General features: G+C 60.9%; 56 protein-coding genes (2 of these 56 running past the window's edge). 48 read left to right on the top strand and 8 right to left on the bottom strand.

All coding sequences use genetic code 11. The features are described from left to right. Window positions 1-1,328, bottom strand: the 5' portion of a protein-coding gene (locus PspS34_RS21030) for an acyl-CoA dehydrogenase (RefSeq protein WP_154860331.1). 1,120 nt of this gene lie to the left of the window's left edge; 1,328 of the gene's 2,448 nt are visible here — the first part of the coding sequence; the start codon lies at window positions 1,326-1,328; its stop codon lies beyond the left edge, outside the window. 249 nt (window positions 1,329-1,577) lie between these two features. Here PspS34_RS21030 and PspS34_RS21025 point away from each other — a divergent pair, with 249 nt between their 5' ends. The 4 genes from PspS34_RS21025 to PspS34_RS21010 all read left to right on the top strand — a co-directional run bounded on the left by PspS34_RS21025 (window position 1,578) and on the right by PspS34_RS21010 (window position 4,745). Continuing rightward, window positions 1,578-2,237 (top strand): transglutaminase family protein, encoded by a 660-nt coding sequence (locus PspS34_RS21025; protein WP_057713694.1) that lies wholly within the window; start codon window positions 1,578-1,580, stop codon window positions 2,235-2,237. A 43-nt stretch (window positions 2,238-2,280) separates the two neighbouring features. Beyond that, window positions 2,281-2,904 carry a glutathione S-transferase gene (locus PspS34_RS21020; RefSeq protein WP_154860330.1) on the top strand — a complete coding sequence of 208 codons (624 nt, stop codon included), beginning with the start codon at window positions 2,281-2,283 and terminating at the stop codon, window positions 2,902-2,904. A 132-nt stretch (window positions 2,905-3,036) separates the two neighbouring features. Then, complete coding sequence (locus tag PspS34_RS21015) at window positions 3,037-3,969, top strand: ABC transporter ATP-binding protein (protein ID WP_057713696.1); 933 nt, start codon at window positions 3,037-3,039, stop codon at window positions 3,967-3,969. Then, window positions 3,966-4,745: an ABC transporter permease gene (locus tag PspS34_RS21010; protein WP_154860329.1), complete on the top strand. Its 780-nt coding sequence runs from the start codon at window positions 3,966-3,968 to the stop codon at window positions 4,743-4,745. Before PspS34_RS21015 ends, PspS34_RS21010 begins: the two co-directional genes overlap by 4 nt. Before the next feature lie 155 nt (window positions 4,746-4,900). Here the strand turns inward: PspS34_RS21010 and PspS34_RS21005 are convergent, their stop codons facing one another. Continuing rightward, window positions 4,901-5,416 carry a DUF2062 domain-containing protein gene (locus PspS34_RS21005; protein ID WP_057713698.1) on the bottom strand — a complete coding sequence of 172 codons (516 nt, stop codon included), beginning with the start codon at window positions 5,414-5,416 and terminating at the stop codon, window positions 4,901-4,903. A 135-nt stretch (window positions 5,417-5,551) separates the two neighbouring features. Between PspS34_RS21005 and PspS34_RS21000 the strand changes: the two genes are divergently transcribed. The 12 genes from PspS34_RS21000 to PspS34_RS20945 all read left to right on the top strand — a co-directional run bounded on the left by PspS34_RS21000 (window position 5,552) and on the right by PspS34_RS20945 (window position 17,006). Beyond that, window positions 5,552-7,786, top strand: coding sequence for a DNA internalization-related competence protein ComEC/Rec2 (locus PspS34_RS21000; protein ID WP_154860328.1), 2,235 nt, complete (start codon window positions 5,552-5,554; stop codon window positions 7,784-7,786). Window positions 7,787-7,884: 98 nt separating this feature from the next. Beyond that, a complete protein-coding gene (locus PspS34_RS20995) occupies window positions 7,885-8,520 on the top strand; it encodes a MotA/TolQ/ExbB proton channel family protein (protein WP_057713700.1) in 636 nt (211 codons plus the stop codon). Then, entirely contained in the window at window positions 8,517-8,945 is a 429-nt protein-coding gene (locus tag PspS34_RS20990; RefSeq protein ID WP_057713701.1) for a biopolymer transporter ExbD, read from the top strand. The genes PspS34_RS20995 and PspS34_RS20990 overlap by 4 nt, the downstream gene beginning before the upstream one ends. After that, entirely contained in the window at window positions 8,945-9,955 is a 1,011-nt protein-coding gene (lpxK, locus tag PspS34_RS20985) for a tetraacyldisaccharide 4'-kinase (protein WP_154860327.1), read from the top strand. The genes PspS34_RS20990 and lpxK overlap by 1 nt, the downstream gene beginning before the upstream one ends. A 24-nt stretch (window positions 9,956-9,979) precedes the next feature. Continuing rightward, entirely contained in the window at window positions 9,980-10,165 is a 186-nt protein-coding gene (locus PspS34_RS20980) for a Trm112 family protein (RefSeq protein WP_003179363.1), read from the top strand. Beyond that, window positions 10,162-10,926: a 3-deoxy-manno-octulosonate cytidylyltransferase gene (gene kdsB, locus PspS34_RS20975; protein WP_090457217.1), complete on the top strand. Its 765-nt coding sequence runs from the start codon at window positions 10,162-10,164 to the stop codon at window positions 10,924-10,926. Before PspS34_RS20980 ends, kdsB begins: the two co-directional genes overlap by 4 nt. Next, the gene (locus PspS34_RS20970; RefSeq protein WP_090457215.1) at window positions 10,926-11,390 is read left to right on the top strand and encodes a low molecular weight protein-tyrosine-phosphatase; all 465 of its coding nucleotides are present in this window, start codon (window positions 10,926-10,928) and stop codon (window positions 11,388-11,390) included. Before kdsB ends, PspS34_RS20970 begins: the two co-directional genes overlap by 1 nt. Continuing rightward, entirely contained in the window at window positions 11,387-12,406 is a 1,020-nt protein-coding gene (murB, locus tag PspS34_RS20965) for a UDP-N-acetylmuramate dehydrogenase (protein WP_154860326.1), read from the top strand. Before PspS34_RS20970 ends, murB begins: the two co-directional genes overlap by 4 nt. Before the next feature lie 241 nt (window positions 12,407-12,647). After that, the gene (locus PspS34_RS20960) at window positions 12,648-13,118 is read left to right on the top strand and encodes a (2Fe-2S)-binding protein (RefSeq protein WP_015096391.1); all 471 of its coding nucleotides are present in this window, start codon (window positions 12,648-12,650) and stop codon (window positions 13,116-13,118) included. Next, on the top strand, window positions 13,115-15,436 hold the full coding sequence (locus PspS34_RS20955; protein WP_154860325.1) for a xanthine dehydrogenase family protein molybdopterin-binding subunit: 2,322 nt from the start codon (window positions 13,115-13,117) through the stop codon (window positions 15,434-15,436). Before PspS34_RS20960 ends, PspS34_RS20955 begins: the two co-directional genes overlap by 4 nt. Continuing rightward, the gene (locus tag PspS34_RS20950) at window positions 15,436-16,419 is read left to right on the top strand and encodes an XdhC family protein (RefSeq protein ID WP_150812199.1); all 984 of its coding nucleotides are present in this window, start codon (window positions 15,436-15,438) and stop codon (window positions 16,417-16,419) included. The genes PspS34_RS20955 and PspS34_RS20950 overlap by 1 nt, the downstream gene beginning before the upstream one ends. Then, window positions 16,416-17,006 (top strand): nucleotidyltransferase family protein, encoded by a 591-nt coding sequence (locus PspS34_RS20945; protein WP_154860324.1) that lies wholly within the window; start codon window positions 16,416-16,418, stop codon window positions 17,004-17,006. Before PspS34_RS20950 ends, PspS34_RS20945 begins: the two co-directional genes overlap by 4 nt. A 184-nt stretch (window positions 17,007-17,190) precedes the next feature. On the opposite strand, the gene rne is transcribed toward PspS34_RS20945, so the two are convergent. Beyond that, window positions 17,191-20,454, bottom strand: a complete 3,264-nt coding sequence (rne, locus tag PspS34_RS20940) for a ribonuclease E (protein ID WP_154860323.1) — start codon at window positions 20,452-20,454, stop codon at window positions 17,191-17,193. 702 nt (window positions 20,455-21,156) lie between these two features. On the opposite strand from rne, the gene rluC reads away from it, so the two are divergent. From rluC to PspS34_RS20925, 3 genes are read left to right on the top strand one after another with little or no spacing between them, the layout of a single operon-like run. Then, on the top strand, window positions 21,157-22,119 hold the full coding sequence (gene rluC / locus PspS34_RS20935) for a 23S rRNA pseudouridine(955/2504/2580) synthase RluC (protein ID WP_102669889.1): 963 nt from the start codon (window positions 21,157-21,159) through the stop codon (window positions 22,117-22,119). Then, entirely contained in the window at window positions 22,106-22,768 is a 663-nt protein-coding gene (locus PspS34_RS20930) for an HAD-IA family hydrolase (protein WP_057713711.1), read from the top strand. The genes rluC and PspS34_RS20930 overlap by 14 nt, the downstream gene beginning before the upstream one ends. A gap of 24 nt (window positions 22,769-22,792) precedes the next feature. Continuing rightward, the gene (locus PspS34_RS20925) at window positions 22,793-23,782 is read left to right on the top strand and encodes a S49 family peptidase (protein WP_154860322.1); all 990 of its coding nucleotides are present in this window, start codon (window positions 22,793-22,795) and stop codon (window positions 23,780-23,782) included. Between the two features lie 54 nt (window positions 23,783-23,836). On the opposite strand, the gene PspS34_RS20920 is transcribed toward PspS34_RS20925, so the two are convergent. Continuing rightward, window positions 23,837-24,415 carry a nucleoside triphosphate pyrophosphatase gene (locus PspS34_RS20920; protein ID WP_154860321.1) on the bottom strand — a complete coding sequence of 193 codons (579 nt, stop codon included), beginning with the start codon at window positions 24,413-24,415 and terminating at the stop codon, window positions 23,837-23,839. Between the two features lie 105 nt (window positions 24,416-24,520). Here PspS34_RS20920 and PspS34_RS20915 point away from each other — a divergent pair, with 105 nt between their 5' ends. The 22 genes from PspS34_RS20915 (at window position 24,521) to araH (ending at window position 44,585) form a co-directional block, all read left to right on the top strand. Next, on the top strand, window positions 24,521-25,048 hold the full coding sequence (locus PspS34_RS20915; RefSeq protein WP_007942001.1) for a YceD family protein: 528 nt from the start codon (window positions 24,521-24,523) through the stop codon (window positions 25,046-25,048). 13 nt (window positions 25,049-25,061) lie between these two features. Next, window positions 25,062-25,244, top strand: coding sequence for a 50S ribosomal protein L32 (gene rpmF / locus PspS34_RS20910; protein ID WP_003179396.1), 183 nt, complete (start codon window positions 25,062-25,064; stop codon window positions 25,242-25,244). Between the two features lie 4 nt (window positions 25,245-25,248). After that, on the top strand, window positions 25,249-26,259 hold the full coding sequence (gene plsX, locus PspS34_RS20905; RefSeq protein WP_154860320.1) for a phosphate acyltransferase PlsX: 1,011 nt from the start codon (window positions 25,249-25,251) through the stop codon (window positions 26,257-26,259). Window positions 26,260-26,384: 125 nt separating this feature from the next. Further along, a complete protein-coding gene (gene fabD, locus PspS34_RS20900) occupies window positions 26,385-27,323 on the top strand; it encodes an ACP S-malonyltransferase (RefSeq protein ID WP_154860319.1) in 939 nt (312 codons plus the stop codon). A 16-nt stretch (window positions 27,324-27,339) separates the two neighbouring features. Continuing rightward, on the top strand, window positions 27,340-28,080 hold the full coding sequence (gene fabG, locus PspS34_RS20895; RefSeq protein ID WP_007987168.1) for a 3-oxoacyl-ACP reductase FabG: 741 nt from the start codon (window positions 27,340-27,342) through the stop codon (window positions 28,078-28,080). Window positions 28,081-28,276: 196 nt separating this feature from the next. Continuing rightward, complete coding sequence (gene acpP / locus PspS34_RS20890; RefSeq protein WP_003175607.1) at window positions 28,277-28,513, top strand: acyl carrier protein; 237 nt, start codon at window positions 28,277-28,279, stop codon at window positions 28,511-28,513. A 109-nt stretch (window positions 28,514-28,622) separates the two neighbouring features. Then, window positions 28,623-29,867 (top strand): beta-ketoacyl-ACP synthase II, encoded by a 1,245-nt coding sequence (gene fabF, locus PspS34_RS20885; protein WP_095056620.1) that lies wholly within the window; start codon window positions 28,623-28,625, stop codon window positions 29,865-29,867. Further along, on the top strand, window positions 29,867-30,682 hold the full coding sequence (gene pabC, locus PspS34_RS20880; protein WP_154860318.1) for an aminodeoxychorismate lyase: 816 nt from the start codon (window positions 29,867-29,869) through the stop codon (window positions 30,680-30,682). Before fabF ends, pabC begins: the two co-directional genes overlap by 1 nt. Window positions 30,683-30,685: 3 nt before the next feature. Then, window positions 30,686-31,918 carry an endolytic transglycosylase MltG gene (gene mltG, locus PspS34_RS20875; RefSeq protein ID WP_154860317.1) on the top strand — a complete coding sequence of 411 codons (1,233 nt, stop codon included), beginning with the start codon at window positions 30,686-30,688 and terminating at the stop codon, window positions 31,916-31,918. A 19-nt stretch (window positions 31,919-31,937) separates the two neighbouring features. Then, window positions 31,938-32,570, top strand: a complete 633-nt coding sequence (tmk, locus tag PspS34_RS20870) for a dTMP kinase (protein ID WP_154860316.1) — start codon at window positions 31,938-31,940, stop codon at window positions 32,568-32,570. Next, complete coding sequence (locus PspS34_RS20865) at window positions 32,563-33,549, top strand: DNA polymerase III subunit delta' (RefSeq protein ID WP_154860315.1); 987 nt, start codon at window positions 32,563-32,565, stop codon at window positions 33,547-33,549. The genes tmk and PspS34_RS20865 overlap by 8 nt, the downstream gene beginning before the upstream one ends. 67 nt (window positions 33,550-33,616) lie before the next feature. After that, window positions 33,617-34,402: a TatD family hydrolase gene (locus tag PspS34_RS20860; protein WP_154860314.1), complete on the top strand. Its 786-nt coding sequence runs from the start codon at window positions 33,617-33,619 to the stop codon at window positions 34,400-34,402. Window positions 34,403-34,744: 342 nt separating this feature from the next. Next, window positions 34,745-35,383: a TetR/AcrR family transcriptional regulator gene (locus tag PspS34_RS20855; protein ID WP_007977040.1), complete on the top strand. Its 639-nt coding sequence runs from the start codon at window positions 34,745-34,747 to the stop codon at window positions 35,381-35,383. A gap of 137 nt (window positions 35,384-35,520) precedes the next feature. Continuing rightward, window positions 35,521-36,489, top strand: coding sequence for a radical SAM protein (locus tag PspS34_RS20850; protein ID WP_090457196.1), 969 nt, complete (start codon window positions 35,521-35,523; stop codon window positions 36,487-36,489). Between the two features lie 168 nt (window positions 36,490-36,657). Next, window positions 36,658-37,266: a DUF4823 domain-containing protein gene (locus PspS34_RS20845; RefSeq protein ID WP_008016428.1), complete on the top strand. Its 609-nt coding sequence runs from the start codon at window positions 36,658-36,660 to the stop codon at window positions 37,264-37,266. Window positions 37,267-37,282: 16 nt separating this feature from the next. Beyond that, complete coding sequence (locus tag PspS34_RS20840) at window positions 37,283-37,843, top strand: DUF1285 domain-containing protein (RefSeq protein WP_154860313.1); 561 nt, start codon at window positions 37,283-37,285, stop codon at window positions 37,841-37,843. 189 nt (window positions 37,844-38,032) lie between these two features. Next, complete coding sequence (locus PspS34_RS20835) at window positions 38,033-38,749, top strand: FadR/GntR family transcriptional regulator (RefSeq protein ID WP_154860312.1); 717 nt, start codon at window positions 38,033-38,035, stop codon at window positions 38,747-38,749. 132 nt (window positions 38,750-38,881) lie between these two features. Then, window positions 38,882-39,757, top strand: a complete 876-nt coding sequence (locus tag PspS34_RS20830) for an SMP-30/gluconolactonase/LRE family protein (protein ID WP_154860311.1) — start codon at window positions 38,882-38,884, stop codon at window positions 39,755-39,757. Window positions 39,758-40,029: 272 nt separating this feature from the next. Beyond that, the gene (locus PspS34_RS20825) at window positions 40,030-40,848 is read left to right on the top strand and encodes an SDR family oxidoreductase (RefSeq protein WP_154860310.1); all 819 of its coding nucleotides are present in this window, start codon (window positions 40,030-40,032) and stop codon (window positions 40,846-40,848) included. 142 nt (window positions 40,849-40,990) lie between these two features. Further along, window positions 40,991-41,995 (top strand): substrate-binding domain-containing protein, encoded by a 1,005-nt coding sequence (locus tag PspS34_RS20820; RefSeq protein ID WP_154860309.1) that lies wholly within the window; start codon window positions 40,991-40,993, stop codon window positions 41,993-41,995. A 64-nt stretch (window positions 41,996-42,059) separates the two neighbouring features. After that, complete coding sequence (gene araG / locus PspS34_RS20815; protein ID WP_154860308.1) at window positions 42,060-43,604, top strand: L-arabinose ABC transporter ATP-binding protein AraG; 1,545 nt, start codon at window positions 42,060-42,062, stop codon at window positions 43,602-43,604. A gap of 12 nt (window positions 43,605-43,616) precedes the next feature. Then, window positions 43,617-44,585: an L-arabinose ABC transporter permease AraH gene (araH, locus tag PspS34_RS20810; protein WP_154860307.1), complete on the top strand. Its 969-nt coding sequence runs from the start codon at window positions 43,617-43,619 to the stop codon at window positions 44,583-44,585. Window positions 44,586-44,799: 214 nt separating this feature from the next. Here araH and PspS34_RS20805 read toward each other — a convergent pair whose 3' ends face one another. Next, on the bottom strand, window positions 44,800-45,117 hold the full coding sequence (locus tag PspS34_RS20805) for a hypothetical protein (protein ID WP_154860306.1): 318 nt from the start codon (window positions 45,115-45,117) through the stop codon (window positions 44,800-44,802). 81 nt (window positions 45,118-45,198) lie between these two features. Beyond that, complete coding sequence (locus PspS34_RS20800) at window positions 45,199-46,404, bottom strand: MFS transporter (RefSeq protein WP_154860305.1); 1,206 nt, start codon at window positions 46,402-46,404, stop codon at window positions 45,199-45,201. 293 nt (window positions 46,405-46,697) lie between these two features. On the opposite strand from PspS34_RS20800, the gene PspS34_RS20795 reads away from it, so the two are divergent. From PspS34_RS20795 to PspS34_RS20770, 6 genes are all read left to right on the top strand, one after another. After that, the gene (locus PspS34_RS20795; RefSeq protein WP_057713732.1) at window positions 46,698-47,180 is read left to right on the top strand and encodes a GNAT family N-acetyltransferase; all 483 of its coding nucleotides are present in this window, start codon (window positions 46,698-46,700) and stop codon (window positions 47,178-47,180) included. A gap of 145 nt (window positions 47,181-47,325) precedes the next feature. Further along, window positions 47,326-48,318 carry a 2-dehydro-3-deoxygalactonokinase gene (locus PspS34_RS20790; RefSeq protein ID WP_154860303.1) on the top strand — a complete coding sequence of 331 codons (993 nt, stop codon included), beginning with the start codon at window positions 47,326-47,328 and terminating at the stop codon, window positions 48,316-48,318. 19 nt (window positions 48,319-48,337) lie between these two features. Beyond that, on the top strand, window positions 48,338-48,958 hold the full coding sequence (locus PspS34_RS20785) for a 2-dehydro-3-deoxy-6-phosphogalactonate aldolase (protein ID WP_154860302.1): 621 nt from the start codon (window positions 48,338-48,340) through the stop codon (window positions 48,956-48,958). Window positions 48,959-49,006: 48 nt separating this feature from the next. Beyond that, window positions 49,007-50,155, top strand: coding sequence for a galactonate dehydratase (gene dgoD / locus PspS34_RS20780; protein WP_159390332.1), 1,149 nt, complete (start codon window positions 49,007-49,009; stop codon window positions 50,153-50,155). A gap of 192 nt (window positions 50,156-50,347) precedes the next feature. Then, window positions 50,348-51,658 (top strand): MFS transporter, encoded by a 1,311-nt coding sequence (locus tag PspS34_RS20775; RefSeq protein WP_057713735.1) that lies wholly within the window; start codon window positions 50,348-50,350, stop codon window positions 51,656-51,658. Window positions 51,659-51,718: 60 nt separating this feature from the next. Then, window positions 51,719-52,522, top strand: a complete 804-nt coding sequence (locus PspS34_RS20770) for an IclR family transcriptional regulator (RefSeq protein ID WP_150812222.1) — start codon at window positions 51,719-51,721, stop codon at window positions 52,520-52,522. Here the strand turns inward: PspS34_RS20770 and PspS34_RS20765 are convergent. After that, the gene (locus PspS34_RS20765; RefSeq protein WP_057713737.1) at window positions 52,519-53,571 is read right to left on the bottom strand and encodes an NAD(P)-dependent alcohol dehydrogenase; all 1,053 of its coding nucleotides are present in this window, start codon (window positions 53,569-53,571) and stop codon (window positions 52,519-52,521) included. The two genes, PspS34_RS20770 and PspS34_RS20765, sit on opposite strands and share 4 nt — an antisense overlap. Window positions 53,572-53,775: 204 nt before the next feature. Here PspS34_RS20765 and PspS34_RS20760 point away from each other — a divergent pair, with 204 nt between their 5' ends. Next, window positions 53,776-54,666: an AraC family transcriptional regulator gene (locus PspS34_RS20760; RefSeq protein ID WP_057713738.1), complete on the top strand. Its 891-nt coding sequence runs from the start codon at window positions 53,776-53,778 to the stop codon at window positions 54,664-54,666. A gap of 184 nt (window positions 54,667-54,850) precedes the next feature. Here the strand turns inward: PspS34_RS20760 and PspS34_RS20755 are convergent, their stop codons facing one another. Further along, on the bottom strand, window positions 54,851-56,168 hold the 3' portion of the coding sequence (locus PspS34_RS20755; protein ID WP_057713739.1) for an electron transfer flavoprotein-ubiquinone oxidoreductase. 347 nt of this gene lie beyond the right edge of the window; the window shows 1,318 of its 1,665 coding nt (coding positions 348-1,665); its start codon lies beyond the right edge, outside the window; the stop codon is at window positions 54,851-54,853.

Raw genomic sequence — 56,168 nt, 5'->3', positions numbered from 1 at the left:
AGATCGACTGCATTGGCGGTCAGCATGCGGGCGGCGTCCATCATCCAGGCGTTGCCGCCAATGCGGGCCATGGCTTCCTGGATGCCTTCGAACGAGGCAATCGGCACATTGAACTGCTCGCGAACCTGAGCGTATTGGCCCGTTACCAGACTGGTGAACTTGGCCATGCCGCTGCCCACCGCCGGCAGGGAAATCGAACGCCCGACCGACAGGCAGTTCATCAGCATCATCCAGCCTTTGCCGAGCATCTCCTGGCCGCCGATGAGGAACTCCAGCGGGACGAACACGTCCTTGCCCGAGTTCGGGCCATTCATGAATGCCGCGCCCAATGGCAGATGCCGGCGGCCGATCTCGACACCGGCGATGTCGGTCGGAATCAGTGCCAGGCTGATGCCCAGGTCTTCCTTGTCACCCAGCAGGTGATCCGGATCGTAGGCCTTGAAGGCCAGGCCGAGGAGGGTGGCCACCGGACCGAGGGTGATGTAGCGTTTTTCCCAGTTCAGGCGCAGGCCGAGGACTTCCTGGCCCTCCCATTCACCTTTGCAGATCACTCCAGAGTCCGGCATGCCGCCAGCGTCGGAGCCGGCCAGCGGACCGGTCAGGGCAAAGCACGGGATGTCGTCGCCGCGCGCCAGGCGAGGCAGGTAGTGATTGCGTTGTTCGTCGGTGCCGTAATGCAGCAACAGTTCGGCCGGGCCGAGGGAATTGGGGACCATCACAGTTGAGGCAAGGTCGCCGCTGTGGCTCGCCAGTTTCATCGCCACTTGCGAGTGGGCATAGGCGGAGAAGCCCTTGCCGCCAAACTCCTTGGGGATGATCAGGGCGAAAAAGCCGTTGTCCTTGATGAATGTCCATGCTTGTGGCGGCAGGTCCATGGTTTGACCGAGCTGCCATTCACTGACCATGGCGCAGAGTGTTTCGGTCGGCCCGTCGATGAAGGCCTGTTCCTCTTCATTCAATTGCGCCTTGGGATAGGACAGCAGCTTGCTCCAGTCCGGACGGCCACTGAACAGTTCGCCGTCCCACCAGACCGTGCCAGCGTCGATGGCATCGCGTTCGGTTTGCGACATCGGCGGCAGGGTTTTCTGGAACCAGTTGAACATCGGCGCGCTGAACAATTTGCGGCGCAGGTCGGGCAGCAGCAAAGGCGCGGCGACGGCGGCGATCAACACCCAGAAAACCAGCAGCAGCCAGCCCGGTGCGCGGCTGAAAGCGCCCATGGCCACAACATAGATGGCCACGATGACCAAGGCGGGCAGCGGGGCCATGCGGCGGTGGGCCAAATAAGCAATCCCGACCAGCAAAACCAGTATCCACAACAACAGCATATTCATTCCTCCGTGAAACCAGGGCGAACCAGCCCACAGAGCTTAGACGGCATCCGCGAAACAGGCTGGTTGGAGCGATGTGATTCGAATCGTGGGAAACCCCGGATGATTTTCGTGCGACAAATGGGCCGCACACGTGGGAAATACGTTCATTGAGCGAGCGGCAAAGCGGCCATGTTTGGCCGAAACGTCGTTATCTCTGTGCTGAAGCTCTCGCTAGACTCGGGGCTTCCCCAGGAGATTATTTTCATGCGCGAGTATCTGAGTCCCGGCCGCTTCATCGATAGTGACCATCCGTCCGTGGTGGAGTTCGCCGAAAAGCACCGTGGCGCCAGTCGCGATCCGCTGGAGCAGGCGATCAGTCTCTATTACGCCGTGCGCGAAGCGGTGCGCTACAACCCGTACACGTTCAGTCGCGACCCGCAGACCCTGCGCGGCAGTTATGCGCTGGCGGCCGGGGAGAGTTACTGCGTGCCCAAGGCCACGTTGCTGGCAGGTGCAGCGCGGCATTGCGGGATTCCCGCGCGGATCGGCCTGGCGGATGTGCGCAATCATTTGTCGACGCCACGGCTGCTTGAATTGCTCAAGAGCGACATGTTCGCCATGCACGGCTACACCGAGTTTTACTTGCAGGATCGCTGGGTCAAGGCGACACCCGCGTTCAACCGCAAACTCTGCGACCTGTTCAATGTGGCGCCGCTGGAATTCGACGGGATCAACGACAGCGTTTTTCATCCCTTCAACCGCGATGGCGCGAAGCTGATGGAGTACCTGGTCGATCACGGCCAGTTCGCCGACGTACCTGAAGCGTTCTTTTTCGAACACCTGGAAAAGTGCTATCCGCACCTGTTCGGTGAGCAACAGCAACCACTATTGGGCGACATGCAGAGCGATTTGAGTCGCGCCTGATCCGGCGTATGCTGCCTGCCCACTTACCGAAAAAGAGGCGGTCATGCTGAAGATCTGGGGTCGGAAAAACTCGTCGAATGTCAGAAAACCATTGTGGGCCGCCGAAGAACTGGGACTGGCCTACGAGGCGATCGATGCCGGTGGCGCCTTTGGTGTCGTCGATACACCCGAATACCGCGCCATGAATCCCAATGGTCGCGTGCCTGTCATTGAAGACGACGGTTTTGTGTTGTGGGAGTCCAACGCCATCGTGCGTTACCTGATGGCCTTGCATGCCGACGGCACGGCCTGGTACCCGAATAGTCCCAAGGCCCGGGCCACTGCCGACAAGTGGATGGACTGGACCACCTCAAGCTTTGCCGGCCCGTTCCGTACCGTGTTCTGGGGTGTGCTGCGTACCCCGGCAGACCAGCAGGACTGGCCCGCCATCAAGGCGGCGATCAAGGAGTGCGACACGCTGCTGGCAATGGCCGATCAGGCGTTGGCGAACAAGCCCTACCTGTCCGGAGACGAGATCGGCATGGGCGATATTCCCCTGGGCAGTTTCATTTATGCCTGGTTCGAGATGCCGATCGACCGTGCGCCACAACCGCATCTGCAGGCCTGGTATGGCCGGTTGAAACAGCGTCCGGCGTATCAAAAGGCGGTCATGACCGCGTTGACTTAATACTCACTATCGACACGCTTGACTGTACTTGTGTGGCGGCGACAAGCACCATTGTGCCACTCCGCTGCGGTTGTTTTGTTCGCCGCCGCCCATACTTATCCTTTTCTTCCCTTCTTGGTGCGTAAATCAGATATGAGTTCCGCTCTGTCCATCCGGCAGCTAACCAAAACCTACGGCAACGGTTTCCAGGCCCTGAGTGGTATCGATCTGGATGTCGCCGAAGGTGACTTTTTCGCCTTGCTCGGCCCGAACGGCGCCGGCAAGTCCACGACCATCGGCATTCTCTCGACCCTGGTGAACAAGACCAGCGGCACGGTGAACATCTTCGGTCACGACCTGGACAGGAATCCTGCGCAGCTCAAGCGTTCCATCGGCGTGGTGCCTCAGGAATTCAACTTCAACCAGTTCGAAAAGACCTTCGACATCGTCGTGACCCAGGCCGGCTACTACGGCATCCCGGCGAAAATCGCTAAGGAACGCGCCGAACAGTACCTGACCCAGCTCGGCCTGTGGGACAAGAAGGACGTGCCATCGCGCTCGCTTTCCGGCGGTATGAAGCGTCGCCTGATGATCGCCCGCGCGCTGGTTCATGAACCGCGCCTGCTGATCCTCGACGAGCCGACCGCCGGGGTGGACATCGAGCTGCGTCGCTCGATGTGGAGCTTCCTCACCGAGCTGAACCAGAAGGGCATCACCATCATCCTCACGACCCACTATCTGGAAGAGGCTGAGCAGTTGTGCCGCAACATCGGCATCATCGACCACGGCACCATCGTCGAGAACACCAGCATGCGGCAGTTGCTCAGCCAGCTGCATGTCGAAACCTTCCTGCTGGACCTCAAGGGCGACCTGCCAGCGGCGCCGCAGTTGCTCGGCTATCCGTCCCGGCTGATCGACAGCCACACTCTGGAAGTCCAGGTGGAAAAGTCCATGGGCATCACCGCGCTGTTCACCCAGTTGGCGCAGCAGAACATCGAAGTGCTGAGCCTGCGTAACAAAACCAATCGCCTCGAGGAGTTGTTCGTGTCCCTGGTGGAGAAAAATCTGTCGAAGGTGGCGGTATGAGTTCCGAGCTGCGCCCCAACCTCATTGCCCTCAACACCATCGTTTACCGTGAAGTCCGGCGTTTCACCCGGATCTGGCCCCAGACCCTGCTGCCGCCGGCCATCACGATGGTCCTGTACTTCGTGATCTTCGGTAATCTGATCGGTCGGCAGATCGGCGACATGGGTGGCTTCACTTACATGGAGTACATCGTGCCGGGGCTGATCATGATGTCGGTGATCACCAACTCCTACGGCAACGTGGTGTCGAGTTTCTTCGGCAGCAAGTTCCAGCGGTCCATTGAAGAATTGATGGTCTCGCCGCTGTCGCCGCACACCATTCTGATTGGCTATACCCTGGGCGGCGTGCTGCGCGGCTTGATGGTGGGGATCATCGTGACCCTGCTGTCGCTGTTCTTCACCCACTTGCAGGTGCATCACCTGGGTGTGACCATTCTGGTGGTGGTGCTGACCGCGACCATCTTCTCGTTGCTGGGCTTCATCAACGCCGTGTTTGCGCGCAACTTCGATGACATTTCGATCATCCCGACTTTCGTGCTGACGCCACTGACCTACCTGGGCGGGGTCTTCTACTCGATCACCTTGCTGCCACCGTTCTGGCAGACCGTGTCCCTGGCCAACCCGGTGCTGCACATGGTCAACGCGTTCCGCTACGGCATCCTTGGCGTATCGGATATCCGCATCAGCGTGGCCATCGCCTTCATGCTGGTTGCGACCGCGGTGCTGTATCTCGGCAGTGCAAGGTTGCTGGTCAGCGGGCGCGGGATGCGTACCTGAGAAATACCGAGTCGTCTGTTTCGCGAGCAAGCCCGCTCCCACACATGGATCCATGTAGCACTGAAGATCCCTGTGGGAGCGAGCTTGCTCGCGATGGCGTCAGCCCGGACACCGCAAAAAAAAACGGCCTCCCAAGTGGAGGCCGTTTTGCATTCTCACATCCGGCTCTTCTTGCGCCGCTTCCACTGCCTGGCCACCCACCAGCGCCAATACATCATCACCAGGAAGTAGGCCAGTGCGCCGAGTACCAGCCCCGTTACCACCGAGCCCAACAGAAACGGTTGCCACAAGGTCGAGATTTCACCCGTGATCCATTCCCAGTTCAGTGAGTCCGGCAACTGTCGGGCGGGAACGTCCATCAGCCAGGCGCCGGTCTGGTACGTGCAAAAGAACACGGCAGGCATGGTGATCGGATTGGTCAGCCAGACCAGGCTCACGGCAATCGGCATGTTACCGCGCACGATGATGGCGAGGATTGCCGCCAGCAGCATCTGTAGCGGGATCGGCAGGAACGCGGCGAACAGCCCCACCGCCATGGCGCGGGCAACGGAGTGGCGGTTGAGGTGCCACAGGTTCGGGTCATGCAACAGCGTGCCGAGAAAGCGTAAGGACTTGTGTTCCCTGATGCTCATCGGGTCTGGCATGTAGCGTTTGAATAAGCGCCGGGGCATAAGGCTTCTCGGTCGGTCAGGGCGGCAAGTATGTCTGGATTCCATGAACTGCCTATTCAGATTTTGTGACAATTATTGACGGCGCCCATGCGACGAGCGGGCTAAGCCTTGAAGGGGACTTTCAAGGACGGGCTTATGCGCACAGGGATGATGGCGCTGGCGTTGGGTCTTTTGACCTTGCGTTTTTTACCGGCATTACCGCCGGTCTGGTTATGGCTGGCGATGCCGGTGGCGGGTTTGATGTTGCTGCCGTTCAGGACTTATCCGGTGGCGTTTTACTTGTTCGGCCTGAGTTGGGCCTGCGCGAATGCGCAGTGGGCGCTGGATGACCGGTTACCGCCGGCGCTGGACGGAGAAACCCGTTGGGTCGAAGGGCGGGTCACTGGCTTGCCCCGGCATGACGACGGTGTCGTGCGTTTCGAGTTGACCGACATCCAGTCCCGACGTACCCGGCTGCCGCAGCAAATGCGTCTGGCCTGGTATGGCGGGCCGCCGGTGAACAGTGGCGAGCGCTGGCGCTTGGCAGTCAAGTTGAAGCGTCCGGTCGGGCTGCTCAATCCGCAGGCCTTCGACTACCAGGCCTGGTTGCTGGCACAACGCATCGGGGCGACCGGGACGATCAAGCAGGGCGAACGCCTTGCGCCAGCCCAGTGGGCCTGGCGCGATGCAATCCGTCAGCGTTTGCTGGCGGTAGATGCCCAAGGGCGAAACGGCGCGTTGACGGCGTTGGTGCTCGGGGACGGCGCCGGGTTGAGTCGCGAAGACTGGCAGGTATTGCAGGACACCGGCACGGTTCATCTGTTGGTGATTTCCGGGCAGCACATCGGATTGCTGGCGGGCGTCGTGTATCTGCTGATCGCCGGCCTGGCCCGCTTTGGGTTATGGCCGAACCGTCTGCCATGGTTGCCCTGGGCGTGTGGCCTGGCATTCGCCGCTGCGCTCGGTTACGGGATGCTGGCCGGTTTCGAGGTGCCGGTGCGGCGGGCCTGCTTGATGATTGGTCTGGTGTTGTTGTGGCGTCTGCGGTTCCGTCATCTCGGTGCGTGGTGGCCACTGTTGTTGGCACTCAACGGCATTTTGCTGCTGGCGCCGCTGGCGAGTCTCCAGCCTGGTTTCTGGCTGTCTTTCGCGGCCGTGGCAGTCTTGATATTGACCTTCGGCGGACGTTTGGGGCCGTGGCGTTGGTGGCAGACCTGGACCCGTGCCCAGTGGCTGATTGCAATCGGGCTGTGCCCGTTGTTATTGGCACTGGGGTTGCCCATCAGTCTGAGCGGGCCGCTGGCCAATTTGTTTGCGGTGCCCTGGATCAGTCTGGTGGTATTGCCACCGGCGTTGCTCGGGACGCTGTTGCTGCCGGTGCCTTATGTGGGTGAGAAATTGCTGTGGCTGGCGGGCGGCCTGATCGACGGTTGGTTCAGCGGATTGGGGTTCGTCTCCGGTCAGGTTCCTGCGTGGGTGCCCGCGGCAGTCCCGCTATGGGCCTGGGCAATCGGTGCGATTGGCGCCTTTTTGCTCTTGCTGCCGCGAGGCTTGCCGATGCGCCCGTTAGGGTGGCCCATGCTGTTGATGCTGGTTTTTTCGCCCAGGCCGATGTTGCAGGAGGGCATGGCGGAAGTCTGGCAACTGGATGTCGGTCAAGGCCTGGCGATCCTGGTGCGCACCCGGCATCACACGTTGCTGTATGACGCCGGACCGCGTTTCGGAGAACTCGACCAGGGGGAAAGGGTGGTGCTGCCGGCATTGCGCAAACTGGGGGTGAAGGGCATAGACCTGATGCTGATCAGCCACGCCCACGCCGATCATGCCGGCGGTGCCCCGGCGATTGCCAGGGGGTTGCCGGTGAAACAGGTGGTCAGTGGTGAACCGTCAGACTTGCCTGCGCAACTGCAGGCCGGGAGATGTGAGAGCGGTCGGCGATGGACCTGGGATGAAGTCGATTTCCAGCTTTGGCACTGGCCATTGGCCGGCGATAGCAACCAGAACTCTTGTGTCTTGCTGATCGAGGCCAATGGCGAACGGCTGCTGTTGAGTGGTGACATCGATGCCGCCGCCGAGAGAGCCCTGCTGGACAGTCCGTTGGCCCGGCCCACCGATTGGCTGCAGGCGCCACACCACGGCAGTCGCAGCTCGTCGTCCAATGCCCTGTTGGATGTCCTGCAACCCAAAGGTGCGCTGATCTCCCGCGGGCAGGGCAATTCGTTTGGCCATCCGCATCCCACGGTCATCGCGCGTTATCAAAAACGTGGAATGGCGATCTACGACAGCGTCGAACAGGGTGCCATTCGTCTGCAACTGGGACGCTTCGAGCCGCCGTGGTCATTGCGCCAGGAACGGCGTTTCTGGCGCGATCCGCCGCCCTTGAACCCATAACCGAGCGTTATCAAAGCCCGACCGGATGCGACATCACGGTCTTCGGTGCGTCCACCCCCTATGTTAGAGTGGCGCACTTTTTCGAGGGGGCTGTCACTGTGTGGGAATTGGTCAAATCCGGCGGCTGGATGATGCTGCCGATCATTTTGAGTTCCATCGCGGCCATGGCGATCGTTGCCGAGCGTCTGTGGACCCTGCGGGCCAGCCGCGTGACCCCGGAGCACTTGCTCGGGCAGGTATGGGTCTGGATCAAGGACAAACAGCTCAATAAGGAAAAGCTCAAGGAACTGCGCGCCAATTCGCCTTTGGGCGAGATCCTGGCGGCCGGCCTGGCCAACTCCAAGCATGGCCGCGAGATCATGAAGGAGTGCATCGAAGAGGCCGCTCAACGGGTCATCCATGAGCTCGAACGCTACGTCAACGCCCTGGGCACCATTGCTGCCATGGCCCCGTTGCTGGGCTTGCTCGGTACCGTGCTGGGCATGATCGATATTTTCAGCGCGTTCACAGGCTCAGGCATGACCACCAACGCTTCGGTACTGGCCGGTGGTATTTCCAAGGCCCTGATCACCACGGCTGCCGGTTTGATGGTTGGTATCCCGGCGGTATTCTTCCATCGATTCCTGCAACGCCGGATCGATGAACTGGTGGTAGGGATGGAGCAGGAAGCGATCAAACTGGTCGAGGTAGTGCAGGGCGACCGCGATGTGGACCTGGCCGGGAGCAAAGCGTGAAATTCCGCCGCAAACCACGGGAAACGGTGGATATCAACCTCGCGTCGCTGATCGACGTGGTGTTCATCCTGCTGCTGTTTTTTGTCGTGACCACCACCTTCACCCGTGAAACCCAGCTGCGCGTCGATCTGCCGGAAGCGGTCAGCGGCGCGCCGGCCGACGATCAGAACAAGCCTCTGGACATCGCCATCAGTGCCGACGGCGTGTTCTCGGTGAACAACCAGATCCTGCCGAAAAGCGACCTGGCTTCGCTGATGGACGCGCTGCAAAAGGAAGCCAATGGCGACACCAACCGGCCACTGTCGATCAGCGCTGATGGCAAGACACAGCATCAGTCCGTCATCACCGCCATGGATGCGGCCGGCAAGCTCGGTTTCAGCCATTTGCGCATGACCACTGTCGAAGCGGCGCCCCCCGCGTCCTGATGGCCATGTCCGATCGATTGCTCGCCGCGTGGTACGCAGGTCATCCGGCCCTGAAACTGTTGCAGCCGCTGGAATGGCTGTACCGGCGCGTGGTCATGAACAAGCGCAAGCGCTTTCTGGCCGGAGAGGGCGAGATCTATCAGCCACCGGTGCCGCTGATCGTGGTCGGCAACATCACCGTGGGTGGCACCGGCAAGACACCGCTGATTCTGTGGATGATCGAGCACTGCCAGCGCAGCGGCCTGCGGGTCGGCGTGGTCAGCCGCGGCTACGGCGCCAAACCGCCGCAACTGCCATGGCGAGTCGAGGCCGAGCAAAGCGCCGACGTCGCCGGTGACGAGCCGTTGCTGATCGTCCAGCGCACGGGCGTCCCGCTGATGATCGACCCCAATCGCAGCAACGCCGTCAAAGCCTTGTTGGCCAGTGAGCCGCTGGATCTGATCCTGTCCGACGACGGCATGCAGCACTACCGCATGGCCCGTGACCTGGAACTGGTGCTGATCGACGCCGCCCGTGGCCTGGGCAATCGCCGTTGCCTGCCTGCCGGGCCATTGCGTGAGCCGGTCGAGCGCCTGCAAAGCGTCGACGCGGTCCTCTACAACGGTGCCGTGGCCGACCGCGATGATGGATTTGCCTTCCTGTTGCAACCCACCGCGCTGGTCAACCTGCGCAGCGGCGAACGGCGTCCCCTCGACCACTTTGGCGCAGGCCAGGCCGTGCACGCGGTGGCCGGCATCGGCAATCCACAACGTTTCTTCAAGACCCTCGAAACGCTACACTGGCAGCCGGTTCCACATGCGTTTGCCGACCACGCCGAATACAGCGTGGAGGCGTTGAATTTCACGCCGTCATTGCCGTTGGTGATGACGGAAAAGGACGCGGTGAAATGCCGTGCCTTTGCCGCCGCCGACTGGTGGTACCTGGCGGTCGATGCTGTGCCGTCAACGGCCTTTGTGGCCTGGTTCGACACGCAGTTGATGCGCCTGCTGCCGGCTCGTTTGTTGCCTTAACTCCGTTTTTTCCAGGGAATGCTCATGGACACCAAATTGCTCGATATCCTCGCTTGCCCGGTCTGCAAAGGCCCGCTCAAGCTCAGCGCCGACAAGACCGAGCTGATCAGCAAGGGCGCAGGCCTGGCCTACCCGATTCGCGACGGCATCCCGGTGATGCTCGAATCCGAAGCGCGCACCCTGACCACCGACGAGCGCCTGGATAAATGACCACAGCCTTTACCGTCGTCATTCCATCGCGTTACGCCTCCACACGCCTGCCCGGCAAGCCGCTGCTGCTGATCGCCGGCAAGCCGATGATCCAGCACGTCTGGGAACAGGCGAGCAAAAGCAGCGCCGAGCGGGTAGTGGTGGCCACCGACGACGCGCGCATCGTCGAGGCCTGCAATGGCTTTGGCGCCGAAGTGGTGTTGACTCGCGAAGATCACAACTCCGGCACCGATCGCCTGGCCGAAGTCGCGATGAAGCTGGGCCTGGCGCCCGACGCTATCGTGGTCAACGTCCAGGGCGACGAACCGCTGATCCCGCCGAACGTGATCGATCAGGTGGCCGCCAACCTGGCAGCCCACGCCGAAGCGCGCATGGCCACCCTGGCCGAACCGATCGAAGACGTGGACACCCTGTTCAATCCCAACGTGGTCAAGGTCGTCAGCGACCTCAATGGCCTGGCGCTGACGTTCAGCCGTTCTACCTTGCCCTGGGCGCGGGATGCCTTCGCCGTGAACCGTGAGCAGTTGCCCGAAGGTGTGCCATACCGCCGCCATATCGGCATTTATGCCTATCGCGCCGGATTCCTGCAGGATTTCGTCAGCTGGGGTCCATGCTGGCTGGAAAACACCGAGTGTCTGGAACAGCTGCGTGCGCTGTGGCACGGCGTACGAATTCACGTCGCCGATGCACTGATCGCGCCGCCACCCGGTGTCGACACCGTTGAAGACCTTGAGCGCGTTCGTCGCCTGCTGGAGGCGTGATGCGGGTTCTGTTTGTCTGCCTGGGCAACATCTGTCGCTCGCCCACGGCCGAAGGCGTGCTGCGGCATAAGCTGCGCGAGGCCGGCTTGGCCGATCAGGTCGAAGTCGCTTCCGCCGGCACCGGTGACTGGCATGTCGGCAAGGCGCCGGACAAGCGCAGTCAGGCCGCGGCGAAGCTGCGCGGTTATGACTTGTCCGCCCAGCGCGCCCGGCAAGTCAGTCGTGCCGATTTCGCCACCTACGACCTGATCCTGGCGATGGACAACAGCAACCTGCGCAACCTCAAGGCCTTGCAGCCGGCCAAGGGCAAGGCCGAATTGGACCTGTTCCTGCGTCGCTACCAGTCGCCAGTCGATGAAGTGCCGGACCCGTACTACGACGGCGAACAAGGCTTCGAGCAGGTGCTGGACCTGATCGAGCACGCCAGTGATTTGCTGGTGATCGAATTGAAGGGACGGTTATGAGTTTGCAGGTTCAATCACAGGTTTCGCTCAAGCCGTTCAACAGTTTTGGCGTGGATGTCCAGGCCCGGCTGTTTGCCCAGGCCCATAGCGACGCCGATGTGCGCGAAGCTCTGGCCTACGGGCTGGAGCACAAGGTCCCGGTGCTGGTAATCGGCGGCGGCAGCAACCTGTTGCTGACGGCGGATATCGAATCACTGGTACTGCGCATGGCCACGCGCGGGATTCGCGTGCTGAGCGATGAGGGCGGCCAAGTGGTGATCGAGGCCGAGGCGGGCGAGCCCTGGCATCCATTTGTGCAACACACACTGTCCCTGGGGCTGTCCGGCCTGGAAAATCTCAGCCTGATTCCCGGCACTGTCGGTGCGGCACCGATGCAGAACATCGGCGCTTATGGCGTCGAGATCAAGGACGTCTTCGCCGGCCTGACCGCCCTCGATCGCCAGACCGGCGAACTGCGCGACTTTACCCTGCAAGAGTGCAACTTCGCCTACCGCGACAGCCTGTTCAAGCAAGAGCCGGGGCGTTGGTTGATCCTGCGTGTGCGTTTCGCCCTCGACCGCGCCGCGCATCTGCACCTGGAGTACGGCCCGGTGCGCCAGCGCCTGACCGAACAAGGCATCGAGCATCCGACCGCCAGCGATGTCAGCCAGGCCATTTGCAGCATCCGCAACGAAAAACTCCCGGACCCGGCCGTACTCGGCAATGCCGGCAGCTTTTTCAAGAACCCTTTGGTGTCGTCGGCGCTGGCTGCACGGCTCAAGGGCGAATACCCGGACCTGGTGGCCTATGCGCAACCCGACGGGCAGATGAAACTGGCCGCCGGTTGGCTGATCGAGCGGGCAGGGTGGAAAGGTTTCCGTGAAGCCGATGCTGGCGTGCATAAATTGCAGGCGCTGGTGCTGGTCAACTATGGAGGCGCGACGGGCCTGCAACTGCTGAACCTGGCGCAGCGCATCCAGAAAGACATTCTCGAGCGTTTCCATGTCGATCTGGAAATGGAGCCGAACCGGTATTGAGCTAAGCTTTCAAGACGGATCAAAAAGCCCTGCACAATGTTTATTGTGCAGGGCTTTTTTGTTAATGCTCGGTTAACTTAGTCAGCTAACGATGCACACTCTTGCTCCACCAAAGGCCCGGTGCAGACCGTTTGAGTCCGCATAAGAGAGCCCATTAGCCTGAGTCGATCTGCGTGCGACCCACCGAGATCCAGCGGCAGATTGCTCGACCCCATAACTCAAGACCTATGCGGGCGTGCCCATGATTACCCTGAAACTCAATGGTCAAGACCATCAACTCGACGTCACCGAGGACATGCCGCTGCTCTGGGCGATCCGCGACGTGGCCGGTTACAACGGCACCAAATTCGGCTGCGGCATGGGTCTGTGCGGCGCCTGTACCATTCATATTGAAGGGGCTCCGGCACGCAGTTGCATTACGCCCATCGGTTCAGTCGTCGGGCAGAATGTCAGCACCATCGACAACCTGCACGCCGACCCGATCGGCAAAGTCGTGCAGCAAGCCTGGCTCGACACGGCAGTGGCTCAATGCGGCTTCTGCCAGGGCGGGCAAATCATGTCGGCGACGGCACTGCTCAAGACCCATCCGAACCCGAGCGACGAGCAGATCGAAGAAGCCATGGTCGGCAACATCTGTCGCTGCGGCACCTATAACCGTATCAAGACCGCGATCCGTCAGGCTTCCACTCACCTGAAGGAGGCCAAGGCATGAGCCGGTTACCGAATGATTTCGCCCTGAGCAACCTCAGTCGCCGTGGTTTTCTCAAGGGCGTGGGGGCGACCGGTGCGCTGGTGGTCGCCGCGAGTTGGGGTTGGCAAGACGCGTTTGCCGAAGAGAAAGAGAAGAAGTTCGGCGCCGACGGTATGCCCAACGGTTGGGTCGACGATCCGAAAGTCTATGTGAGTATCGCCGCCGATGGCACGGTGACCGTTATCTGCAACCGCTCGGAGATGGGCCAGGGCGTGCGCACCAGTTTGACCATGGTGGTGGCCGATGAACTGGAAGCCGACTGGGCGATGGTCAAGGTACAGCAGGCCCCCGGCGATGAAGTGCGCTTCGGCAACCAGGACACCGACGGCTCGCGCAGCATGCGTCACTGGTACGAGCCGATGCGTCGCTGCGGTGCCGCCGCACGCGCGATGCTGGAACAAGCCGCCGCTGACCAATGGAAAGTGTCAGTCGGCGAGTGCCAGGCCCAACTTCATAAAGTCATTCATAAACCGTCGGGCCGCGAACTGGGCTATGGCGTGCTGGCCGCCGCCGCTGGCGCTTTGGCCGTGCCTGCGCGAGAAAGCCTGAGACTCAAGCAACCTTCGGAATTTCGATATATCGGTAAGGAAGGCACCAAGGCCATCGACGGTGAGGACATCGTCAATGGTCGTGCGGTGTACGGCGCCGACGTGCATTTCGACGGCATGCTGTACGCGACCATTGCGCGGCCCACGGTGTATGGCGGCAAGGTCAAAAGCTTCGATGGCAGCGCGGCGATGAAAGTCCCAGGCGTGGTCAAAGTGGTACAGATCGAAAGCCGTCCGTTGCCTTCGGAGTTCCAACCCCTGGGCGGCATCGCCGTGGTGGCGAGCAATACCTGGGCGGCGATAAAGGGCCGCGAGGCACTGAAAATCGAATGGGACGACGGCCCCAACGCCAGCTACGACTCGATTGCCTATCGCAAGGAACTCGAAGCCGCCTCGCTCAAGCCCGGCAAGGTGGTGCGCAATACCGGCAACCTCGATGAGGCCATGGCCAGCGCCGATAGCACGCTGGAAGCCTCCTACTACTTGCCGCATTTGTCACAGTCGCCGATGGAACCGATGGTCGCCATTGCGCGGTTCAAGGACGGTGCGTGCCAAGCCTGGGGGCCAAGCCAGGCGCCGCAGGTCACCCGGGAACGGATCGGTGAGCGCCTGGGCCTGCCGTTCGACAAGGTCACGTTCAACGTGACTCTGCTCGGGGGCGGGTTCGGGCGCAAGTCCAAGCCTGACTTCATCATCGAGGCCGCCATCCTCGCCAAGGAATTCCCCGGCAAAGCGGTGCGGGTGCAATGGACCCGCGAAGACGACATCCACTGTTCCTATTTTCACACCGTGTCGGCCGAATACCTCAAGGCCAGCCTGAACAAGGATGGCCTGCCATCCGGCTGGTTGCACCGTACGGTGGCGCCGAGCATCACCGCGTTGTTTGCGCCGGGCATGAACCATGAGGCGGCGTTCGAACTGGGCATGGGGTTCACCAACATGGCGTATGCGATCCCCAACATTCGCCTGGAAAACCCCGAGGCAACGGTGCATACCCGGGTAGGTTGGTATCGCTCGGTGTCGAACATTCCCCATGGTTTCGCGATCCAGAGTTTTATCGATGAACTGGCGCACAAGGCCGGGCAGGATCCGCTGAAGTACCAGATCAGATTGCTCGGCCCGGACCGTCAGATCGATCCGCGTACCTTGAGTGAAGAGTGGAACTACGGCGAATCCCCCGAGCGTTATCCGATCGACACCGCGCGCCTGCGCACGGTACTGGAGACCGCCGCCAAAGCCGCCGGTTGGGGGCGTGAGTTGCCCAAGGGACGCGGCCTGGGCCTGGCAGTGCATTACAGCTTCGTGACCTATGTGGCGGCGGTGATCGAGGTGGAGGTCAAGGACGACGGTACGCTGGTGGTGCACAAGGCTGACATCGCCGTCGATTGCGGGCCGCAGATCAACCCCGAGCGGATTCGCGCGCAATTCGAAGGCGCCTGTGTCATGGGCCTGGGTAATGCGGTGCTGGGGGAAATCAGCTTCAAGGACGGCAAGGTCCAGCAGGATAACTTCCATATGTATGAAGTGGCGCGCATGTCCCTGGCGCCGAAAGAAGTGGCGGTGCATCTGGTGACGCCGCCGGGCAATGTCCCGTTGGGTGGTGTGGGTGAACCGGGCGTGCCACCGATTGCGCCGGCACTGTGCAACGCGATCTTCGCCGCCACCGGCAAACGCATCCGCAATCTGCCGGTTCGTTATCAGCTGTCGGGTTGGCAGAAGGCCGGCGCCTGATGGACAGCGCCGATCTGAACGTCCTGCGCAGCGTGTTGCAATGGCATCGCGCCGGTCAGCGGGTGGTGTTGTACAGCGTGGTCGAAACCTGGGGCACTGCGCCCCGGGCACCCGGCGCCATGCTGGCCTTGCGCGAAGACGGCATGGTGATTGGTTCGGTCTCGGGCGGGTGTGTCGAAGATGACTTGATTGCCCGGTTGCACGACGGACGCCTCGCACTTGACGGGCCGCCGGTGCAATTGATCACCTACGGCGTGACCCGCGAGGAAGCCGCACGTTTCGGCTTGCCCTGCGGTGGCACCTTGCGCTTGACCGAGGAACGTATCGACGATGGGGATTGGGTCGAGCAATTGCTCGCCCGTTGCGAGGCCCATGAAATCGTTGCGCGTGAACTGAACCTGACCACCGGCGAAGTACTTTTGCAGCCGGCCAGTAAAACTGACGTGTTGACGTTCGATGGACAGACCTTGCGGGTGATCCATGGCCCGCGCTGGCGCTTGCTGCTGATCGGCGCGGGGCAGCTGTCGCGCTATGTGGCGGAAATGGCCCGGCTGCTGGATTTCGAGGTGCTGATTTGCGACCCGCGTAGCGAGTTCGTCTACGGCTGGGAGGAACAGCACGGACGATTCGTTTCGGGCATGCCGGATGAGGCGGTATTGAATATCCAGACCGATGAACGCACGGCTATCGTGGCCTTGACCCATGATCCGCGTCTGGATGACATGGCGCTGCTCACGGCCCTGGATTCCAGGGCTTTTTACGTCGGAGCGCTGGGATCGCGGGTCAACAGCCAGAAGCGCCGGGAAAACCTGGCTCAACTGGGTTTGTCGCAATCGGCGATTGACCGCTTGCATGGCCCGATCGGTTTGCACATCGGCAGTCATAATCCAGCGGAAATTGCCTTGTCGCTCATGGCGGAAATCGTGGCGGTCAAAAACGGCATCGAACTGAAGCAGAAGAAAGTCCTGCGGGAGAGCGTATGAGCAAATCCATCGGCGTTATCGTGTTGGCGGCGGGGCAGGGCAGCCGGTTTCGTCAGGTGGCGGGTACCGAAAAGGATAAATTGGTGGCCGATTGCACCGGGCGTGACGGCGTGGTGCGGTCCGTCATCGAGCACACATTGGTCAACCTGCCGGCGAGGCTGGACAAGCGCGTACTGGTGACCACTGCTGACCGCCCGCAAGTGATTCGCATGGCTCAGGCCTATGGCTGCGAGATTGTGCTGATCGAATCGACGGGAATGGGCGACAGCATTGCCGCGGGAGTCGCTACCTGCAAGCAACTCGATGGCTGGCTGATGGTGCTGGGGGATATGCCGTTCATCCTGCCATCGAGTATCGAGCAAGTGGTGGCGGGGATTGGCGATGACAGTATCAGCGTGCCCGTGCAGGACGGCGGGTACGGGCATCCGGTCGGGTTCGGACGGGACTTCGCGGCGGGGTTGATGGCGTTATCGGGGGATCGCGGCGCCAAGCCGCTGTTCGCCCAAGGGCGGGTGGTTGAAGTGAGCGTGGATGATCCTGGTGTGGTGTGGGATGTGGATGTGCCGCAGGCATTGATCTTTAAGTAGTTCCAGAGGGGGGCCCTGTGGGAGCGGGCTTGCTCGCGAAGGCGGCCTGGCAGTCAACTGAGGTGTTGGATGATCCACCGCCTTCGCGAGCAAGCCCGCTCCCACAAGGAACCGTGTGATTGCACGAGACATGAAAAAGCCCCGCCTGGGATCACCAGGCGGGGCTTTTTAGTGGCCGATGGAATCAGACGAGAGGTTTAGGCTCGTGTTCTTTTTCCTGGGCTTGCTCGTGTTGCTCTACCGCTTCCTGAACGGAGCGCGGTGCTTCGTGGATCACCGACTCAACCGGCTCGGCAGCCACTTCGGCAGCCGGGGCAGGAGCTGCCTCAACCACTTCAGCAACAACCGGTGCAGGCTCGGCAGCGACAACCGCTTCAGCTGGAGCCGCAGCGGCAGCCAGTTCAGCTTCCTTCTGCAGACGCTCGGCTTCACGCTTGCGACGACGCACTTCACGCGGGTCGTTAGGCGCACGGCCACTTGGCGTCAGGGCGCTGGCAGGAGCGGCTTCGACTACCGGAGCAGGTGCCTGGGCAACGACCGGTGCTTCAACGACTGGCGCTTCAACCACCGGTGCTGGAGCCGGTTCCGCGGCAGCAACCACCGGCTCGGAAACTATGGCTTCAGCCACTTGGGTTTCAGCGGCAGGTGCAGCGGCTTCAGCGACGGCTGGCTCGGCAACCCAGTTGAATGCGGTTTGCTCTTCGCGAACTTCACGCACGGTGTCAGTCACGGTTTCAACAACCGCTTCCGCAGCCTGGGCAGGTGCTTCTACCACTGGTGCTGGCTCGGCAGCCGCTTCAACAGCAGGCTGAGCTTCTGGCGCTGGCGCCACTTCGATTTCCGGCGAGGCGGTGACTTCGACCGGTGTGGTCGCTTCAACGACTGGCGCTTCAACCGGAGCTGCTTCCAGGGTCGCGGCAGTGGCGCGTTCGGCTTGCACATTGGCTTCAGCTTCTGCTGGAGCGCTGATCACGCTGCTGGCAACAGCTGCGGTGACAGCCAGGCCGGCGGCCAGATCGGCAGTGCTTGGCGCTTCAGCGTTTTCGCCGGACTCGGACTCTTCCGAACCTTCGATCACGTTACCGTTGGCGTCACGCTGACGCTCGCGACGGTTGCTGCGACGACGCTGACCACGGGAGCGGCGGCGTGGACGATCGCCTTCGGCGCTTTCCTGACCGTCTTCCGACAGTTGCTCTTCGTTGGTGGTCAGTTCTTCTTCAGTTGCGGCTGCGGCAGCTTGTTCGGCACGTGGCTGACGTTCTTCACGCGGTGGGCGTGGCGCGCGTTCTTCACGTGGCTGACGAGCTGGGCGTTCCTCAGCGGTAGCAGCCGTAGCGGTAGCAGCGGCGGCCGGAGCAGCCGGAGCGGCATCCAGAGGCTCGCGCAGTTCACGAACGCGTTCTTCACGCTCGCCACGTGGCTTGCGATCTTCACGCGGAGCGCGCGGTGCACGTTCTTCACGAGGCGCGCGTGGTGCGCGTTCTTCGCGGGCTACCGCTGGCGTTTCTTCGCGGGTTTCGCGAGGTTCACGCACTTCCCGTGGCTGACGCTCTTCACGCGGCTCACGTGGTGCGCGTTCTTCACGCGGTGCACGTTCTTCGCGAGGCTTGCGCTCTTCATCGCGGCGACCGTTACGGTTGCGGCTCTGCTGGCGACCGTTGCGACGCTCTTCGTTGCGGGCCGGACGCTCGGCGGCAGGTTTTTCAACCACAACCGGTGCGGCAGGCTCTTCCTTGGTGGCGAACAGGCTCACCAGCGACTTCACCAGGCCTTTGAACAGGCTTGGCTCCGGTACGGCGGCCGGTGCAGGCGCTGGAGCGGCCACTTCGGTCGGCACCGGAGCGTTGGCGCGGGCCGGGGCCGTTTTGACCGCAGCTTCCTGGCGAACCAGGGTGCGGGTCGCAGCGGCTGGCTGGACTTCTTCGACTTCGGCAGCGGCAGCGGCGATTTCGTAGCTGGACTGGTTGGTCGCGGCTTCCGGGCTGTCGTCACGCAGGCGCTGTACTTCGAAGTGCGGCGTTTCGAGGTGATCGTTCGGCAGGATGACGATGCGGGCACGGGTGCGCAGTTCGATCTTGGTGATCGAGTTGCGTTTTTCGTTGAGCAGGAACGCCGCCACCGGGATCGGCACTTGTGCACGAACTTCGGCGGTACGGTCTTTCAGGGCTTCTTCTTCGATCAGGCGCAGGATCGCCAGGGACAGCGATTCAACGTCACGGATGATGCCGGTGCCGTTGCAACGCGGGCAGACGATGCCGCTGCTTTCACCCAGGGATGGACGCAGGCGCTGACGGGACATTTCCAGCAGGCCGAAGCGCGAAATGCGACCGACTTGCACGCGGGCGCGGTCGGCTTCCAGGCATTCGCGGACTTTTTCTTCCACGGCGCGCTGATTCTTGGCAGGGGTCATGTCGATGAAGTCGATGACGATCAGGCCGCCGATGTCGCGCAGGCGCAACTGACGGGCGATTTCCTCGGCCGCTTCAAGGTTGGTTTGCAGTGCGGTTTCTTCGATGTCGCTGCCTTTGGTGGCACGCGCCGAGTTGATGTCGATGGACACCAGGGCTTCGGTCGGATCGATCACGATGGAACCGCCGGAAGGCAGTTCGACAACGCGCTGGAAAGCGGTTTCGATCTGGCTTTCGATCTGGAAACGGTTGAACAGCGGAACGCTGTCTTCGTACAGCTTGATCTTGCTGGCGTACTGCGGCATTACCTGGCGGATGAAGGTCAGGGCTTCGTCCTGGGCTTCAACGCTGTCGATCAGCACTTCGCCGATGTCCTGGCGCAGGTAGTCGCGGATCGCGCGGATGATCACGTTGCTTTCCTGGTAGATCAGGAATGGCGCAGCGCGGTCCAGCGAAGCTTCCTTGATGGCGGTCCACAGTTGCAGCAGGTAGTCGAGGTCCCACTGCATTTCTTCGCTGCTGCGGCCAAGGCCTGCAGTGCGCACGATCAGGCCCATGTCGGCCGGGGCAACCAGACCGTTCAGGGCTTCACGCAGTTCGTTGCGCTCTTCGCCTTCGATGCGACGGGAGATACCGCCGGCACGCGGGTTGTTCGGCATCAGCACCAGGTAACGACCGGCCAGGCTGATGAAGGTGGTCAGGGCTGCGCCCTTGTTGCCACGTTCTTCTTTTTCGACCTGAACGATGACTTCCTGGCCTTCGCTCAGGACGTCCTTGATGTTGACGCGACCTTCCGGGGCTTTCTTGAAGTATTCGCGGGAGATTTCTTTGAGGGGCAGGAAGCCGTGGCGCTCAGAGCCGAAATCGACAAAGGCAGCCTCGAGGCTTGGTTCGATGCGAGTAATCCGGCCTTTATAGATGTTGGCCTTCTTCTGCTCGCGTGCACCGGATTCGATGTCCAGGTCGTAGAGGCGCTGGCCATCTACCAGTGCAACACGCAACTCTTCGGGTTGAGTTGCGTTAATCAGCATTCTTTTCATGTAGTACCGTCGGTTTCCGGGCTGCCGGAAACGGCGTTCGGCACACACGACTTCTCACGGTCGGTGTCAGGTGCGTCGGGAGTGGTTGGCCATTTCCCGTGTCCAGCGAAGTCCGGCCAATGTGGGCCTTCATCGCGACGTACGCGTCCTGCTTGCTGTGGCTACTTAAGCACTCAGTCAGGAGGAGGAATCAACCAGCGGCTGTGGACGAGATGAAGCGTCTTGAGAAAGCCTGTTGCTACACAGTCCGGCGGTTGTGCATCTCCACCCTACACGTATCCCTGATAATTCGGGTGCTGCCGCGCGCAGAATCCGCAGCGGGTTGGCATTTACCGTGAGCTCCGAAAGGGGAGGTCACGCATCATGGCTAATTTAGGCGTTGTTTCCGATGCCTTCGCTCGGGGTCATTCGCAGCTGACTGCACTTTGTGAACTGGCCGTGAATATGGCTCGCAAAACGAGTGGAAAACTCTGCTTTGTGGCGTGATTCAGGCCTCATGTCACCTGCGCTCGTTACACCTGCAAACTCCACCGTTACGTAGCGAAAGCCCCGTAGGACGGCCTCGCGTCCTGGTGAATTGCGTTGGTCAGGGCCGGTTTTTGACCGTTGGTCCGCTGTCCAGGCCGCTTTTGGCGACGTTCGCGACTATAGCAGCAATGATTAAGTGCTTCAATTCCATAAAAAATTGTTATCATCCGCGCCATGACGACGACTACCCCCCCGACTCCAGGCGTACAACTGCTTGAGGTCTCGCCGGAATATGCCGGCCAACGCATTGATAATTTCCTTCTCGCCCGACTCAAAGGCGTGCCCAAGACCTTGATTTACCGCATTTTGCGCAAGGGCGAAGTGCGCGTGAACAAAGGTCGGATCAAGCCCGAGTACAAGCTGCAGGCGGGCGATATCGTGCGCGTGCCGCCGGTTCGCGTGCCTGAGCGCGACGAACCGGTGCCACTGGCACAAGGCCTGTTGCAGCGGCTCGAGGCCTCGATTGTCTTCGAAGACAAGGCGCTGATCGTGATCAACAAGCCCGCGGGCATTGCTGTTCATGGTGGCAGCGGCCTGACTTTCGGGGTGATCGAAGCCTTTCGTCAGTTGCGCCCCGATTGCAAAGAGCTCGAACTGGTTCACCGTCTCGACCGTGATACGTCCGGCCTGTTGATGATCGCCAAGAAGCGCAGCATGTTGCGCCACTTGCACACCGCATTGCGCGGTGATGGCGTCGACAAGCGCTACATGGCGCTGGTCCGCGGTAACTGGGCGAGCTCGATCAAACAAGTCCGTGCGGCGCTGGGCAAGAGCAATCTGCGCTCCGGCGAGCGCATGGTCGAGGTCGACGAGGAGGAGGGGAAGGAGTCCGTGACCGTGTTCAAGGTCCTGCGCCGCTTCGGCGACTTTGCCACCCTGATCGAAGCCAAGCCGATTACCGGCCGGACTCACCAGATCCGCGTCCATACGTTGCACGCCGGGCATTGCATCGCTGGCGACACCAAGTATGGCGACGAAGGTTTCAGCAAGGAAATCCGCGATCTGGGCGGCAAACGCCTGTTCCTGCACGCCTACATGCTGACGGTGCCGCTCCCCGATGGTGGTGAGCTGAAGCTGCAAGCGCCGGTCGACGAGATGTGGGCCAAAACCGTGGAGCGATTGAGTGCGCCCATCTGACTACAAGCTGCTGATCTTTGATTGGGACGGCACTCTGGCCGATTCCATTGGTCGGATTGTCGAGGCGATGCACGTTGCCTCGCAGCGTTCCGGTTTTGAGCTGCGCGATGATCTGGCCGTCAAGGGCATCATCGGCCTGGGCTTGCCGGAAGCGATCCGTACCCTGTACCCCGAAATCGGCGACGCCGAGCTGATCGCGTTCCGCGAGCACTATGCTGAGCATTACATCGCGTCGGAGGCTGAGCCTTCGCCGCTGTTCGAGGGTGTGGTCGAGTCGCTCGAGGCATTTCGTGCCGAGGGCTATCATCTGGCTGTGGCGACCGGCAAGGCCCGTCGCGGGCTGGATCGGGTGTTGAAGTCCCATGGCTGGGAGAATTACTTCGATATCACTCGCGCCGCCGATGAAACCGCCAGCAAGCCCCATCCGCTGATGCTCGAACAAATTCTCGCCCATTGCGAGGTTCGCCCGGAACAGGCGTTGATGGTGGGTGATTCGTCCTTTGATTTGCAGATGGCGCGCAACGCCGGCATGGGTTCGGTGGCCGTCAGTTATGGCGCTCAATCGATCGATGCGTTGAGGTTGTATGAGCCGCGACTGGCCATCGACCGTTTTTCAGAATTGCATGCCTGGCTGAATCAGCGGGCTTAACCGGTTGTTTTTGGGGTGGATGGCATGACCGACGAATGGAAGGCGCCCGCCAAGGCGAGCGCAGAGAGCGGTGACGACAAAAGCTGGAAACTGCTGGAAAAGACCCTGCTGGCCGGCATACAGGAGCAGCGCCGGTCCCGTCGCTGGGGGATATTCTTCAAGTTGCTGATTTTTGTGTTTCTGTTCGGCGCCATTGCCCTGTTTTCGCCTCTGATGGATATGGAAAAGGCCGGCACCCTTAGTGCCAATTACACGGCGTTGATCGATGTGAGAGGCATGATTGCCGACAAGGAGTCGGCCAGTGCAGACAATATCGTTGGCAGCTTGCGTGCGGCTTTCGAGGACAAGAAGGTCAAGGGCGTCATCCTGCGCATCAACAGCCCGGGCGGCAGTCCGGTGCAGTCGGGTTATGTCTATGACGAGATCAAGCGTCTGCGTGGTCTGCACCCGGACATCAAGCTCTATGCGGTCATTTCCGATCTGGGGGCTTCCGGCGCTTACTACATCGCCAGTGCGGCGGATCAGATCTACGCCGACAAGGCGAGCCTGGTCGGCTCCATCGGTGTGACGGCAGCCGGTTATGGCTTTGTCGGCACCATGGAGAAGCTGGGTGTCGAACGTCGTACCTACACGTCTGGCGAGCACAAGTCGTTCCTCGATCCGTTCCAGCCACAGAAGCCGGAAGAAACCGCCTTCTGGCAGGGCGTGCTCGATACGACCCACAAGCAGTTCATCAATAGCGTCAAGCAGGGTCGTGGCGACCGCCTGAAAGACAAGGAGCATCCGGAGCTGTTCTCTGGCCTGGTCTGGTCCGGCGAGCAGGCACTGCCATTGGGATTGATCGACGGGCTGGGTAATGCCAGTTCGGTTGCGCGGGATGTGATCGGTGAGAAAGAGCTGGTGGACTTCACCGTTCAGGAATCGCCATTCGATCGCTTTTCGAAAAAGCTCGGCGCCAGCGTTGCTGAGCATTTGGCGATGTGGATGGGTTTTAACGGTCCGTCGCTGCGCTGATTCTGATGTGACATGAAAAACCGGCCTGCGTGGCCGGTTTTTTGGTATCGGGATTCAGGGAACCTGTACGCCTTCAGCCAGCAGCATGTCGATCAGGCGAATCAGCGGCAGGCCGATCAGGCTGGTGGCGTCAGGTCCTTCGGTGCTGCGAAACAGGCTGACCCCCAGGCCTTCGGCCTTGAAGCTGCCTGCGCAGTCGTAGGGTTGTTCGGCGCGCAGGTAGCGTTCGATGCGAGGTGCGTCGAGTGTGCGCATGTGTACGGTGAACGGCACGCAATCGACCTGGCAGTGCCCTGTCTGGCTGTTGAGCAGGGCCAGGCCGGTGAGGAACGTCACGCTGGCACCGCTGGCGGCCAGCAGTTGTTCCCGGGCTTTTTCGAATGTGTGGGGTTTGCCGATAATCCGCTCTCCCAGCACGGCGACCTGGTCGGAGCCGATTATCAGATGAGCGGTCTGGCTGTCGGCCAGGGCGCGCGCTTTCTCTTCGGCGAGGCGCTTGACCAGCTCGATGGCGGACTCACCCGGGCGATGGCTTTCGTCGATATCCGGCGAGCTGCAAGTGAAAGGCAGCTGCAGGCGGGTCAGCAATTCCCGGCGATAGGCCGAGCTGGAAGCGAGTAATAAAGGCAGCATGCACAACTCCATAAGGCGTGTGCGAATTCTAGCGAGGCTTCCAAGTGACGGACAGGGCTGAATTTCCTTTGACATGGGCGGGTGCATCCCTATAATGCTGCGCCTATGTTGAATGACCCGATTCCACCTCACGTTGACCCGCGCAAATTGGCTGATCGTGGCACCACCCTTCAAGGTGAAATGCTGCTGGCCGATTTGGAGAGACTCTGCGACCCGCTTTCCGACAATGTCGGTACGGTGCAGGCTAAATTCGTTTTTGAACGAGATGAACGTAAATCTGTGGTCATCCACAGCTTTATCGACACTGAAGTCAAAATGGTTTGCCAGCGTTGTCTTGAGCTGGTCACCCTGCCGATCCATAGCGAATGCAGTTACGCTGTGGTGAAGGAGGGTGCGAATACCCAGTCGTTGCCGAAAGGTTATGACGTGCTGGAACTGGGCGAAGATCCTTTGGATCTGCAGTCACTGATCGAGGAGGAGCTTCTGCTCGCCTTGCCCATTGTGCCTGCTCATCATCCGGAAGAATGCCAGCAGCCGGCGGGAGCAGATGAGCCCGAACCGAGCGAGGACGAGGTAACGCGGTCCAACCCGTTCAGTGTATTGGCGCAGTTAAAGCGTGACCCAAACGTTTAGGAGTTAATCAATTATGGCTGTTCAGCAGAACAAAAAATCCCGCTCTGCCCGTGACATGCGCCGTTCGCACGACGCTCTCGAGGCTAGCACCCTGTCTGTAGAAAAAACCACCGGTGAAGTTCACCTGCGTCACCACGTATCGCCAGAAGGCGTATACCGTGGCCGTAAAGTGATCGACAAGGGCGCTGACGAGTAATCACTTGTCCGCTCAAGTCATCGCGATTGACGCAATGGGCGGGGACTTCGGTCCCCGCAGCATTGTCCAGGCCAGCCTTGCTTGTCTGTCTGCCACACCCTCGCTGCACCTGACCCTCGTCGGTCAACCCTCCCTTCTTGAAGAACTGATCGCTGGCCATCCGGCTGTGGATCGCGCGCGCCTGTCGATTACGCCGGCGTCCGAAGTCATCACCATGGACGAAAAACCTGCCCAGGCCCTGCGCGGCAAGCCCGACTCGTCGATGCGCGTGGCGCTTGAGTTGTTGCGTGACGGCAAGGTCCAGGCCTGTGTCAGTGCCGGTAATACCGGTGCGCTGATGGCGTTGTCGCGGTTCGTGCTCAAGACCTTGCCCGGCATTGACCGTCCGGCCATGGTGGCGGCGATTCCGACACAAAAGGGTTATTGCCAGTTGCTCGACCTGGGCGCCAACGTCGATTGCAGTGCCGAGCATTTGTTGCAGTTTGCGGTCATGGGCTCGGTGGCGGCCGAGACTCTGGGCATAACCCGTCCTCGGGTGGCGTTGCTGAACATCGGCACCGAAGACATCAAGGGCAATCAACAGGTCAAGCTGGCGGCGACGTTGTTGCAAGCCGCCCGTGGTATCAACTACATCGGCTTCATCGAAGGTGATGGCTTGTATCGCGGTGAGGCGGACGTGGTGGTCTGCGATGGCTTTGTCGGTAATATCCTGCTCAAGTCCAGCGAAGGTCTTGCGACCATGATTGCTGCGCGTATCGAAGCCTTGTTCAAGAAGAGTCTCGCTTCCCGCGCTGTCGGTGCCTTGGCGCTGCCTTTGATGAAACGCCTGCAGGCTGATCTGGCGCCGGCGCGACATAATGGCGCAAGCTTCCTCGGCTTGCAGGGCATCGTGGTGAAAAGCCACGGTTCTGCAGGGGTCCAGGGGTTTCAGAGTGCCATTCAGCGCGCCTTGATCGAGATTCAGGAGAATCTTCCCGAGCGCCTGCACGGTCGTCTGGAGGATTTGTTGCTTTAGGCGTTTTCGTCGGACAATGCTTAAATGTGACCGCTTGGTTCGATGGGCCATCCAACTGTCAGTTTCTTGCGTCCCCAAAGCGGGGCGCCAACTCTCCGACGACAAGATCATTAGGGGCTTGTTACATGTCTGCTTCCCTCGCATTCGTCTTTCCAGGACAGGGTTCGCAGTCCCTCGGCATGCTGGCCGAGCTGGGCGCGCAACATCCGGTTGTCCTTGAAACATTCAAAGAAGCTTCCGATGCACTGGGTTACGACCTGTGGGCACTGACCCAGCAAGGGCCGGAAGAGCAACTCAATCAAACCGATAAAACCCAGCCAGCCATTCTGACCGCCTCTATCGCCCTGTGGCGTTTGTGGCTGGCCGAAGGTGGTGCGCACCCGGCTTACGTTGCCGGGCACAGCCTGGGTGAATACAGCGCGCTGGTCGCGGCAGGCAGTCTGAGCCTGGGCGATGCGGTGAAGCTCGTCGAGCGTCGTGGGCAGTTGATGCAGGAAGCCGTTCCGGCCGGGCAGGGCGGCATGGCCGCCATCCTGGGTCTGGACGATGCCGACGTACTGGCAGCCTGTGCCGAAGCGGCGCAAGGCGAAGTGGTCAGCGCGGTCAATTTCAACTCGCCGGGCCAGGTGGTCATCGCCGGTGCCAAGGCTGCCGTCGAGCGCGCCATCGAGGGCTGTAAGGCGCGTGGCGCCAAGCGTGCCATGCCGTTGCCGGTCAGCGTGCCGTCGCACTGCGAACTGATGCGCCCGGCTGCCGAGCGTTTCGCCGAATCGATCGCGGCGATCGACTGGCAGGCACCGCAGATTCCCGTGGTGCAGAACGTCAGTGCCCAGGTGCCGGCCGATCTGGAAACCCTCAAGCGCGATCTGCTCGAGCAACTGTACAAGCCAGTACGCTGGGTTGAGTCGGTTCAGGCACTGGCCGCCAAGGGCGCGACCAACCTGGTCGAGTGTGGCCCGGGTAAAGTGCTGGCCGGTCTGAACAAGCGTTGCGCCGAAGGCGTGTCGACATCCAACCTCAATACCCCAGACGCTTTCGCTGCCGCCCGTGCAGCGTTGGCCTGAATCAGGAGAAGCTTGCATGAGTCTGCAAGGTAAAGTTGCACTGGTCACCGGTGCAAGCCGTGGCATCGGCCAGGCTATCGCCCTGGAACTGGGTCGTCAGGGCGCCATCGTTGTTGGTACCGCGACCTCCGCGTCGGGTGCTGAGCGCATTGCCGCGACCCTGAAGGAAAACGGTATTCAGGGCACTGGCCTGGAACTCAATGTCACCAGCGACGAGTCCGTGGCAAGTGTTCTGGCGAGCATTCAGGAGCAGTTCGGTGCGCCGGCGATTCTGGTCAATAATGCCGGTATCACCCGCGATAACCTGATGATGCGCATGAAAGACGACGAGTGGCACGACGTTGTCGATACCAATCTGAACAGTCTGTTCCGCCTGTCCAAGGGCGTTTTGCGCGGCATGACCAAAGCTCGTTGGGGCCGAATTATCAGTATTGGCTCGGTTGTGGGTGCCATGGGCAACGCAGGCCAAGTAAACTACGCTGCCGCCAAGGCCGGTCTGGAAGGTTTCAGCCGTGCTCTGGCGCGCGAAGTCGGTTCGCGTTCGATTACGGTAAACTCGGTGGCTCCTGGGTTCATCGATACCGATATGACCCGTGAACTGCCCGAGGCACAGCGTGAAGCCTTGCAGACGCAGATTCCGCTGGGTCGTCTGGGGCAGGCTCAAGAGATCGCGTCCGTGGTCGCTTTTCTTGCGTCGGACGGTGCGGCTTACGTTACCGGAGCTACAATCCCGGTGAACGGCGGGATGTACATGTAATTCAAATGTGACGGATTGCTTCAAAAAAATGTCATACGAGCTGTCTAAAATCCGTTATAAAGCTGCAATCTATTTATAGGCAGAGGGTCACCGGGTTCGAGGAGTGAAGCTTTCAGTTGAAAAGCTGAAAAGCCTTTCTATACACTTACCCACTGGCCAGCTGCCTGAATTTGTCCATTAGGAGTGAAAACAAGGTATGAGCACCATCGAAGAGCGCGTCAAGAAAATCGTTGCTGAGCAACTGGGCGTTAAAGAAGAAGAAGTGGTCAACACTGCTTCCTTCGTTGAAGACCTGGGTGCCGACTCCCTTGACACCGTTGAGCTGGTGATGGCTCTGGAAGAGGAATTCGAGACCGAAATCCCTGACGAAGAAGCCGAGAAGATCACTACTGTACAAGCTGCAATCGACTACGTTACTAGCCACCAGGCGTAATAGTTTGTAATCGTTGCTCGCTGTCATGGAAAAACCGCACTGCCATCATGGCGTGCGGTTTTTTCTTTAGGCCTGATGCAAAGTCGTCATTTGAAAAAAGGAGAGTGCTGTGTCGCGTAGACGCGTCGTAGTCACCGGTATGGGTATGTTGTCGCCACTGGGCACGGATGTGCCGAGCAGCTGGCAGGGCATTCTGGCTGGCCGCAGTGGCATTGGTCTGATCGAACACGCCGACCTTTCTGCCTATTCCACCCGTTTTGGCGGCTCGGTAAAGGACTTCAATGTCGAGGAATACCTGTCGGTCAAGGAAGCCCGCAAGCTCGACCTGTTCATTCAATACGGTCTGGCCGCAGGTTTTCAGGCGGTACGCAATGCCGGTCTGGAAGTCACTGACGCCAACCGTGAGCGTATCGGCGTGGCCATGGGCTCGGGTATTGGCGGTCTGACCAATATCGAAGAAACCGCCCGCACGCTGCATGAGACCGGCCCACGACGGATCTCTCCGTTCTTCGTGCCAGGCTCGATCATCAATATGATTTCCGGTTTCCTGTCCATCCACCTCGGTGCACAGGGACCCAACTACGCCATCGCCACGGCCTGTACCACCGGTACACACTGCATTGGTATGGCGGCCCGCAACATCATGTACGACGAAGCTGACGTGATGATTGCCGGCGGCGCCGAGATGGCGGCCTGCGGTCTTGGCATGGGCGGCTTCGGCGCTTCCCGCGCGCTGTCGACCCGCAACGACGAGCCGACCCGCGCGAGCCGTCCATGGGACAAGGGTCGCGATGGCTTCGTATTGTCCAATGGCGCCGGTGCGCTGGTACTGGAAGAACTCGAGCACGCCAAGGCGCGTGGCGCGACCATCTACGCCGAGCTGATCGGCTTCGGCACCAGTGGCGATGCCTACCACATGACCTCGCCGCCAGCCGATGGTGCGGGTGCTGCGCGCTGCATCACCAATGCGCTGCGCGATGCCAAAATCAATGGCGATCAAGTGCAGTACATCAACGCCCACGGCACCTCGACTCCTGCAGGCGACCTGGCCGAAGTCAATGCGATCAAGTCGGTATTCGGCGAGCACGCCTACAAGCTGGCCGTCAGTTCCACCAAGTCCATGACCGGTCACCTGCTGGGTGCGGCGGGCGCGGTCGAGGCGATCTTCAGCGTGCTGGCAATCAACAGCCAGGTAGCGCCGCCGACCATCAACCTCGATGAGCCGGACGAAGGCTGCGATCTCGATTTTGTGCCGCACACGGCGCGCAACATGGATATCGATGTGGTCGTTTCCAACTCCTTCGGTTTTGGCGGCACCAACGGTTCGCTGGTGTTCCGTCGGTTCGCAGGCTGATGGACAGCTGGGTCGACGGTCAGCCGGCTGACGCTTTGTCGCTGAAGGATCGCGGCCTGGCTTATGGCGATGGTCTGTTCGAGACCATCGCCGTGCGCAGCGGCCAGCCCGTGTTGCTGGACCGGCATCTGTCGCGCCTGGCGGATGGCTGTTCGCGCCTGGCGATAACAGCCGAGCAGGAGCTGATCCGCAGCGAACTGCTGGCCTACGCCGCGGCACTGGGTGACGGGGTGCTCAAGCTCATTCTCACCCGTGGCGACGGTCTGCGCGGTTATGCCCCCGATCCTTCGGCCCAGGCCCGACGCATTGTGCAAGGCAGTCCACCTGCGGCTTACCCTGCCGCGCATGGTGAACAGGGTGTTCGTTTGTTTCCCTGCGCCACGCGATTGTCCAGGCAGCCATTACTGGCCGGCCTCAAGCACCTGAATCGTCTTGAACAAGTCCTCGCCCGTGCCGAATGGCAGGACACCGAGCATGCCGAAGGCTTGATGCTCGATCAGGCCGGGCGCGTAATTGAAGGTGTGTTCAGCAACTTGTTCCTGGTGCGTGATGGCGTGCTCATCACAGCTGACCTCAAGCGCTGCGGCGTGGCAGGCGTGATGCGCGCAGAAATATTGTTTCAGGCCAAGTCGCTGGGAATCCCCACGCAAATCACCGATATCCCCCTCGAACAGCTGCAATGGGCTGACGAAGTCTTTGTCTGCAACAGCGTGTATGGTGTCTGGCCGGTGCGCGCCTATGCTGCTCTTCACTGGCCGGTTGGGCCGCTCACCCGTAAACTCCAAACCATTGCCCGTGTGCTACTGGATGCTTGATACGTGAGACGTAAACTCTTGCTGCTGCTGGAAACCGGTGTGGTTCTGGCGGGGCTGCTGATGGGTGCTTCAGCCTGGAAGATTCATTCGGCGCTGGTACAGCCGCTGAATATTACCCAGGAACAATTGCTGGATGTGCCCAAGGGCACCACGCCGACCCGCACCCTCTACCGACTCGAAGCCAACGGCGTCATCAAGGACGCATTCTGGCTGCGGGTGTATTGGCGCTTCAACCTCGCCAGACAACCCCTGCACAGCGGTGAATACCGCATGCAGCCCGGCATGACCGTCGAAGGCCTGATCGACCTGTGGAAACGCGGGGAAATGGTTCAGTACAGCCTGACCCTGGTCGAAGGCTGGAGTTTCCGTCAGGTCCGCGCAGCGCTGGCCAGGGAAGAGAAGCTCGAACATAGTCTTGACGGTTTGAGCGATAGCCAGGTCATGGACAAGCTCGGCCACACCGGGATTTTTCCGGAAGGGCGCTTCTTCCCTGACACCTATCGTTACGTGCGGGGCATGTCCGATGTCGAGGTGCTGAAAACCGCTTACGACCGCCTCGATGAAGTGCTCGCCAAGGAGTGGGAAAAGCGCTCTGCAGATACACCGTACACCGAACCCTACCAGGCGCTGATCATGGCTTCGCTGGTGGAAAAGGAAACCGGCGTACCGCAGGAGCGCGGGCAGATTGCCGGCGTGTTTGTACGACGCATGGCGATAGGCATGCTGCTGCAGACCGACCCGACGGTGATCTACGGCCTCGGCGACCGCTACAGCGGCAAGCTGACCCGGGCTCACCTCAGGGAATCGACGCCGTATAACACCTACATGAATGCGGGCCTGCCGCCGACGCCGATTTCGATGGTCGGTCGCGAAGCCATCCATGCGGCACTCAATCCGGTGGATGGCAACAGCCTTTACTTCGTGGCGCGTGGCGATGGCACCCATGTGTTCTCCGACGACCTGGATGCCCACAACAATGCCGTGAAGGAGTTCCAGCTCAAGCGTCGCGCCGATTACCGCTCCAGCCCGGCTCCGGCTACTACGCCCGAGATGCCGCCAATCCAGGCTGAGCAAAACGGTATGCAGGAGGCCAGGTCTTCGCAGGAGCAGGCGCCGATCCCGGCCGCTTCACCGAACACGGTTCCCGAGGCGCTGCCGCAAGTGCCGGCGCAAGATCCTGCGCCAGCCCCTGAAACGCCCGAACCCGATGCAAGCGCACCGAAAAGCCCGCAATGACTCTGATTAAGGACTGCCTGTGACTGGCTTGTTTATTACTCTGGAAGGCCCGGAAGGCGCCGGCAAGAGCACCAATCGCGAATACCTGGCCGAGCGCCTGCGCGCCGCGGGCATCGAGGTGGTGCTGACCCGCGAGCCGGGTGGCACGCCGTTGGCCGAGCGCATTCGTGAAGTGCTGCTGGCCCCGGTCGATGAAGTCATGAACCCGGATACCGAGTTGCTGTTGGTGTTCGCGGCGCGTGCCCAGCATCTGGCCGAGGTGATTCGCCCGGCGCTGGCCCGCGGTGCCGTGGTCTTGTGTGATCGTTTTACCGACTCGACATACGCCTATCAAGGCGGCGGTCGCGGCTTGTCGCTGGAGCGCATCGCGACCCTGGAAACCTTCGTCCAGGGCGATCTGCGCCCGGATCTCACGCTGATTTTCGATCTGCCTGTCGAGGTCGGCCTGGCCCGCGCCAGCGCTCGTGGTCGTCTGGATCGCTTCGAGCTCGAAGGCCGGACCTTTTTCGATGCCGTACGCAGTGCCTTCCTCAAGCGGGCCAAGGCGGATCCGGCGCGTTATGTGCTGGTCGATGCTGCCCAGCCGTTGGCACAGGTTCAGCGATCGCTGGATGCCTTGCTGCCGCGCCTGCTGGAGTTGAGCCGTGGCTGAGGCCTATCCGTGGCAGGAAAACCTCTGGCAGCAACTGGCCGGTCGCACCCAGCATGCGCACGCCTACCTGCTGCATGGCCCCGCCGGAATCGGCAAGCGGGCACTGGCCGAGCGCTTGATGGCCAGCTTGCTGTGCCAGCGCCCGAACGCGCTGCAAGCCTGCGGCGAATGCAAATCCTGCCTGCTGCTCAAGGCTGGCAGCCATCCGGACAACTACATCCTGGAGCCGGAAGAAGCCGACAAGGCGATCAAGGTCGACCAGGTTCGCGACCTGGTCGGTTTCGTGGTGCAGACCGCGCAGTTGGGCGGGCGCAAAGTGGTGCTGATCGAGCCGGCCGAGTCGATGAACATCAACGCCGCCAACGCCTTGCTAAAAAGCCTTGAAGAACCGTCCGGCGATACCGTTCTGTTGCTGGTCAGCCATCAGCCGAGCCGCTTGTTGCCAACCATCAAGAGTCGCTGCGTGCAGCAGGCCTGTCCGCTGCCGGGCGAGGCCATGAGCTTGAAGTGGTTGGCCCAGGCGTTGCCAGAGTGCTCCGAAGATGAGCGCGTCGAACTGCTGACGCTGGCCGCCGGTTCGCCGCTGGCGGCGGTCAATCTCCAGGCCCAGGGCGTGCGTGAACAGCGCACGCAAGTGGTGGAAGGGGTGAAAAAACTCCTCAAGCAACAACAGTCGCCGACGCAACTGGCCGAAGAATGGAAAAACATTCCAATGTTGCGCCTGTTCGATTGGTTCTGCGATTGGTCGAGCCTGATCCTGCGCTATCAATTGACTCAGGATGAAGCCGGCCTCGGCCTGACCGACATGCGCAAGGTCGTGCAATACCTGGCGCAGAAAAGCGCCCAGGGCAAAGTCCTCGATATTCAGGACTGGATCCTCGCCCAGCGGCAGAAAGTTCTGAGCAAGGCCAACCTCAACCCGGCCTTGTTGCTGGAAGCATTGCTGGTGCAATGGGCGTCGTTGCCTGCCCAACGATGACTGTCTGCGCCTAGACTCTGAGTATCAGAACATCCGACCGTCCCACCCATACAAGTTGCAGCCCTTTATGCTCGTAGATTCCCATTGTCACCTTGATCGCCTTGACCTGACCGCCCACGAGGGCTCCCTGGATGCTGCCCTGGAGGCTGCCCGGCAGCGTGGGGTAGGGCACTTTCTGTGTATCGGTGTCAGCGCGGACAACGCGGCCGACGTCAAGGCCCTGGCCGAACGTTATGACGATGTCGACTGCTCGGTGGGCGTGCACCCTCTGGATGTGCAGCCGGGGGCCGCGCCGGCGCTGGACTGGCTGTTGCAGGAGCTCAATCACCCGCGGGTGGTGGCGATTGGCGAAACCGGCCTCGATTACCACTACGAGCCGGAAGCAGCAGAGTTGCAGCAGGAATCGTTCCGCCTGCACCTGCAAGCGGCGCAGCAGACCGGCAAACCGGTGATCATCCATACCCGTGGCGCCCGCACCGATACCCTGGACTTGCTGCGTGAAGCGGCGCTGCCCCAGGCGGGCGTACTGCATTGCTTTACCGAAGACTGGGAGATGGCGAAGGCTGCGCTGGACATGGGCTATTACATTTCCCTGTCCGGGATTGTCACTTTCCGCAATGCCGATGCGTTGCGCGATGTGGCCAGCAAGGTGCCTGCCGACCGATTGTTGGTGGAAACCGACTCGCCGTACCTGGCGCCGATTCCCTATCGTGGCAAACCAAACCTGCCGCAGTACGTGCGTGAAGTTGCGGAATTTCTGGCAATGTTGCGTGGTGAGCCCTACGAGCGGTTTGCCGAGCAAACCACGGCGAATTTCCAGCGACTGTTCCCGCTGGCACATGTAAAAGGTTAAATCGCAGGCAAAAAAAACCCGGGTTCTGGGGGGTGAATCCGGGTTAAGACCATTAGGAGTAAAACAATGGCACGCGGTCCGTTGGTACCAATATCGGCGTGACACTTGGGGGAGATGCCCCGCCGACAGTTCAAGTATTGATCAGGATTGCGCCTCGTCCAGTTTACCGGTCCGGGTTTTTAAACAAATTTGGAATACGTGCGCTTCGGAAGAGTTCTCATCACCCTGTAAACGTACGCGGAATGACCAGAAAGCGCAGATATGGTCGGATGATCCGTGCATTTTTGCGTAAGTTAGGCATAATACGCGGCTTCGAATTTTGACCCCGACAGACCTTTTCTTATGCATAAAGAACCTCGTAAGGTCCGTGAATTCCGTCGCCGCGAGCAGGAAATTCTCGATACCGCGCTCAAGCTGTTCCTCGAACAAGGTGAAGACAGTGTCACCGTCGAGATGATTGCTGATGCCGTCGGTATCGGCAAAGGCACGATCTACAAGCACTTCAAATCCAAGGCGGAAATCTATCTGCGCCTGATGCTCGACTACGAGCGCGATTTGAACGCTCTGCTGCATTCGGCCGATGTCGACAAGGACAAGGAAGCCCTGTCCCGGGCCTACTTCGAATTCCGCATGCGCGATCCACAACGCTATCGCCTGTTCGACCGCCTCGAAGAGAAAGTGGTCAAGGGCAACCAGGTGCCGGAGATGATCGAGGAACTGCACAAGATCCGTGCCTCGAACTTCGAACGCCTGACCTTGCTGATCAAGGGCCGGATCAGCGAAGGCAAGCTGGAAGACGTGCCACCTTACTTCCACTACTGCGCGTCCTGGGCGCTGGTGCACGGTGCCGTCGCGCTGTATCACTCGCCGTTCTGGAGCAATGTGCTGGAAGATCAGGAAGGTTTCTTCCAGTTCCTGATGGACATCGGCGTGCGCATGGGCAACAAGCGCAAGCGTGACACCGACACTTCCGGCAGCTGAGCCATTCAGTTGCCTTATTGCGCCATGATTTCGCTACATGGCGCAGTAGCGCAGGAATATACTCAGGTAGAGGACTTGCTAAAACTTGATTTCTGAGTCAAGTTTTAGCAGCCCGATATTCTTCCGCCGGAGTGACCATGATCGTTGATCGTCAAGGCAGGCGTTTTCGCAACTTGCGAATCAGTCTGACCTCAGCCTGCAATTACGCCTGTACCTACTGCGTGCCCAACGGCAAGCGGCTGGTGGCTGCGCAGGATGAATTGTCGGCCGAAGCCATGGCGCGCGGCGTGGCTTATCTGATTGAAGCAGCGGGCATCGAGCGTCTGCGCATTACCGGCGGCGAGCCACTGGTCAGCCCGAAACTCGAAGCGTTCATGACGGCGGTCGGGCAGATGGGCCTGGAAGACATCAGCCTGACCACAAATGGCCAGTTGCTGGCGAAGAAACTGCCGCTGCTGGTGAACGCCGGCATTCGGCGTCTCAACGTCTCCCTCGATACTCTCGACGCCAGTGCGTTCCGCAGTATTGCCCGGGGCGGCGACCTGGCCACCGTGCTCGACGGCATGAGCGAGGCCAGTGCGGCCGGCATGAAGATCAAGGTCAACATGGTGCCGCTGCGCGGACAGAACCTCGATCAAGTGATGCCGCTGCTCGACTACTGCCTGGAGCGCGGTTATGAACTGCGCTTCATCGAACTGATGCGCATGGGCCACCTGGCCAACGATTCCAATGCCTTTCTGCAGCAGTTCGTCAGTCTCCAGCAATTGCTGAGCCTGATCGGCGAACGCTACGAATACCTGCAAGCCGATGCCCCGGTCGATGCGACGGCTGTTCGATATGAAATTCCCGGCCAGGGTTATTTCGGCGTGATCGCCAACGAGAGCGTGCCTTTCTGCCGTACCTGTTCGCGACTTCGTTTGTCTTCCACCGGGTGGCTGCATGGCTGCCTGTCGTCGAGCAATCGCCATTACATCGGTGACCTGCTGGACAAACCACGCCATCAGGCCCTGCCGGCCCTGCAGCGGCTGCTGGTGAAAGCCTTGGGTGACAAGCAGGAAGTGGCGTTCTCTGGCGGCGCGACTGTCATGAAGATTATCGGCGGCTGATCTTCCGCAATCGCGAGCAAGCTCGCTCCCACAGGTGATATGCAATTCCCTGTGGGAGCGAGCTTGCTCGCGATTCGGACTGTCAGATGCCACTGCTCATGAGCTGGCGCAAAAGCTGCATCCTACGGCCATTCGCCGGTTTTCCGACACCGGCCTCTGGAGGATAGGATGCGTAGCCTGGTTTTGCTGCTGGCCGTTTTGGCACTTGGTGGCTGCATGAACGTCAGCGATATGGCCGAAGGGACTCGTTACCATATGAGCGATGCGGGGTTGCTCGATCACAGTGACAGCCGTCGCGTAAACAACCTGCGCATTCAGCCGGACTCGTTCGTCTACATCGCCCAAGGCGCTTTCGTGCCGCCGGGCAGCGCCCTTTACCCACGGCCCAACGTGATTGCCGAAGTCGCGTTCGATGGCTTCGTCGAATACTTCCCGATGGTCCGCCGTGCCCGTACACCGGAAGGCCTCGACCAGGCCATGGGCGAAGCCCGTGCCGCCGGTGCGCACTACCTGCTCTACACCCGATTTGCCAAATCTGACGACCGTATCGGCAACTCTGACGAGTGGCTGGACCAGGAAGCCCTGGACCGCCTCGGCATCGACAGCGGTATGATTCAGATCATGTTGATCGAGACCAGCACCCAGTATTTGATTGATACTGCAACCATCAAGAGTCGTGGCGGTTTACTGACGTTCCACGATAAAAAACCCGAAGACCTGATGGGCCCGCCGCTGGAGCAATACGCGCGCAGCCTGCTGGGGCTCAGCGACCAGTAATTTCAAGGAGAACGCCATGAGTGGCCCGCAAAAAGCCAACGACTTGCTGGGGCAAATCCCCAAGACCAAAGGCTTGCCGCCGGTGCACCTGTGGAATCCCGATTTCTGCGGCGACATCGACATGCGCATCGCCCGGGACGGCACCTGGTATTACCTGGGCACGCCGATCGGGCGCAAGCCGATGGTCAAACTGTTCTCCACCATCATTCGTCGCGACGGCGATGATTATTTCCTGATAACTCCGGTGGAAAAGGTCGGGATCAAGGTCGACGATGCGCCGTTCGTGGCGATTGCGGTGGACGTGGAAGGCGAGGGCGAGGCGCAGGTGTTGCGCTTTACCACCAACGTCGATGAAACCACCGAGGCCGGCGCCGATCATCCGATGCGTGTGGTCATCGACCCGGTAACGCAAGAGCCTGCCCCTTACGTGCATGTGCGCGGCAATCTTGAAGCGTTGATCCATCGCAACGTGTTCTATCAATTGGTGGAGCTGGCGGTGAGTCGCGAGATCGACGGCCAGCGCTGGCTCGGTGTATGGAGTGGCGGCGAGTTCTTCCCCATCGGTCTCGAACCCTGACCCATAACCCTGTGGGAGCGAGCTTGCTCGCCATGAGGGCATAACATTCAACATCCATGTTGCCTGTTGCTCCGTCATCGCGAGCAAGCTCGCTCCCACAGGGGGTTGCGAACACTCAAAAAATCAAATTGACATCCAATCATATGATGATTAGCGTGGGCCTCTATCGCGAACGGCATTGAGGTGTCCATGTCCAGCAGCTTTCATGCATCGACGGTTGACTGGCTGGGTTGTTGGCTCGCCACGGGGCAGGTCAAGCCAGGTGAGTCACTCAAGGTCGAAGCCGACCTCGGCGAACAACTCGGCGTGAGCCGCACGGTCATCCGTGAAGCCATCAAGACCCTGGTTGCCAAAGGCATGCTTGAGGTCGGGCCGAAAGTCGGCACGCGGGTATTGCCAGTGCGGCGCTGGAACCTCTTCGATCCACAAGTCGTTGGCTGGTTGTCGCGCAGCGGCTTACCGGAAAACTTCGTCGACGATCTGCTCGACCTGCGCCGCACCATCGAACCGATGGCCGTGCGCTGGGCCTGCGAGCGCGCAACCGGCGAACAGGTGAACGAGATCCTGTTGGCCTGCAACGCGCTGGAACGGGCGGTGGACAGCGGCATCGATTACAACCGCGCCGATCAGTTCTTCCACGAGTGCATCCTCGCCGCCAGCCACAATCAATTCATTGAACAAATGGTTCCCGCCCTCGGCGCGTTGCTGGCGGTGGCCTTTGAAGTGTCCGCCGCCGACCCGGATGAACTGCGTCGCACCCTGCCGATTCACCGGGACCTGGCCGAGGCTATCGCGGCCCGGGATACCGCCCGGGGTGTCTGGGCCTGCATGACCCTGATCGATAACGCGGACCTTGCGATCAAGCGTTACTACCCTCAAGTCATGGCCGATAGAAAAGCCAGCTAAACACGAAGATCCCCCGGTGGGAGCGGGCTTGCTCGCGAAGGCGGTGTGTCAGGTTGCGGTGAAGTCGAATGTGCCGACGCTTTCGCGAGCAAGCCCGCTCCCACATAAAACAAGAACAACGCAGGAGGCTTCATGACGTGGAGCGCGGTTACCGGGCATCGGGCACAACTGGGCGAAGGCCCGTTCTGGGATGCGCCCACCCAAGCCCTGTACTGGGTGGATATCGCCGGTAAGCAGGCGTTGCGGCTGATCGGCGCCAACGTGCAGATCTGGCAGATGCCGGAGCACGTGTCGGCGTTCATTCCCTGCGAAAGCGGCGATGCCCTGGTGGCATTGAGCAGCGGCGTGTATCGGCTCGATCTCGATTCACCGGGCCTGGCGCCGCGCCTGACACTGTTTTGCGTTGCCGATCCGCAACCGGGCAACCGCCCCAATGAAGCCCGTTGCGACGCCCAAGGCCGGCTCTGGCTCGGCACCATGCAAAACAACATCGGCGCAAACGGCGAAGACCTGCCCATCGTCCACCGTTCCGGTGGACTGTTCCGCATCGATCGCGCCGGGCGGGTTGCGCCGTTGCTGCGCAATCTGGGCATTCCCAACACGCTGCTGTGGAGCGATGACGCCACCAGCGTGTATTTCGGCGACAGCCTCGACGGCACCTTGTATCGACATTTCATCCGTGCCGACGGAGCCCTCGATGCGCCACAGGTCTGGTTTGGTCCGCACGAGCGTGGCGGCCCGGATGGTTCAGCGATGGATGCCGAAGGTTTTATCTGGAATGCCCGTTGGGACGGCAGCTGCCTGCTCAGGTTGAGCCCGGACGGCAAAGTCGATCGGATCATTGAACTGCCGGTCAGTCGTCCCACCAGTTGCGTGTTCGGTGGTACAGACCTCAAAACCCTGTACATCACCAGTGCGGCCTGTCCGCTGGGCCATCCGTTGGATGGGGCTGTGTTGTCGATCGCAGTGGATGTGCCTGGAAAACATTGCACGCGCTTTGCTGGGTAAATCCCAAAATATGGGATGCAAATATATATATTGAGATTTATCGCGGGCCGGGTTTATAGTCGGCCCCACCAGTTACATGCACTCACACTTAAAAAAACAAAACAGGTGAAGTGATGCAGCGAAGTTCCCCCGTGCTCCCTTGCGGAGCCTGTGCCTCAGAACGTTTCCAGGCTGAAACGTTTCGCACTCGCCTGTTTCCTACCCAGCGCCTTTTGACCGGACATCGACAGATGCCCGGTTTTCGTCGTGTTTTCGAACAGGAGTCTTGATCCATGGCTGAACCACTGTCATTGCCACCGGTTCCCGAACCGCCCAAGGGCGAACGCCTGAAAAACAAGGTCGTCTTGCTGACCGGTGCCGCCCAGGGTATTGGCGAAGCGATTGTGGCGACCTTCGCGTCCCAGCAGGCCAGGCTGATCATCAGCGACATTCAGGGCGAGAAAGTCGAGAAGGTCGCGGCGCATTGGCGAGACCAGGGCGCCGATGTGGTGGCGATCAAGGCCGACGTGTCGCGTCAGCAGGACCTGCACGCCATGGCCCGGCTGGCGATCGACCTGCACGGCCGGATCGATGTGCTGGTCAACTGCGCCGGGGTCAACGTATTCCGCGATCCGCTGGAAATGACCGAGGAAGACTGGCGTCGCTGCTTTGCCATCGACCTCGATGGTGCCTGGTACGGTTGCAAGGCGGTGCTGCCGCAGATGATCGAGCAGGGCGTCGGCAGCATCATCAATATCGCGTCCACCCATTCCACCCACATCATTCCTGGATGCTTCCCGTACCCGGTGGCCAAGCATGGCCTGCTCGGCCTGACCCGCGCTTTGGGCATCGAATATGCGCCCAAGGGTGTGCGCGTCAACGCGATTGCGCCGGGCTACATCGAAACCCAGTTGAACGTCGATTACTGGAACGGTTTTGCCGACCCCCACGCCGAACGCCAGCGCGCGTTTGACCTGCACCCGCCGCGCCGTATCGGGCAGGCGATCGAAGTGGCAATGACCGCCGTGTTCCTGGCCAGTGATGAAGCGCCGTTCATCAATGCCTCGTGCATCACCATCGATGGTGGTCGCTCGGTGATGTACCACGACTGAGTGATCGGGCTTTCCGGCGCCTTGCTACGCCTGAAATCCAATCATCATACGATATGACTATTGGCAGTATGTTTTTACCGCCCGTTGGTTAACAAAGAACGCTTTCAACGAGTGCTCAAGAAAAATAACAAGGAGTCAGCTTATGAATCGTCGTCATGCTATCCGTTCCCTGTGCTGTGCCGCGTTGGCGGTCTCGGCGTTCAGCCTGAGCAACACGCTGCCGGCAGCCGAGGAAGTGAAGATCGGTTTCCTGGTCAAACAGGCCGAAGAACCCTGGTTCCAGACCGAGTGGGCCTTTGCCGAAAAGGCCGGGAAAGAGAAGGGCTTCACCCTGATCAAGATCGCCGTGCCCGACGGTGAGAAAACCCTTTCTGCCATCGACAGCCTCGCGGCCAACGGCGCCAAGGGGTTCGTGATCTGCCCGCCGGACGTGTCCCTCGGCCCGGCGATCATGGCCAAGGCCAAACTCAACGGGTTGAAAGTGATCGCCGTCGATGACCGTTTCGTCGATGCCAGCGGCAAGTTCATGGAAGACGTGCCGTACCTCGGCATGGCCGCTTTCGAAGTCGGTCAGAAACAAGGCAATGCCATGGCGACCGAAGCGAAGAAACGCGGCTGGGACTGGAAAGACACCTATGCGGTGATCAACACCTACAACGAACTCGACACCGGCAAGAAGCGCACCGACGGTTCGGTGAAAGCGCTGCAGGATGCCGGCATGCCGAAAGACCACATCCTGTTCGCGGCCCTCAAGACCCTCGACGTGCCGGGCAGCATGGACGCCACCAACTCGGCCCTGGTGAAACTGCCGGGGGCGGCGAAAAACCTGATCATCGGCGGCATGAACGACAACACCGTGCTCGGCGGTGTGCGCGCCACCGAGAGCGCCGGTTTCGCCGCGGCCAACGTGATCGGCATCGGCATCAACGGTACCGACGCCATCGGCGAGCTGAAGAAACCCGACAGCGGCTTCTACGGCTCGATGCTGCCGAGCCCGCACATCGAGGGCTACAACACCGCCAGCATGATGTACGAGTGGGTCACCACCGGCAAAGAACCGGCGAAGTACACCGCCATGGATGACGTGACGCTGATCACCCGCGACAACTTCAAGCAGGAACTGGAAAAGATCGGCCTGTGGAACTGACGGCCGTTTGACTTCAGCGGCGGCCTCGGCGGCGGGGTCGCCTGATCGGTGTGAAGAGGTGGTTATGCACGCGCAAACAATCCAACACGAACACAGCCTTACCGGCAGCTTGCGCTTCAACGGGATCGGCAAGACCTTTCCCGGGGTGAAGGCGCTGGACAACATCAGCTTCGTCGCCCATCCGGGGCAGGTTCACGCCTTGATGGGCGAGAACGGCGCCGGCAAGTCGACGCTGCTGAAAATTCTCGGCGGGGCCTACACGCCTTGCAGCGGTGCCTTACAGATCGGCGAGCGGACGATGGACTTCAAGTCCACCGCCGACAGCATCGGCAGTGGCGTCGCGGTGATCCACCAGGAGCTGCATCTGGTGCCGGAAATGACCGTGGCCGAGAACCTGTTTCTCGGGCATCTGCCAGCCAGTTTCGGCCTGATCAATCGCAGCACTCTGCGCCAGCAGGCACTGGCCTGCCTCAAAGGCCTGGCCGATGAAATCGACCCGCAGGAAAAAGTCGGGCGCCTGTCCCTCGGCCAGCGGCAACTGGTGGAAATCGCCAAGGCTTTGTCCCGTGGCGCCCACGTGATTGCCTTCGACGAACCCACCAGCAGCCTTTCGGCAAGGGAGATCGACCGCTTGATGGCAATCATCGGCCGGCTGCGGGACGAAGGCAAAGTGGTGCTCTATGTCTCCCATCGCATGGAAGAGGTGTTTCGCATCTGCAACGCGGTGACGGTGTTCAAGGACGGGCGCTACGTGCGCACGTTCGATGACATGAGCCAACTGACCCACGATCAACTGGTCACCTGCATGGTCGGGCGCGACATCCAGGACATCTACGATTACCGCCCGCGCCAGCGCGGCGCGGTGGCACTCAAGGTCGACGGACTGCTCGGGCCGGGGTTGCGCGAGCCAGTGAGTTTCGAGGTGCACAAAGGCGAAATCCTCGGGCTGTTCGGGCTGGTCGGGGCCGGTCGCACCGAGCTGTTGCGCCTGCTCAGTGGCCTGGCGCGCAACAGCGCCGGACAGCTGAAACTTCGAGGCCATGAACTGAAGCTGCGTTCACCCCGGGACGCGATTGCCGCCGGGATCCTGTTGTGCCCCGAGGACCGCAAGAAGGAAGGCATCCTGCCGCTGGCCAGCGTCGCCGAGAACATCAACATCAGTGCGCGCGGCGCCCATTCCACCTTCGGTTGCCTGTTGCGTGGCCTGTGGGAAAAGGACAACGCCGAGCAGCAGATCAAGGCGCTGAAAGTGAAGACGCCCAACGCGGCGCAAAAAATCATGTACCTGTCCGGTGGCAATCAGCAGAAGGCCATTCTCGGCCGCTGGCTGTCGATGCCGATGAAAGTGCTGCTGCTCGACGAACCCACACGCGGCATCGACATTGGTGCCAAGGCCGAGATCTACCAGATCATCCATAACCTGGCAGCCGAGGGGATCGCGGTGATTGTGGTGTCCAGCGACTTGATGGAAGTCATGGGCATTTCCGACCGCATCCTGGTGCTGTGCGAAGGCGCCCTGCGTGGCGAGCTGAGCCGCGAACAGGCCAACGAATCCAACCTGCTGCAACTGGCTTTGCCGCGCCAACGCACCGACGGCGTGGCGAACTGAGAGGTGACTATGATGACAACCCAAAACAACACCCTGCCGACCACGCGCAAACCGCTGGACCTGCGGCGCTTCCTTGATGACTGGGTGATGCTGCTGGCGGCGGTCGGCATCTTTGTCGCCTGCACCTTGCTGATCGACAACTTCCTTTCACCGCTGAACATGCGTGGCTTGGGCCTGGCGATTTCCACCACCGGCATTGCTGCCTGCACCATGTTGTATTGCCTGGCGTCCGGGCATTTCGACTTGTCGGTGGGCTCGGTGATTGCCTGTGCCGGGGTGGTCGCGGCGATGGTGATGCGCGACACCGACAGCGTGTTTCTCGGTGTCTGTGCCGCGCTGGTGATGGGCCTGATCGTCGGGTTGATCAACGGGATAGTGATCGCCAAGCTGCGGGTCAATGCGCTGATCACCACGCTGGCGACCATGCAGATCGTGCGCGGCCTGGCCTACATCTTCGCCAACGGCAAAGCGGTGGGGGTGTCCCAGGAATCGTTCTTTGTGTTCGGTAACGGCCAGATGTTTGGCGTGCCGGTACCGATCCTGATCACCATCGTCTGCTTCCTGTTCTTCGGCTGGCTGCTGAACTACACCACCTACGGGCGCAACACCATGGCCATCGGCGGCAACCAGGAAGCGGCACTGCTGGCCGGTGTGAATGTCGACCGGACCAAGATCATCATCTTCGCCGTGCACGGTGTGATCGGCGCGTTGGCCGGGGTGATCCTGGCCTCGCGCATGACCTCCGGCCAGCCAATGATCGGACAGGGTTTCGAGCTGACGGTGATCTCGGCCTGCGTGCTGGGCGGGGTGTCGTTGAGTGGAGGGATCGGCATGATCCGGCATGTGATCGCCGGGGTGTTGATTCTGGCGATCATCGAAAATGCGATGAACCTGAAGAACATCGATACGTTTTATCAGTATGTGATCCGGGGTTCGATTTTGCTTCTGGCCGTCGTGATTGACCGCCTGAAACAGCGCTGACACTCATTACACCTGTGGGAGCGGGCTTGCTCGCGAAGGCGTTGGCACATCCGGCATTAATGTGTCATAACCACCGCTTTCGCGAGCAAGCCCGCTCCCACAGGGTTGAGCGCTCACCATCGTATTGTGGTCCGGCACAGATCCTGTGGGAGCAACTGTCTGCAGTATGCCTTGCGCAGCGCCTCGGCCAATTCCTTTGTCCTCAAACCGGAAGTCATTGGCTGTCGCTGTCGTCGTCACCCGAGTCACCGCTAGTGGTCGAGCCAAGTCCGCCGCTGCTGGGTGTTTTGCGGCCTGGCAACTGTCGTCCCGCGTCGTTGCCTTGAATCCGCGGGTCGGTGCCGGTGGCGGGCGGCAGGTTATGGTCGATCGTCGTGCCATCGGTGTTCATGCCGGGGGCACTCTGGATGGCGGGAGCCCTGGGTTTTTCCACCGGATTGGTCGGGCCGGTGCTCGAGCCGATGGTTCCGGCGAAGGAGGCGGCGGATAAAAGGGCAGTGAGAACGAGGGCGGTCAACCTGGACAGGGTCATGGTGGTGTCTCCAGCGAGTAGAGTCCTTACCTGATTAGTCCGCCCTCGATCCGGATGGGTGCATTGTCAGCGACGAACGGCTCAGGCCTCCTCCAGTGCCCTGACCGCTGTGGCTCTACGCCAGATCAAGCGGCCCACGGTGATCAGCCAGTTGAGCGAGGCAACCGCCAACACCGTGAGCAACAGCGTGGGCATGCCTTGCTCGACAATGATTTTCCCTGCCAGCAATGGAAATCCGAACACGCCGATGAAGTACGACAGGCTGAACAGCAGCAAGGATTGTGCGGTGGTGCCGTTCGGCGCTTCATTGGCGGCCAGGCCGTTGATCACCGAGTAGGTCAGGCCGTAACCGATCCCGAGCATCACCGCCGCGAGCACGTAGCTGACGCTGCTGTCGACGACAACACCGAACATCACGATCGATGCCAGCATCAGCCCCGAAAGCAGGCACGATGCACGCAATGGATCGCGCTTGACCACGAAACCGGCAACCAGCATGCGGCCGCTGATCGCCGCACTCATGAAGCCGAGGAAGAACAGCGAATAGTCGAGCGAGCGCGCTGCGGCATAACTGGTTTGAAAGCTCGACAGACCACCGAACACGCAGCCGCCGAGACCAACCATGATGATCGGGAGAACGGCCCTGGACGACAGCACCTGACCCGCTGCACGCCAGGAAATTCGCGACACGCTGCCAGATTGCGCGGGCGCCGGTTTCAGTTGTCGATCCAGGCGCCAGAACAGCAATACGCCGATCAGGCTGGCCAGCGCCGCCAGGTAAAACGCCGCGGTCACCGGATAACCGAGCGCACTCGCCGCGCGGCCGAGCAACGGGCCGCTGCCGATCCCGGTCATCATGCTGCCGGACAACAGGGCGAAGTATCTGGCGCGCTGCGCGGGTGTCACCAGGCTTGCCACGATGATCGGCCCCAGGGTGTAGAACACGCCCCAGCCCAAGCCCAGCAGCAGGCCGAAAAACAACAACAGGTGACCGAAGCCCGGGGTCAGGGCGAAGCCCAGGCTGGCGGCTACCAGCAATACACCGAACAGCGCCACCGAGCGGGCGGCACCGAGCAGGTCGGACAAATGACCGGAAACAATCACCGCTGCAAAGGTGCTGAGCATTGCCGCCGAAATCACACTTCCGGCATCGTGTTCGTTACCGCCGCGAGAACCAATCAGCAACGACAGCAGAAACGTCGAGCCGTAGGACAATGACAACAGGTAACTGGCGAGGCAAAAAAGGCCGAACAGCTTGTTTGAAACTGGGGGTGTTGCGGTGGGCATGACGCGGTTCCTTGACCGGATAAATAAGCAGCGCGTCTATCTAACCACGCAGACCCCGAATATTAGGTCCGAGGTTATCGATTCCAGGGTTAGTGCCGGCCGGAGTAAACCCCCTTTGTAGGAGCGAGCTTGCTCGCGATGAACCCGAGAACACCGCGTGTATCCAGAAAGCACGCGTTATCGTTAAAGACCATCGCGAGCGAGCTCGCTCCTACAGGTGTTGGGACAGTTCCCTCGCCACAAATACCGCGCCGACTTAGTATGGCGTTTTCCACTTTTGACAAGGCACGTCCATGACGATCGAAATCCGCCCGGCGACCCCCAGTGACGCACCGCAAATCCTCGCGTTCATCACTGAACTGGCCGACTACGAACGTGCCCGCCATGAAGTCATCGCCAGCGTTGCCGATATCGAGCGCAGTCTGTTCAGCGAAGGCGCCACAGCCCATGGCCTGATCTGCCTGCGCGAGGGTGCACCCATCGGTTTCGCGGTGTTCTTCTTCAGCTATTCCACCTGGCTTGGCAGCAACTGCCTGTACCTCGAAGACCTCTACATCACCCCGGAACAACGCGGCGGTGGCGCGGGCAAGACCCTGTTGCGGCATCTGGCGAAAATCGCCTGCGCCAACGACTGCGGCCGTTTCGAGTGGAGCGTGCTGGAGTGGAATACGCCCGCCATCGATTTCTACAAATCCCTGGGCGCGCAGCCGCAGGAGGAGTGGGTGCGCTATCGGATGGATGGGGCGGTGTTGCGGGATTTTGCAGCGGGTAACTGATCGCTTCCAAAAGATCGCAGCCTTCGGGCTGCGATTTTTTTGCCTTGTCTCATAATGTGGGATTGATATTTATATATTGAGATTTGTCCCTTCGCAGGTTTATAGTCCCGCTCACTCACTGCCAAAAACCAAAACAGGTGAAGCGATGCAGGCGCAATTGATCGCGCTCGACTGGGGGACAACCTCATTACGTGCTTACAAACTGGCCGAAGGCGGGCAAGTGCTCGAACAGCGTTCGCTGTCGTCGGGGATCATGCAGCTGCCGAAAGCGCCGCGAATCATTGGCGGCCGGGAATGCGCCGATGGTTTCGAACTGGCCTTCGATGAGGCTTGTGGCGACTGGCTCGACGCCCAGCCGAATTTGCCGGTGATTGCCTGCGGCATGGTCGGCAGCGCCCAGGGTTGGAGCGAAGCGGCCTACCGGGACACGCCGGCGAACGTCGCCACGCTCGGTACTTCCTTGCAAACCGTGCGCAGCTGGCGCGGCGTCGATGTGCACATCGTGCCCGGCGTCATCGAGCGTTCGCCTTTGCCGAACGTGATGCGCGGCGAAGAAACCCAGGTACTCGGCGTGCTGCAAAACCTGACGAGCGAGGCGGGCGCTGATCTGCTGATAGGCCTGCCGGGCAGCCATTCGAAATGGGTGGAAGTGGCCGGCGGCTGCATCGTGCACTTCGACACTTTCATGACCGGCGAAGTCTTCGCCGTGCTCAGTCAACACAGCATTCTCGGACGCACCCAACAATGTGGCGCGTCTTTCGATGGCGATGCGTTTGATCGCGGCGTGAAGGTCGCGTTGTCGGCGCACGGTGAAATCGGCCTGCTGTCGACGATGTTCAGCGCCCGCAGTCTCGGGCTGACCGGCGAGTTGAGCGCAATCGCCCAGGCGGACTATCTGTCCGGCCTGCTGATCGGCCACGAGTTGACGGCCTTGGCCAATGCCCAGCGGCGCCGACGCAACAGTGTGCATCTGCCTTCGATCATCCTCATCGGCAACACCCAACTCTGTGCCCGCTACAGCCGTGCGCTCGACGCCTGCGGTTTTGCCCGGGTGACCCTGGCCGAACAGGCCACCGAACGCGGGTTGTGGCAACTGGCGTTGGCTGCCGGCCTGGTCACGTGCACCGCATCCCGTTAAACCTGACTGGAGTCCTGACATGCTCAAACAAGCCCTGGCGCAAAACGGCCTGATCGCGATCCTGCGTGGCCTGCGCCCGCAGGAAGCGGCGGCCATCGGCGAAGTCCTGTACGCCGCCGGATTTCGCGTCATCGAAGTGCCGCTCAATTCCCCTGAACCGTACGAAAGTATCCGCATCCTGCGCAGTACCTTGCCCGCCGATTGCCTGATCGGTGCCGGTACGGTGTTGACGCCGGAGCAGGTCGAGCAAGTGAAAGCCGCGGGCGGCCAGGTGATCGTCATGCCCCATAGCGATCCGAAGGTCTTGCGCGCGGCGAAAGCGGCAGGGCTGTACCTGTCGCCGGGTGTCGCCACGCCGACCGAAGCCTTCACGGCACTGGCTGAAGGCGCGGATGTGCTGAAGCTGTTTCCGGCCGAGCAGATGGGGCCGGCAGTCGTCAAAGCCTGGCTCGCCGTATTGCCTGCCGGAACCCTGCTGGCGCCGGTTGGCGGGATCACGCCAGACAACATGCAGTCGTTCATCGACGCCGGCGTCAAAGGTTTCGGCCTCGGTTCCGGCCTGTTCAAACCGGGCATGACGCCTACGCAAGTGGCGGCCAATGCCGAGGCCTATGTCGCTACCTGGAAAGCCCTTCGCTAAGACTTCATTGAGCGCCGAGCGCGCTGCATCTAATAAGAGAGCCAAAAGATGAAAATCACCAAACTGACCACCTTCATCGTTCCGCCGCGCTGGTGCTTCCTCAAGGTCGAAACCGACGAGGACGTCACCGGTTGGGGTGAGCCCGTGGTCGAAGGCCGCGCCCACACCGTTGCCGCTGCCGTTGAAGAACTGTCCGATTACCTTATCGGCAAAGACCCGCGCAACATCGAAGACATCTGGACCGTGCTCTATCGCGGCGGCTTCTACCGTGGCGGCGCGATCCACATGAGCGCTCTGGCCGGTATCGATCAGGCCTTGTGGGACATCAAGGGCAAGGCGCTGGGCGTGTCGGTCAGCGATCTGCTGGGTGGCCAGGTGCGGGACAAGATTCGTGTGTACTCGTGGATCGGCGGGGACCGTCCAGCGGACACCGCGCGTGCGGCGAAAGAAGCGGTCGAGCGTGGTTTTACCGCGGTGAAAATGAACGGCACCGAAGAGCTGCAATTCCTCGATACCTTCGACAAGGTCGACCAGGCCCTGGCCAACGTCGCTGCCGTGCGCGATGCCGTCGGCCCGAACGTCGGCATAGGCGTCGACTTCCATGGCCGGGTGCACAAGCCCATGGCCAAGGTGCTGATGAAGGAGCTTGATCCGTACAAGCTGATGTTCATCGAAGAGCCGGTGCTGAGCGAAAACTACGAAGCGCTCAAAGAGCTGGCGCCGCTGACCAGTACGCCGATTGCCCTGGGCGAACGGCTGTTCTCGCGCTGGGATTTCAAGCGCGTGCTCAGCGAAGGTTATGTCGACATCATCCAGCCGGATGCCTCCCACGCCGGTGGCATCACCGAGACCCGCAAGATCGCCAACATGGCCGAAGCCTACGACGTGGCGCTGGCGCTGCATTGCCCGTTGGGCCCGATTGCCCTGGCGGCGTGCCTGCAACTGGACGCGGCTTGCTATAACGCGTTCATCCAGGAACAGAGCCTGGGCATCCATTACAACGAGAGCAACGACCTGCTCGATTACGTCAAAGACCCAAGGGTGTTCGACTACGACAAAGGCTTCGTGAAGATCCCGAACGGCCCGGGCCTGGGCATAGAGATCAACGAGGAATACGTGATCGAACGCGCCGCCATCGGCCACCGCTGGCGCAACCCGATCTGGCGCCATGCCGATGGCAGTTTTGCCGAGTGGTGAGTCACTGACACACCACCGTCCCCTGTGGGAGCGGGCTTGCTCGCGAAAGCGTCCTGTCAGTCACATCAATGTTGGATGTGCAGCCGTCTTCGCGAGCAAGCCCGCTCCCACACTAGATCTCCATGGATAGAGGGATCTGCGTTTCCCCGGCTTTCTCATTGACCTCAATAACCATAAGAAGAGGCACCCCTCATGCAACCGCAAACCCTCACCGGGCAGGCGTCGTTGGTGACGCCCAGCCGCAAGCGTTTTTTCATCATGGTGCTGTTGTTCATCACCGTGGTGATCAACTACCTGGACCGCAGCAACCTGTCCATCGCTGCCCCGGCATTGACCAGTGACCTGGGCATCGACCCGATCCACGTCGGCCTGATCTTCTCAGCGTTCGGCTGGACCTACGCGGCCATGCAAATCCCCGGCGGCTGGCTGGTGGATCGCGTGCCACCGCGCATCCTTTACAGTGTTGCCTTGCTGCTGTGGTCGGTGGCCACGGTGATGCTCGGCTTCGCCGGCAGCTTCATCGCGCTGTTCGTGTTGCGCATGGCAGTCGGCGCCCTGGAAGCGCCGGCGTACCCGATCAACAGCCGTGTGGTCACCACCTGGTTCCCCGAGCGCGAGCGTGCCACGGCCATCGGTTTCTATACCTCTGGGCAATTCGTCGGTCTGGCCTTCCTGACGCCGGTGCTGGCCTGGCTGCAGCACGAATTCGGCTGGCACATGGTGTTCGTCACCACCGGCGCGGTGGGTATTGTGTGGGCGGTTATCTGGTACGCGGTGTATCGCGAGCCACGGGATTTCAAAGGTGCCAATGACGCGGAAATCGATTTGATCCGCGAGGGCGGCGGGCTGGTGGATATCCAGGCCGAACAGGCCAGGGTCAAAGCCAAATTCAGCTGGACCGACCTGGGGATTGTCCTGACCAAGCGCAAGCTCTGGGGCATTTACCTCGGGCAGTTCTGCCTCAACTCGACACTGTGGTTCTTCCTCACCTGGTTCCCGACCTACCTGGTGAAGTATCGCGGCATGGACTTCATCAAGTCCGGCCTGTTGGCATCGCTGCCGTTTCTCGCCGCGTTTATCGGTGTGCTGTGTTCCGGTTTCTTCTCGGACTTTTTGATCCGTCGCGGTTACACGGTAGGTTTCGCCCGCAAGTTGCCGATCATCAGTGGCCTGCTGATTTCCACCTCGATCATTGGCGCCAACTTTGTCGAGTCGACGCCGTTGGTGATTGCCTTCCTCGCGCTGGCATTCTTCGGCAATGGCCTGGCTTCGATTACCTGGTCGCTGGTATCGACCTTGGCTCCGGCGCGTTTGCTCGGGCTGACCGGCGGTGTGTTCAACTTCATCGGCAACCTGTCGGCGATTGCCACGCCTATTGTGATCGGCTTCCTCGCGACGGGTGATTCTTTTGCCCCGGCGATCACCTACATCTCGGTGCTGGCACTGATTGGCGCACTGTCCTACATCTTGCTGGTGGGCAAGGTCGAGCGTATCAAGTTGTAGTCGTGGCACGCGGGCGACCATAATGCCGCCCGTTCACTCGCTCAACGGTAAAGGCTGGATATGCAGGAAGACGCCCCAAAAATCGCCAAGGACGCCGCGCCGACCGGCACCCAGACCCTGCTTCGCGGGTTGGGTGTGGTCCAGGCCGTGGCCAGCGGCGCCCGCGATCTCAAGGAAATCGCCCGGCTGATCGGCACCACGCGCAGCACCACCCATCGCCTGGCCAGTTGCCTGGTGGACGAGCGTTATCTGCGGGTGGTGCCGCAAGTCGGTTATTTGCTGGGGCCGAAACTGATCGAACTGGGCTTTCAGGCCCGTGAAGAGCTGCCGTTGGTAACCCTGGCCGGGCCGTACCTGGATGAGTTGTCGGCGTTGACCGGCGACACCATTCACCTGGCGATCCGTGAAGGCGACGAAGTGCTGTACCTGCACAAGAATCCGGGGCGCAATGGCCCGGAAATGCGTTCGCGGGTCGGCCATCGCATGCCGTTGGCGCGCACCGGGATCGGCAAGGCGCTGATGCTCGATGATTCGCCGCAAGAGTGGCAGCGCCTGTACGAAGTCAGCCTGCCGGTGGGTGGGAAAAACCAGTTCTGGCCGCAGCACCCGGAGCAATCCTGGGAGCAGTTTCAGCAGCGCATGGTCGAGTATGTGGCCGGCGGTTATGCGTTCGACCTGGAAGACAACGAACCGTCGATCCGCTGTGTGGCCGCTCCGATCCGTGATGCCAGCAAGCGCATCGTCGCCGGCATCAGCATTGCCAGTACCGTGCCTTACATGCCGCTGGAAAAAATGGCCGAGCTGATTCCCCTGATCAAAGGGGTCACGGCCCGGCTGTCGGCGGAGCTTGGCTTGAAGGTTTAGATTTTCAAGGTCGCCATGTCGATGACGAAGCGGTACTTCACGTCACCGGCGATCATGCGGGCGTAAGCCTCGTTGATCTGGCGGATGTCGAGCATCTCTATGTCGCAGGTGATGTTGTGTTCGGCGCAGAAATCCAGCACTTCCTGGGTTTCTGCGATGCCGCCGATCAGCGAGCCGGCGAGCACGCGACGCCCCAACACCAGCTTGGCGGCATGTACCGGTGGCTCCACCGGTTCGATCAACCCCACCAGGATATGTACGCCGTCGAATCGCAGCGTATCGAGGTAAGGGTTGAGGTCGTGCTGCACCGGAATGGTGTCGAGCAGGAAATCGAAGTGCCCGGCCGCAGCCTGCATCTGGGCGTCATCGGTGGACACGATCACATGGTCCGCGCCCTGACGACGAGCCTCTTCGGCCTTGCTCGCCGAACGGGTGAACAAGGTCACCTCGGCGCCCATGGCCTTGGCGAACTTGATGCCCATGTGGCCCAGGCCGCCCATGCCGAGAATCCCGACTTTGTCACCGGCCTTCACGCCGTAGTGCTTGAGCGGTGAGTAGGTGGTGATGCCGGCGCACAGGATCGGCGCGGCGCTGGCCAGGGGCAGTTTTTCCGGGATACGCACCACAAAGTGCTCGCTGACCACGATGCTGTCGGAGTAGCCGCCCATGGTGTTGCTGCCATCCACGCGGTCCGGGGTGGCGTAGGTCATGGTCGGACCTTCGAGGCAGTATTGCTCGAGGTTGGCCTGGCAGGCTTCGCAGCTGCGGCACGAATCGACCATGCAGCCGACACCGACCAGATCGCCGACTTTATGCTGGGTGACACTCGCACCTACGGCGGTCACCTTGCCTACGATTTCGTGACCAGGCATCAGCGGGTAAACGGCAATGCCCCACTCGTTGCGGGCCTGATGGATGTCGGAATGGCAGACGCCGCAGTAGAGAATCTCGATGGCAACGTCGTCAGGCCTTGGGCTGCGACGTTCGAATTTCACGGGGGCGAGGGGAGTGGTGGCCGACTGGGCGGCGTATCCGATGGCGGTGTACATGGTGAACCTCGCAAAAAGCGCTGACGGGTGAGGTGGCGCATTCTGGGCGTCGTCCCCTGTACCGGCCATGGCGATTCCTCCGGGTGTCATGCCTATTCCTCCGGCATCCGCCTCTGTTCGAACCCATTGGCAATCAGACCTGCGATGATGCTTTCGTCCCTTAATCCGTGACCTTTTTTGTGACCTTTTTTGTGAAGAGCCCCGATGCTGTTGACCCGTTACCTTGATGCCAATGCCACCCTGGTTTCGCTGATCGAGCCGCTGTCCACTCGCGACGGTTTCGTCCCGACTGCGTTGCCGGGCGTACAGGTTCTGCGGGCCAGTTGCGACGTGGCCCGTGGGCCGCAGATCTATGAGCCGAGCCTGGTGATCATCGCCCAGGGCAGCAAACTGGCGTACCTGGGGCCGCGCACCCTGGAATATGGTGCTGGGCATTACCTGATTCAGGCGCTGCCGGTGCCGTTCGAGTGTGAAACCTTTGCCGCGCCCAGCGGGCCGATGCTGGGTGTTTCCGTCGCGATCGACCGGGTGATGCTGGGCGAGTTGGTGTTGGCGATGGGCCTGGCGCCGGGGCGGCATATTCCGGCGCAAACACCGGAGTCCATGACCTCGGCAGTGCTCGATGACGCCATGCGCGGTTGTGTCGAGCGGCTGCTGCGTTGCCTGCACGATCCGCTGGAATGCCAGATCATGGGGCAAGCGCGTTTGCGTGAGTTGCTGTTCGTCGCCTTGCGCGGTCCGCAAGCCGATGTGTTGCGGGCACTGGTTGAGCAGCAGGGGCAATTCGCCCGGATCGCGGCATCCCTCAGTCATCTGCATGCGCATTACACCGAACCGTTGAACGTCGAGACCCTGGCCAGTTGCGCCAACATGAGTGCGTCGACCTTTCACGAGCATTTCAAGCGCAGCACCTTGTTGTCACCGGTGCAGTACCTGAAGCGATTGCGTCTGCTGCGGGCGCAGCAGTTGTTGGTGGGGGAGGGGCTGGGTGTGGCGCAGGTGGCGCATCGGGTGGGGTATCAGAGCACGTCGCAGTTCAGTCGCGAGTACAAGCGGTACTTCGAGCGTAATCCCGGGGATGAACGCGCTGCCTGATCCACCGCAAATCCCCTGTGGGAGCGGGCTTGCTCGCGAAAGCGGTGTGTCAGTCAGTATAAATGGTGAAGGATCAACCGTATTCGCGAGCAAGCCCGCTCCCACATTGGATCTTCTGCAGTACATGAATCGCACGCAACAAAAAGGCCCCCGTTTCGGGAGCCTTGATGTTCAGCGGTTCGGCTTACATGTTCGGGTAAGTCGGGCCGCCAGCGCCTTCCGGCGCCACCCAGGTGATGTTCTGTGCAGGGTCCTTGATGTCGCAGGTCTTGCAGTGAACGCAGTTCTGGGCGTTGATCTGGAAGCGCTTCTCGCCGTCTTCCTTGGTGATCACTTCATACACGCCGGCCGGGCAGTAACGCTGGGCAGGTTCGTCGTACAGCGGCAGGTTCTTGCTGATCGGGATGCTCGCGTCGGCCAGCTTCAAGTGGCATGGCTGCTCTTCTTCGTGGTTGGTACCGGAGATGAACACCGAGCTGAGTTTGTCGAAGCTGAGCTTGCCGTCCGGTTTCGGGTAGTCGATCTTCTTGCAGTCGGCCGCGAGCTTGAGGCAAGCGTAATCCGGCTTGGTGTCGTGCAGGGTGAACGGCAGTTTGCCGCCGAAGATGTTCTGGTCGAGCCAGTTGAAGCCGCCGCCGACGATGGCGCCGAACTTGTGGATCGCCGGGCCGAAGTTGCGGCTGGCGAACAGTTCTTCGTAGAGCCAGCTCTTCTTGAACGCGTCGACGTAAGTGGTCAGCTCTTCGGTGCCGTCCTTCTCGGCGAACAGCGCCTCGGCCACGGATTCAGCGGCGAGCATGCCGGACTTCATCGCAGTGTGGCTGCCTTTGATCTTGGCGAAGTTCAGGGTGCCGAGGTCGCAACCGATCAGCGCGCCGCCCTTGAACACCATTTTCGGCAGCGAGTTCAGGCCGCCCTTGCAGATGGCACGTGCGCCGTAGCTGATGCGCTTGCCGCCTTCCAGGTACTGAGCAAGCACCGGGTGATGCTTGAGACGCTGGAACTCGTCGAACGGCGACAGGTAGGTGTTGCTGTAGGACAGGTCGACGATCAGGCCAACCACGACCTGGTTGTTTTCCAGGTGATAGAGGAACGAGCCACCGGTGTTCTCGGTGCCCATGATGTCCATCGGCCAACCGGCGGTGTGCACTACCAGGCCTGGCTGATGCTTGGCCGGGTCGACTTCCCAGATTTCTTTCAGGCCGATGCCGTAGTGCTGGGCATCAGCGTCGGTGTCCAGGTTGAAGCGCTTGATCAGTTGTTTGCCGATGTGGCCACGGCAACCTTCGGCGAACAGCGTGTACTTGCCACGCAGTTCCATGCCCGGGGTATACAGGCCTTCCTTCGGGTTGCCTTCGCGGTCAACGCCCAGGTCGCCGGTGATGATCCCGCGAACCACGCCGTTTTCGTCGATCAGCGCTTCCTGAGCGGCGAAGCCAGGGTAGATTTCCACGCCCAGGTTCTCGGCCTGCTGGGCCAGCCAGCGGCACAGGTTGCCCAGG

The sequence above is a fragment of the Pseudomonas sp. S34 genome, assembly GCF_009866745.1.
Classification (GTDB): Bacteria; Pseudomonadota; Gammaproteobacteria; order Pseudomonadales; family Pseudomonadaceae; genus Aquipseudomonas; species Aquipseudomonas jessenii.
This window is presented reverse-complemented; position numbering and strand designations above follow the sequence as displayed.

What these genes read in the sequence shown, in the direction of transcription:
- PspS34_RS20790 (WP_154860303.1), top strand. Translation starts at nt 47,326, where the DNA reads ATGCAGGCGCAATTGATCGCGCTCGACTGGGGGACAACCTCATTACGT.
- PspS34_RS20840 (WP_154860313.1), top strand. Translation starts at nt 37,283, where the DNA reads ATGAGTGGCCCGCAAAAAGCCAACGACTTGCTGGGGCAAATCCCCAAG.
- PspS34_RS20830 (WP_154860311.1), top strand. Translation starts at nt 38,882, where the DNA reads ATGACGTGGAGCGCGGTTACCGGGCATCGGGCACAACTGGGCGAAGGC.
- PspS34_RS20795 (WP_057713732.1), top strand. Translation starts at nt 46,698, where the DNA reads ATGACGATCGAAATCCGCCCGGCGACCCCCAGTGACGCACCGCAAATC.
- rpmF (WP_003179396.1), top strand. Translation starts at nt 25,062, where the DNA reads ATGGCTGTTCAGCAGAACAAAAAATCCCGCTCTGCCCGTGACATGCGC.
- fabD (WP_154860319.1), top strand. Translation starts at nt 26,385, where the DNA reads ATGTCTGCTTCCCTCGCATTCGTCTTTCCAGGACAGGGTTCGCAGTCC.
- PspS34_RS20980 (WP_003179363.1), top strand. Translation starts at nt 9,980, where the DNA reads ATGGACACCAAATTGCTCGATATCCTCGCTTGCCCGGTCTGCAAAGGC.
- PspS34_RS20845 (WP_008016428.1), top strand. Translation starts at nt 36,658, where the DNA reads ATGCGTAGCCTGGTTTTGCTGCTGGCCGTTTTGGCACTTGGTGGCTGC.
- PspS34_RS20945 (WP_154860324.1), top strand. Translation starts at nt 16,416, where the DNA reads ATGAGCAAATCCATCGGCGTTATCGTGTTGGCGGCGGGGCAGGGCAGC.
- lpxK (WP_154860327.1), top strand. Translation starts at nt 8,945, where the DNA reads ATGGCCATGTCCGATCGATTGCTCGCCGCGTGGTACGCAGGTCATCCG.
- PspS34_RS21015 (WP_057713696.1), top strand. Translation starts at nt 3,037, where the DNA reads ATGAGTTCCGCTCTGTCCATCCGGCAGCTAACCAAAACCTACGGCAAC.
- PspS34_RS20920 (WP_154860321.1), bottom strand. Translation starts at nt 24,415, where the DNA reads ATGCTGCCTTTATTACTCGCTTCCAGCTCGGCCTATCGCCGGGAATTG.
- PspS34_RS21025 (WP_057713694.1), top strand. Translation starts at nt 1,578, where the DNA reads ATGCGCGAGTATCTGAGTCCCGGCCGCTTCATCGATAGTGACCATCCG.
- PspS34_RS20835 (WP_154860312.1), top strand. Translation starts at nt 38,033, where the DNA reads ATGTCCAGCAGCTTTCATGCATCGACGGTTGACTGGCTGGGTTGTTGG.
- PspS34_RS20760 (WP_057713738.1), top strand. Translation starts at nt 53,776, where the DNA reads ATGCTGTTGACCCGTTACCTTGATGCCAATGCCACCCTGGTTTCGCTG.
- rluC (WP_102669889.1), top strand. Translation starts at nt 21,157, where the DNA reads ATGACGACGACTACCCCCCCGACTCCAGGCGTACAACTGCTTGAGGTC.
- dgoD (WP_159390332.1), top strand. Translation starts at nt 49,007, where the DNA reads ATGAAAATCACCAAACTGACCACCTTCATCGTTCCGCCGCGCTGGTGC.
- rne (WP_154860323.1), bottom strand. Translation starts at nt 20,454, where the DNA reads ATGAAAAGAATGCTGATTAACGCAACTCAACCCGAAGAGTTGCGTGTT.
- PspS34_RS20820 (WP_154860309.1), top strand. Translation starts at nt 40,991, where the DNA reads ATGAATCGTCGTCATGCTATCCGTTCCCTGTGCTGTGCCGCGTTGGCG.
- kdsB (WP_090457217.1), top strand. Translation starts at nt 10,162, where the DNA reads ATGACCACAGCCTTTACCGTCGTCATTCCATCGCGTTACGCCTCCACA.
- PspS34_RS20970 (WP_090457215.1), top strand. Translation starts at nt 10,926, where the DNA reads ATGCGGGTTCTGTTTGTCTGCCTGGGCAACATCTGTCGCTCGCCCACG.
- PspS34_RS20850 (WP_090457196.1), top strand. Translation starts at nt 35,521, where the DNA reads ATGATCGTTGATCGTCAAGGCAGGCGTTTTCGCAACTTGCGAATCAGT.
- PspS34_RS20960 (WP_015096391.1), top strand. Translation starts at nt 12,648, where the DNA reads ATGATTACCCTGAAACTCAATGGTCAAGACCATCAACTCGACGTCACC.
- PspS34_RS20800 (WP_154860305.1), bottom strand. Translation starts at nt 46,404, where the DNA reads ATGCCCACCGCAACACCCCCAGTTTCAAACAAGCTGTTCGGCCTTTTT.
- araG (WP_154860308.1), top strand. Translation starts at nt 42,060, where the DNA reads ATGCACGCGCAAACAATCCAACACGAACACAGCCTTACCGGCAGCTTG.
- PspS34_RS21010 (WP_154860329.1), top strand. Translation starts at nt 3,966, where the DNA reads ATGAGTTCCGAGCTGCGCCCCAACCTCATTGCCCTCAACACCATCGTT.
- PspS34_RS20785 (WP_154860302.1), top strand. Translation starts at nt 48,338, where the DNA reads ATGCTCAAACAAGCCCTGGCGCAAAACGGCCTGATCGCGATCCTGCGT.
- PspS34_RS20855 (WP_007977040.1), top strand. Translation starts at nt 34,745, where the DNA reads ATGCATAAAGAACCTCGTAAGGTCCGTGAATTCCGTCGCCGCGAGCAG.
- PspS34_RS20925 (WP_154860322.1), top strand. Translation starts at nt 22,793, where the DNA reads ATGACCGACGAATGGAAGGCGCCCGCCAAGGCGAGCGCAGAGAGCGGT.
- pabC (WP_154860318.1), top strand. Translation starts at nt 29,867, where the DNA reads ATGGACAGCTGGGTCGACGGTCAGCCGGCTGACGCTTTGTCGCTGAAG.
- araH (WP_154860307.1), top strand. Translation starts at nt 43,617, where the DNA reads ATGACAACCCAAAACAACACCCTGCCGACCACGCGCAAACCGCTGGAC.
- PspS34_RS20805 (WP_154860306.1), bottom strand. Translation starts at nt 45,117, where the DNA reads ATGACCCTGTCCAGGTTGACCGCCCTCGTTCTCACTGCCCTTTTATCC.
- murB (WP_154860326.1), top strand. Translation starts at nt 11,387, where the DNA reads ATGAGTTTGCAGGTTCAATCACAGGTTTCGCTCAAGCCGTTCAACAGT.
- PspS34_RS21005 (WP_057713698.1), bottom strand. Translation starts at nt 5,416, where the DNA reads ATGCCCCGGCGCTTATTCAAACGCTACATGCCAGACCCGATGAGCATC.
- acpP (WP_003175607.1), top strand. Translation starts at nt 28,277, where the DNA reads ATGAGCACCATCGAAGAGCGCGTCAAGAAAATCGTTGCTGAGCAACTG.
- PspS34_RS20915 (WP_007942001.1), top strand. Translation starts at nt 24,521, where the DNA reads ATGTTGAATGACCCGATTCCACCTCACGTTGACCCGCGCAAATTGGCT.
- PspS34_RS20770 (WP_150812222.1), top strand. Translation starts at nt 51,719, where the DNA reads ATGCAGGAAGACGCCCCAAAAATCGCCAAGGACGCCGCGCCGACCGGC.
- PspS34_RS20775 (WP_057713735.1), top strand. Translation starts at nt 50,348, where the DNA reads ATGCAACCGCAAACCCTCACCGGGCAGGCGTCGTTGGTGACGCCCAGC.
- PspS34_RS20825 (WP_154860310.1), top strand. Translation starts at nt 40,030, where the DNA reads ATGGCTGAACCACTGTCATTGCCACCGGTTCCCGAACCGCCCAAGGGC.
- PspS34_RS20860 (WP_154860314.1), top strand. Translation starts at nt 33,617, where the DNA reads ATGCTCGTAGATTCCCATTGTCACCTTGATCGCCTTGACCTGACCGCC.
- PspS34_RS21000 (WP_154860328.1), top strand. Translation starts at nt 5,552, where the DNA reads ATGCGCACAGGGATGATGGCGCTGGCGTTGGGTCTTTTGACCTTGCGT.
- PspS34_RS20765 (WP_057713737.1), bottom strand. Translation starts at nt 53,571, where the DNA reads ATGTACACCGCCATCGGATACGCCGCCCAGTCGGCCACCACTCCCCTC.
- PspS34_RS20955 (WP_154860325.1), top strand. Translation starts at nt 13,115, where the DNA reads ATGAGCCGGTTACCGAATGATTTCGCCCTGAGCAACCTCAGTCGCCGT.
- PspS34_RS21020 (WP_154860330.1), top strand. Translation starts at nt 2,281, where the DNA reads ATGCTGAAGATCTGGGGTCGGAAAAACTCGTCGAATGTCAGAAAACCA.
- PspS34_RS20950 (WP_150812199.1), top strand. Translation starts at nt 15,436, where the DNA reads ATGGACAGCGCCGATCTGAACGTCCTGCGCAGCGTGTTGCAATGGCAT.
- fabG (WP_007987168.1), top strand. Translation starts at nt 27,340, where the DNA reads ATGAGTCTGCAAGGTAAAGTTGCACTGGTCACCGGTGCAAGCCGTGGC.